At 50.6% G+C, this 57671-nt stretch carries 54 protein-coding genes, 7 tRNA genes and 2 pseudogenes (1 of these 63 running past the window's edge); 35 read left to right on the top strand and 28 right to left on the bottom strand.

The window, feature by feature from the left end; translation table 11 throughout:
• The 17 genes from clpX to I2G69_RS11940 form a co-directional block, all read left to right on the top strand.
• A protein-coding gene (gene clpX, locus I2G69_RS12020) for an ATP-dependent Clp protease ATP-binding subunit ClpX (RefSeq protein ID WP_087233414.1) crosses the window boundary here: on the top strand, positions 1-1306 show its 3' portion. 2 nt of this gene lie to the left of the window's left edge; the window shows 1306 of its 1308 coding nt (coding positions 3-1308); only part of the start codon is in view: it crosses the left edge, with 1 base visible at position 1; the stop codon is at positions 1304-1306.
• A 215-nt stretch (positions 1307-1521) separates the two neighbouring features.
• Positions 1522-3957: an endopeptidase La gene (gene lon / locus I2G69_RS12015; RefSeq protein WP_195560826.1), complete on the top strand. Its 2436-nt coding sequence runs from the start codon at positions 1522-1524 to the stop codon at positions 3955-3957.
• A 45-nt stretch (positions 3958-4002) separates the two neighbouring features.
• Positions 4003-4602 carry a ribosome biogenesis GTP-binding protein YihA/YsxC gene (gene yihA, locus I2G69_RS12010; protein WP_195560825.1) on the top strand — a complete coding sequence of 200 codons (600 nt, stop codon included), beginning with the start codon at positions 4003-4005 and terminating at the stop codon, positions 4600-4602.
• A 203-nt stretch (positions 4603-4805) separates the two neighbouring features.
• Positions 4806-5123, top strand: coding sequence for a YerC/YecD family TrpR-related protein (locus I2G69_RS12005; protein WP_087233423.1), 318 nt, complete (start codon positions 4806-4808; stop codon positions 5121-5123).
• Positions 5120-5863: a class I SAM-dependent DNA methyltransferase gene (locus I2G69_RS12000; RefSeq protein ID WP_087233426.1), complete on the top strand. Its 744-nt coding sequence runs from the start codon at positions 5120-5122 to the stop codon at positions 5861-5863. The genes I2G69_RS12005 and I2G69_RS12000 overlap by 4 nt, the downstream gene beginning before the upstream one ends.
• 15 nt (positions 5864-5878) lie before the next feature.
• Positions 5879-6766, top strand: a complete 888-nt coding sequence (gene hslO / locus I2G69_RS11995; RefSeq protein WP_087233429.1) for an Hsp33 family molecular chaperone HslO — start codon at positions 5879-5881, stop codon at positions 6764-6766.
• Positions 6767-6933: 167 nt separating this feature from the next.
• A tRNA-Val gene (locus I2G69_RS11990) sits at positions 6934-7010 on the top strand.
• Between the two features lie 6 nt (positions 7011-7016).
• Positions 7017-7093 (top strand) — tRNA-Asp (locus I2G69_RS11985).
• Positions 7094-7098: 5 nt separating this feature from the next.
• Positions 7099-7174, top strand: a tRNA-Phe gene (locus tag I2G69_RS11980).
• Between the two features lie 5 nt (positions 7175-7179).
• A tRNA-Gly gene (locus I2G69_RS11975) sits at positions 7180-7255 on the top strand.
• A gap of 7 nt (positions 7256-7262) precedes the next feature.
• A tRNA-Cys gene (locus I2G69_RS11970) sits at positions 7263-7337 on the top strand.
• 179 nt (positions 7338-7516) lie between these two features.
• A tRNA-Ser gene (locus tag I2G69_RS11965) sits at positions 7517-7605 on the top strand.
• 41 nt (positions 7606-7646) lie between these two features.
• Positions 7647-7736: transfer RNA gene (locus I2G69_RS11960), tRNA-Ser, on the top strand.
• A 1186-nt stretch (positions 7737-8922) separates the two neighbouring features.
• A complete protein-coding gene (locus I2G69_RS11955) occupies positions 8923-9153 on the top strand; it encodes a hypothetical protein (protein ID WP_087233432.1) in 231 nt (76 codons plus the stop codon).
• 30 nt (positions 9154-9183) lie between these two features.
• Positions 9184-9738, top strand: coding sequence for an RNA 2'-phosphotransferase (locus I2G69_RS11950; RefSeq protein WP_087233435.1), 555 nt, complete (start codon positions 9184-9186; stop codon positions 9736-9738).
• A 7-nt stretch (positions 9739-9745) separates the two neighbouring features.
• Positions 9746-9928, top strand: a complete 183-nt coding sequence (locus I2G69_RS14475) for a DUF4261 domain-containing protein (RefSeq protein ID WP_442858896.1) — start codon at positions 9746-9748, stop codon at positions 9926-9928.
• A 773-nt stretch (positions 9929-10701) separates the two neighbouring features.
• Positions 10702-11910 (top strand): RtcB family protein, encoded by a 1209-nt coding sequence (locus I2G69_RS11940; RefSeq protein ID WP_087233441.1) that lies wholly within the window; start codon positions 10702-10704, stop codon positions 11908-11910.
• 626 nt (positions 11911-12536) lie between these two features.
• Here I2G69_RS11940 and I2G69_RS11935 read toward each other — a convergent pair.
• The 9 genes from I2G69_RS11935 to I2G69_RS11895 form a co-directional block, all read right to left on the bottom strand.
• Positions 12537-13235 (bottom strand): GTP pyrophosphokinase, encoded by a 699-nt coding sequence (locus I2G69_RS11935; protein ID WP_237966572.1) that lies wholly within the window; start codon positions 13233-13235, stop codon positions 12537-12539.
• Positions 13236-13643: 408 nt separating this feature from the next.
• Complete coding sequence (locus I2G69_RS11930) at positions 13644-13925, bottom strand: hypothetical protein (protein WP_242969672.1); 282 nt, start codon at positions 13923-13925, stop codon at positions 13644-13646.
• 192 nt (positions 13926-14117) lie between these two features.
• Entirely contained in the window at positions 14118-15227 is a 1110-nt protein-coding gene (locus I2G69_RS11925; protein ID WP_191362821.1) for a HAMP domain-containing sensor histidine kinase, read from the bottom strand.
• On the bottom strand, positions 15224-15898 hold the full coding sequence (locus I2G69_RS11920) for a response regulator transcription factor (RefSeq protein WP_087233450.1): 675 nt from the start codon (positions 15896-15898) through the stop codon (positions 15224-15226). Before I2G69_RS11920 ends, I2G69_RS11925 begins: the two co-directional genes overlap by 4 nt.
• Positions 15899-16038: 140 nt before the next feature.
• A complete protein-coding gene (locus tag I2G69_RS14470) occupies positions 16039-16704 on the bottom strand; it encodes a hypothetical protein (protein WP_330396787.1) in 666 nt (221 codons plus the stop codon).
• A gap of 130 nt (positions 16705-16834) precedes the next feature.
• Positions 16835-17203: a hypothetical protein gene (locus tag I2G69_RS11910; protein WP_087235231.1), complete on the bottom strand. Its 369-nt coding sequence runs from the start codon at positions 17201-17203 to the stop codon at positions 16835-16837.
• A 501-nt stretch (positions 17204-17704) separates the two neighbouring features.
• Positions 17705-19636, bottom strand: coding sequence for a glycosyl hydrolase family 18 protein (locus I2G69_RS11905; RefSeq protein ID WP_087235230.1), 1932 nt, complete (start codon positions 19634-19636; stop codon positions 17705-17707).
• A 193-nt stretch (positions 19637-19829) separates the two neighbouring features.
• Complete coding sequence (locus I2G69_RS11900) at positions 19830-21227, bottom strand: MATE family efflux transporter (RefSeq protein WP_087234688.1); 1398 nt, start codon at positions 21225-21227, stop codon at positions 19830-19832.
• Positions 21224-21673 carry a MarR family winged helix-turn-helix transcriptional regulator gene (locus I2G69_RS11895; protein WP_087234689.1) on the bottom strand — a complete coding sequence of 150 codons (450 nt, stop codon included), beginning with the start codon at positions 21671-21673 and terminating at the stop codon, positions 21224-21226. Before I2G69_RS11895 ends, I2G69_RS11900 begins: the two co-directional genes overlap by 4 nt.
• Before the next feature lie 223 nt (positions 21674-21896).
• Here I2G69_RS11895 and I2G69_RS11890 point away from each other — a divergent pair, with 223 nt between their 5' ends.
• The 4 genes from I2G69_RS11890 to I2G69_RS11875 all read left to right on the top strand — a co-directional run bounded on the left by I2G69_RS11890 (position 21897) and on the right by I2G69_RS11875 (position 24840).
• Positions 21897-22655 carry a carboxymuconolactone decarboxylase family protein gene (locus I2G69_RS11890; RefSeq protein ID WP_087234690.1) on the top strand — a complete coding sequence of 253 codons (759 nt, stop codon included), beginning with the start codon at positions 21897-21899 and terminating at the stop codon, positions 22653-22655.
• Between the two features lie 166 nt (positions 22656-22821).
• A complete protein-coding gene (locus I2G69_RS11885; protein ID WP_195560824.1) occupies positions 22822-23355 on the top strand; it encodes a flavodoxin in 534 nt (177 codons plus the stop codon).
• Positions 23356-23770: 415 nt separating this feature from the next.
• Positions 23771-24172, top strand: coding sequence for a MerR family transcriptional regulator (locus I2G69_RS11880; RefSeq protein ID WP_195560823.1), 402 nt, complete (start codon positions 23771-23773; stop codon positions 24170-24172).
• A 68-nt stretch (positions 24173-24240) separates the two neighbouring features.
• Positions 24241-24840 carry a GNAT family N-acetyltransferase gene (locus I2G69_RS11875; RefSeq protein WP_087234693.1) on the top strand — a complete coding sequence of 200 codons (600 nt, stop codon included), beginning with the start codon at positions 24241-24243 and terminating at the stop codon, positions 24838-24840.
• Positions 24841-25032: 192 nt separating this feature from the next.
• On the opposite strand, the pseudogene I2G69_RS14465 reads toward I2G69_RS11875, so the two are convergent.
• The 17 genes and pseudogenes from I2G69_RS14465 to I2G69_RS11790 all read right to left on the bottom strand — a co-directional run.
• Positions 25033-25383, bottom strand: a pseudogene (locus I2G69_RS14465) (hypothetical protein); the annotation flags it as partial.
• A 9-nt stretch (positions 25384-25392) separates the two neighbouring features.
• Complete coding sequence (locus I2G69_RS11865; protein ID WP_087234694.1) at positions 25393-26271, bottom strand: DUF4261 domain-containing protein; 879 nt, start codon at positions 26269-26271, stop codon at positions 25393-25395.
• 171 nt (positions 26272-26442) lie between these two features.
• Entirely contained in the window at positions 26443-26817 is a 375-nt protein-coding gene (locus I2G69_RS14580) for a hypothetical protein (protein WP_442858895.1), read from the bottom strand.
• 343 nt (positions 26818-27160) lie between these two features.
• Complete coding sequence (locus I2G69_RS11855; RefSeq protein ID WP_195560822.1) at positions 27161-27940, bottom strand: hypothetical protein; 780 nt, start codon at positions 27938-27940, stop codon at positions 27161-27163.
• A 23-nt stretch (positions 27941-27963) separates the two neighbouring features.
• Positions 27964-28263, bottom strand: a complete 300-nt coding sequence (locus tag I2G69_RS11850; protein ID WP_191363183.1) for a barstar family protein — start codon at positions 28261-28263, stop codon at positions 27964-27966.
• A gap of 43 nt (positions 28264-28306) precedes the next feature.
• On the bottom strand, positions 28307-28480 hold the full coding sequence (locus tag I2G69_RS14575; RefSeq protein WP_242969706.1) for a hypothetical protein: 174 nt from the start codon (positions 28478-28480) through the stop codon (positions 28307-28309).
• A gap of 97 nt (positions 28481-28577) precedes the next feature.
• On the bottom strand, positions 28578-28769 hold the full coding sequence (locus I2G69_RS11840; protein ID WP_087234697.1) for a hypothetical protein: 192 nt from the start codon (positions 28767-28769) through the stop codon (positions 28578-28580).
• A gap of 16 nt (positions 28770-28785) precedes the next feature.
• Positions 28786-29649, bottom strand: coding sequence for a CbrC family protein (locus I2G69_RS11835; RefSeq protein ID WP_191395767.1), 864 nt, complete (start codon positions 29647-29649; stop codon positions 28786-28788).
• Between the two features lie 15 nt (positions 29650-29664).
• Complete coding sequence (locus tag I2G69_RS11830) at positions 29665-35007, bottom strand: suppressor of fused domain protein (RefSeq protein WP_243254962.1); 5343 nt, start codon at positions 35005-35007, stop codon at positions 29665-29667.
• 111 nt (positions 35008-35118) lie between these two features.
• Positions 35119-35280, bottom strand: coding sequence for a hypothetical protein (locus I2G69_RS14310; protein WP_207726798.1), 162 nt, complete (start codon positions 35278-35280; stop codon positions 35119-35121).
• A gap of 157 nt (positions 35281-35437) precedes the next feature.
• Entirely contained in the window at positions 35438-35644 is a 207-nt protein-coding gene (locus I2G69_RS11820) for a hypothetical protein (RefSeq protein WP_087234700.1), read from the bottom strand.
• Between the two features lie 10 nt (positions 35645-35654).
• On the bottom strand, positions 35655-36614 hold the full coding sequence (locus tag I2G69_RS11815; RefSeq protein ID WP_195560821.1) for an NTF2 fold immunity protein: 960 nt from the start codon (positions 36612-36614) through the stop codon (positions 35655-35657).
• Between the two features lie 11 nt (positions 36615-36625).
• Positions 36626-37357, bottom strand: a complete 732-nt coding sequence (locus I2G69_RS11810) for a DUF4241 domain-containing protein (protein ID WP_087234702.1) — start codon at positions 37355-37357, stop codon at positions 36626-36628.
• 12 nt (positions 37358-37369) lie between these two features.
• Positions 37370-37573: a hypothetical protein gene (locus I2G69_RS14570; RefSeq protein ID WP_087234703.1), complete on the bottom strand. Its 204-nt coding sequence runs from the start codon at positions 37571-37573 to the stop codon at positions 37370-37372.
• 5 nt (positions 37574-37578) lie between these two features.
• Positions 37579-37905, bottom strand: coding sequence for a DUF5713 family protein (locus tag I2G69_RS11800; protein ID WP_087234704.1), 327 nt, complete (start codon positions 37903-37905; stop codon positions 37579-37581).
• Positions 37892-38374, bottom strand: a complete 483-nt coding sequence (locus tag I2G69_RS14305; RefSeq protein WP_243254961.1) for a hypothetical protein — start codon at positions 38372-38374, stop codon at positions 37892-37894. Before I2G69_RS14305 ends, I2G69_RS11800 begins: the two co-directional genes overlap by 14 nt.
• A 77-nt stretch (positions 38375-38451) precedes the next feature.
• Positions 38452-38964: a hypothetical protein gene (locus I2G69_RS11790; RefSeq protein ID WP_140400385.1), complete on the bottom strand. Its 513-nt coding sequence runs from the start codon at positions 38962-38964 to the stop codon at positions 38452-38454.
• 838 nt (positions 38965-39802) lie between these two features.
• On the opposite strand from I2G69_RS11790, the gene I2G69_RS11785 reads away from it, so the two are divergent.
• From I2G69_RS11785 to I2G69_RS11745, 9 genes are all read left to right on the top strand, one after another.
• Entirely contained in the window at positions 39803-41182 is a 1380-nt protein-coding gene (locus tag I2G69_RS11785) for an MATE family efflux transporter (protein WP_191363188.1), read from the top strand.
• Between the two features lie 174 nt (positions 41183-41356).
• On the top strand, positions 41357-41980 hold the full coding sequence (locus tag I2G69_RS11780; protein WP_419761409.1) for a CatB-related O-acetyltransferase: 624 nt from the start codon (positions 41357-41359) through the stop codon (positions 41978-41980).
• Between the two features lie 340 nt (positions 41981-42320).
• Positions 42321-43331 carry an LCP family protein gene (locus I2G69_RS11775; RefSeq protein WP_172749736.1) on the top strand — a complete coding sequence of 337 codons (1011 nt, stop codon included), beginning with the start codon at positions 42321-42323 and terminating at the stop codon, positions 43329-43331.
• A 483-nt stretch (positions 43332-43814) separates the two neighbouring features.
• Positions 43815-44315, top strand: a complete 501-nt coding sequence (locus I2G69_RS11770; protein WP_172749737.1) for an HD domain-containing protein — start codon at positions 43815-43817, stop codon at positions 44313-44315.
• A 95-nt stretch (positions 44316-44410) separates the two neighbouring features.
• Complete coding sequence (locus I2G69_RS11765) at positions 44411-44830, top strand: cupin domain-containing protein (protein ID WP_087234710.1); 420 nt, start codon at positions 44411-44413, stop codon at positions 44828-44830.
• A gap of 250 nt (positions 44831-45080) precedes the next feature.
• Positions 45081-45512, top strand: a complete 432-nt coding sequence (locus I2G69_RS11760; protein ID WP_237966879.1) for a MarR family winged helix-turn-helix transcriptional regulator — start codon at positions 45081-45083, stop codon at positions 45510-45512.
• Positions 45509-46180 (top strand): YczE/YyaS/YitT family protein, encoded by a 672-nt coding sequence (locus tag I2G69_RS11755; protein WP_087234712.1) that lies wholly within the window; start codon positions 45509-45511, stop codon positions 46178-46180. The genes I2G69_RS11760 and I2G69_RS11755 overlap by 4 nt, the downstream gene beginning before the upstream one ends.
• 315 nt (positions 46181-46495) lie before the next feature.
• The gene (locus I2G69_RS11750) at positions 46496-49144 is read left to right on the top strand and encodes a translation factor GTPase family protein (RefSeq protein ID WP_195560820.1); all 2649 of its coding nucleotides are present in this window, start codon (positions 46496-46498) and stop codon (positions 49142-49144) included.
• Positions 49145-49400: 256 nt separating this feature from the next.
• Positions 49401-49631, top strand: a complete 231-nt coding sequence (locus tag I2G69_RS11745) for a helix-turn-helix domain-containing protein (RefSeq protein WP_087234714.1) — start codon at positions 49401-49403, stop codon at positions 49629-49631.
• 330 nt (positions 49632-49961) lie between these two features.
• Here I2G69_RS11745 and I2G69_RS11740 read toward each other — a convergent pair whose 3' ends face one another.
• Complete coding sequence (locus I2G69_RS11740) at positions 49962-50426, bottom strand: TspO/MBR family protein (protein ID WP_191363002.1); 465 nt, start codon at positions 50424-50426, stop codon at positions 49962-49964.
• A gap of 84 nt (positions 50427-50510) precedes the next feature.
• Between I2G69_RS11740 and I2G69_RS11735 the strand changes: the two genes are divergently transcribed.
• From I2G69_RS11735 to I2G69_RS11715, 5 genes and pseudogenes are all read left to right on the top strand, one after another.
• Positions 50511-51062 carry a hypothetical protein gene (locus tag I2G69_RS11735; protein WP_087234717.1) on the top strand — a complete coding sequence of 184 codons (552 nt, stop codon included), beginning with the start codon at positions 50511-50513 and terminating at the stop codon, positions 51060-51062.
• A gap of 67 nt (positions 51063-51129) precedes the next feature.
• Positions 51130-51927: an N-acetylmuramoyl-L-alanine amidase gene (locus tag I2G69_RS11730; RefSeq protein WP_191363001.1), complete on the top strand. Its 798-nt coding sequence runs from the start codon at positions 51130-51132 to the stop codon at positions 51925-51927.
• A 99-nt stretch (positions 51928-52026) separates the two neighbouring features.
• Complete coding sequence (locus I2G69_RS11725) at positions 52027-52314, top strand: hypothetical protein (protein WP_140400387.1); 288 nt, start codon at positions 52027-52029, stop codon at positions 52312-52314.
• Between the two features lie 25 nt (positions 52315-52339).
• A complete protein-coding gene (locus tag I2G69_RS11720) occupies positions 52340-55726 on the top strand; it encodes a glycoside hydrolase family 2 protein (protein ID WP_087234720.1) in 3387 nt (1128 codons plus the stop codon).
• Positions 55727-56021: 295 nt separating this feature from the next.
• Positions 56022-56531: pseudogene (locus tag I2G69_RS11715) on the top strand (GNAT family N-acetyltransferase).
• A 222-nt stretch (positions 56532-56753) separates the two neighbouring features.
• On the opposite strand, the gene I2G69_RS11710 reads toward I2G69_RS11715, so the two are convergent.
• A complete protein-coding gene (locus tag I2G69_RS11710) occupies positions 56754-57182 on the bottom strand; it encodes an RNHCP domain-containing protein (RefSeq protein ID WP_087234722.1) in 429 nt (142 codons plus the stop codon).
• Positions 57183-57671: the final 489 nt, after the last annotated feature.

The following is a 57671-nucleotide window of genomic DNA, read 5'->3' as shown; positions in this document are numbered from 1 at the left end:
GCCCAATAACGACGACATCAAAGAGAGAGGCATTTGCTGCTCCTTTTGTGGAAAGCCGCAGAGCGAGGCGCGCCGGCTGATCGCCGGCCCCGGCGTTTATATCTGCGACGAATGTATCGAGCTGTGTATGTCCATCTTGGAGGACGAAAACAGTCTGAACACCCGTAAGAGCAGCTACAGCGAGACCTCTGCCGTGCTGCCAAAGCCGCAGGAAGTCAAAAAACAGCTTGACGAATATGTGATTGGGCAGGACGAGGCCAAGATTGCGCTGTCCGTGGCAGTCTATAACCACTATAAGCGCATTTACTACGGAAAAGACGATGTGGAGCTCACAAAGAGCAATGTGCTTTTGCTGGGACCCACGGGCGTTGGAAAGACACTTCTTGCACAGACACTGGCCAAGATTCTGGATGTGCCGTTTGCCATCGCGGATGCCACCACACTGACAGAGGCCGGTTACGTGGGCGAGGACGTGGAAAATATTCTGCTGCGTTTAATTCAGGCGGCAGACTACGATATTGAGCGTGCCGAGCGCGGGATCATCTATATCGACGAGATCGATAAGATTGCCCGCAAGTCGGAGAACCCGTCGATCACCCGCGACGTGAGCGGCGAGGGTGTGCAGCAGGCTTTGCTGAAGATTTTGGAGGGAACGATCTCGAACGTGCCTCCGCAGGGCGGGCGCAAACATCCCCAGCAGGAGTTTTTGCAGATCGATACTTCCAACATCCTGTTTATCTGCGGCGGAGCCTTTGACGGATTGGAGAAGGTCGTGGAAAAGCGCACGGCTTCCTCTTCGATGGGATTTGGTGCGGATGTCCGCAGCAAGAAGGATTTGGATACCACAGCTTGGATGCAGGATGTCATTCCGCACGATCTGGTCAAATTTGGTTTGATCCCGGAGCTGGTGGGCCGTTTGCCGGTCATCGCCGCGCTGAATGGGCTGGATGAGGATTCGTTGGTGCGCATCCTCACAGAACCGCGGAATAGCCTGCTGAACCAGTATAAGAAGCTGTTCCAGCTCGACAAGGTGGAATTGGTATTCCAGCCGGAAGCACTGCGGGCAGTTGCACGCAAGACCATAGAGCGCAAGACCGGCGCACGCGGTCTGCGGAGCATTATGGAAGAGATCTTGACGCCGCTGATGTACGAGGTACCCACAGACTACACGGTGGAACAGGTAACCATTACGCCGGAAACGGTGGAGAAGGGCGAACCGCCTTTGCTCACCTATAATCCGGATCGCAAGCCTGTTAAGATCAAGATTACAACGTCGAGAAAACGCGGGAGAAAAGATACCGCGTGATGCGTATCCGCGAACGGCGGGGCGCAATCGATTTGAAGAACGATGGCTGTTGCAGCGGGGCGGCTGAAAAGCCCTCCGCCTTGCGGCAGCCATTTCTACTAGGAGCGTCCCCACTTGGATTTCAGGATTTTTGAAGCAAAAGGAGGGCGCCGCAGAAGAGCCAAAGGATCCCCGGATGCTTTTCCGGATGTCTTTGGGCACTTGGAGGGATTCACATGAGTACGATTGAATTGGCCAATAGGCGAGATGAGAATATGGTACTGCCCGTGTTGGCCCTGCGTGGACTGGTGGTCTTCCCAGGGATGATGCTGCAATTCGACGTAGGCAGAAAGAAGTCGATTCTGGCGCTATCCAAGGCCATGGACGAGAATCAATTGATTTTTCTCGTGGCGCAGAAGGATCTGGGCGAAAATGAGCCAAAGTTCCAGGACTTGTACCGCATCGGTGTGGTGGCGAAGATCAAACAGGTGGTGCGCCATCCGGAGGACGGCGTGCGGGTGTTTGTGGAGGGCCTATACCGGGCGGAATTGGAGAGCCTTCAGGAGAACGAGCCGTTCCTTCTGGGGGAGGTCCTGCCGGTTCGGACCCGTGCCTACCGCCGGACCCAGCGCAGCGAGGCGTTAATCCGCTTTACACAGACCCTTTTTGAGCAGTACCTGCAAAACTACAGCCGCGTCCCGCCGGATATTGTCGTCGGTGTGGTGCAAAAGAAGGATTGTGGGGAGCTTGCGGACTTTATCGCTGCCAATATCATGTTCGATTATGAACAGAAACAGCGCATTTTGGAGGAGCTCTCCCCGGTCAAACGCTTGAACAAGCTCGTGGAGATCTTGCAGCGTGAAGTGCAGGTCCTTGAGATCGAAAGCCAGATCAGCGAGAAGGCCAAGGAGCAGATCGATCAGAATCAGCGGGAATATTTCCTGCGCGAGCAGATGAAGGCGATTTCCTATGAGTTGGGAGAGGACGACAATCCGCAGGAGGAGGCTGACGAATTCCGCGACCGCATCGCAAAGCTCCAGCTTCCGGAATTGCAGGAGAAAAAGCTCCTGAAGGAGTGCGACCGCTTGGCAAAACTGCCGTATGGCTCGCATGAGGCAGGGGTGATCGTGGGCTATTTGGAGAATTGCCTGGAACTGCCTTGGAACACCACCAGCAAGGAGCACATTGACTTAGAAAAGGCGCGTAAAATTCTCGATCGCGACCATTATGGTTTGAAGAAAGTCAAGGAGCGCATCCTGGAGGTCTTAGCGGTTAAAAAGCTATCGCCGGATATCAGGGGGCAAATCATCTGCTTGGTTGGGCCTCCGGGCGTTGGCAAGACCTCCATTGCGCGTTCGATTGCAGAGGCTATTGGGCGCAAATATGTGCGCGTCTCCCTCGGCGGCGTGCGGGATGAATCCGACATCGTGGGCCACCGTAAGACGTATGTGGGCGCCATGCCGGGACGTATCATTTCGGCCATCAAGCAGGCGGGGACAAAGAACCCGCTGCTTTTGCTGGACGAGATTGACAAGCTCAGCCACGATTTCCGCGGTGACCCGGCCTCCGCGCTTTTGGAGGTTCTGGATTCCGAGCAAAACGCCACCTTTTACGATCATTATATCGATATGCCGTTTGATTTGAGCGATGTCATGTTTATCACAACGGCAAACGATTATAGCGCAATCCCAGAACCGCTGGCGGACCGTATGGACGTGATCACATTGGGAAGCTATACCCATGAGGAGAAATTCCAGATCGCGACTAAGCACTTGATTCCCAAGCAGTTTAAAAAGCACGGCATTTCCTCTAAGCAGGTTCGCATTCAGCCAGCCGCTGTACATGCGCTGATCGACGGTTATACCCGCGAAGCAGGCGTGCGCAATCTGGAAAGGCAGGTCGCCGCGCTGTGCCGCAAATGTGCGGTCAAGCTGGTGGAGGACGGCGAGGCGAAAATCACCATCGCTGCAAAGGACTTGGAGGGACTTCTGGGGCCTGCGAAGTTTAAGAACGACGATTTGCACAAGACGGATGAAGTGGGCCTTGTCAACGGATTGGCCTGGACAAGCGTTGGCGGCGAGCTTTTGCCGATCGAGGTGGCGGTGATGGAGGGCACTGGAAAGATCGAGTTGACGGGTTCCCTGGGCGATGTCATGAAAGAATCTGCGCGCACCGCTATCAGCTGCATCCGCACGCGTGCCTCCATGCTGGGAATCGACCATAATTTCCACGCAAAGTATGATATTCACATTCATGCGCCGGAGGGAGCGATCCCGAAGGATGGACCTTCCGCAGGCACCGCGATGGCGACGGCGATCACTTCGGCGCTATGCAATATTCCGATCCGCCACGATGTGGCGATGACAGGGGAGATTACCCTATTGGGCCGCGTATTGCCGATTGGAGGCCTCAAAGAGAAGACCATGGCGGCGTACCGCGCGGGTATTAAGACGGTCATCATTCCGTCGGACAACGTGCCGGACCTTGCTGAGGTGGACGACGTGGTCAAAAACAGCGTGCACTTCCTGCCGGTGCAGAAGGTGGACCAGGTTTTGGAGGCCGCGCTGGTGCGTATGCCGGAGCCGAAGCTGGAATCTGCACACACGCCCTCCGGCATCCTGCCCACTGCGGCGGGCCAAGCGGCGGCGACGGCGCCGCAGCTCCCGCAATAGGCGGGGGCACCCTGGGAAACAGACCAGTAGAAAGGGGAAATCCCAATGAATTTCCAAAATGCCGCGTTTGAGTCCGCGTCGGGCCGCGTGGAACAGCTCCCCCCCTCCAGCGTGCCGGAGATTGTGTTCTCCGGCCGCTCCAATGTGGGGAAAAGCTCGTTGATCAATAAATTGCTGAACCGCAAATCGCTGGCACGTGTCAGCGCGAAGCCGGGGAAGACAGGGACGGTCAATTTTTACCGCCTTCCAGAGTGCCGCCTGGTGGATCTGCCGGGTTACGGGTATGCGAAGGTTTCCGCCTCGGAAAAGCTGCGTTGGGCGGAGCTGGTGGAAGGATACTTAAATGCGGGCCGGAATATCCGGCTGGTGGTGCAGATCGTGGATTTTCGCCACATGCCCACCCAGGACGACCTGCATATGATCGACTTTTTGGTGCAGGCAGGCTTGCCGTTTTTGATCGCTGCAACAAAAAGTGACAAGCTCAACAAGACGCAGCGTACACAGCAGCTTGACGCCTATTGCACGTTGTTTGAAGATTTGCCGGACACGCTTCTCATTCTCTTTTCCGCGGTAAATGGGGAAGGCGTTGAGGAGATGCGCAGGCAAATCGAGTTGGCCTGCATGGATTCTGTGCAGGATTCCTAAAAAATAGATTATTTTAATTGCTTCTCTAGGAAATATGTCGTTTGCCCCTTTACTTTTTTACTTTTATGTGCTAAAATTTTATCTTACTATAGTAGTTTCATAAATCGGAATTTACATCGCTTTTGTGAAAATGGGAGCGGCTTATTTTCGATGGGGTCCCTTGTCCGTGGGATTGCTATAAATATAATAGGGAAGTGATCTTTTTGAACTCCAAGATCAAAGATGAGAGTGTTGATTTCCTGTTTCAGGCGATTCTTTCCTTGAAAACAGTGGATGAATGCTACAATTTTTTTGAGGACCTTTGCACAGTGCCGGAGATCAAGGCAATGTCCCAGCGCCTGTTGGTGGCTCATATGTTGAGCACCAAGCGCGTCTACAGCGATATAGTGGCGGAGACGGGCGCCTCGACAGCGACCATCAGCCGCGTCAACCGCTCCCTCAACTACGGTTGCGACGGCTATGCCTTAGTCTTTGGACGTTTGGACGCAAAAAATGGGGAACATAAGGAAGAGGACAAATGAGTTACGCTTCCTTTGCACAGTACTACGACAGTTTGACACATAATGTGGAGTATGCGCGGCGGGCAGATTATCTCTGCACATTGCTTGCGCATCTGGGCCATGCGCCCGGTTTAACGCTCGACCTCGCTTGCGGGACCGGCAGTCTGACGGTGGAATTGGCAAAGCGGGGGATGGACATTTATGGAATCGACGGGTCTGCGGATATGCTCTCGGTTGCACGCCAAAAGGCGGCGGAGAGCGGCCTGGACCTGTTGTTTCTATGTCAAAAAATGCAAAAGCTCGATCTTTACGGCACAGTGGATACGGTGATCTGCGCCTTGGACAGCATCAACCATTTGACGCTGGAAAAGGATGTACAGACCGCCTTTGACCGTGTGTCCCTGTTTATGAATCCCGGCGGCTGGTTTCTCTTCGACGTCAATACGGTATATAAGCACCGCCATGTATTGGCCGACAACATCTTTTTGTATGATACCGACGAGGTCTACTGTATTTGGCAGAACCATTATGAGGAGAAGAACGACCGCGTTGGCATCCAGCTGGATTTCTTCGGCCGGGAGGGGAACCTGTACCATAGAAGTGGGGAACACTTCTATGAACGCGCCTATCCGCAGGAACAGCTTCTTCACATGCTGAATCAAGCGGGGTTTGACGTGGTGTACCGCTTTGCGGATCTCAGCTTGGAAGAGCCGGGCGAACAGGAAGAGCGTGTGGTGTTTGCTGCGCGCAAAAAGAAATAGGATGGTTTCGATTGTATGGATAGACTGATCAGATGTATCACATCGAATGGGGCAATTATGGCCTCGGCGGTGGACTCCACCGTTTTAGTTGCAACGGCACAGCAGGTGCATAACACCAGCCCTGTGGCGACTGCCGCACTTGGCCGCCTGTTGACGGGCGCATCCATCATGGGGGCGATGCTCAAAAAGGAGGACGCCTCCCTAACCTTAAAGATCAATGGTGGCGGCCCGCTGGGGTCGGTTGTGGCAATTGCGGATAGCCACGGAAATTGCCGTGGATGGGTGGAGCATCCTGAGGTGGACCTTCCACTCAAGCCGAATGGAAAGCTGGATGTGGGCGCTGCTGTGGGGCAGGATGGACTGCTGGGCGTGCTGCGCGATTTTGGTTCCGGGCAGCCTTATATCGGCCAGGTGGAGATCGTCTCCGGCGAGATTGCGGAGGATATTACGAACTACTATGCGACCAGCGAACAGATCCCGACTGTGTGTGCTCTGGGGGTGCTGGTGGACAAGGCCGATCACAAGCTATTGCTGGCGGGCGGTATGCTGGTGCAGGTGCTCCCGGGTGCGACGGATGCGGATATCACCCAATTGGAGCAGAATGTGGCGGTGTTGGAACCGGTGACCACCATGCTCGCGAAGGGGATGACCATCGAAGACATGTGCAGGGCGGTCCTCCAGGGCTTTGAGATGGAGATCCTTGACGAATCTCCCGTGGCCTATGCCTGTAATTGCAGCAAGGAACGCGTGGAGAACGCGCTGGCGACGCTCCGCCCAGAGGAGATCCGCACCTTGGCCTTGGAAGACGGATTTATGGAGGCCAAGTGCCAATACTGCAACCGCGCCTATCGCTTTTCTCAAGAGGAATTGGATAAACTTGCGGACAGTGTGGCGAAGAAATAAGGGATTCTGTAATTGCGTTTTATGGGAAAATAGCCGCCTTGCGGAGGCTTATAGCGGCATGGCGGCATCCCGAAAAAAACTAGAAAAAATTTGAAAAAAGGTATTGACTTTTGCAGGCTCTTATAGTATTATATAACACGTCGCTGATGAACAGCAGCGAACGAGAAGGGGGTATAGCTCAGCTGGTTAGAGCACCTGCCTTACAAGCAGGGGGTCATAGGTTCGAGTCCTATTGTCCCCACCAATATCCGGCTCGGTAGTTCAGCTGGTTAGAACGCTAGCCTGTCACGCTAGAGGTCGACGGTTCGATCCCGTTCCGAGTCGCCATATTTGCCTCTGTAGCTCAGTTGGTAGAGCAGGGGACTGAAAATCCCCGTGTCGATGGTTCGATTCCGTCCGGAGGCACCATTTATGCGAACGTAGCTCATCTGGTAGAGCGCCACCTTGCCAAGGTGGAGGTAGCGAGTTCGAGCCTCGTCGTTCGCTCCAACTTTTTGGCGTCATAGCCAAGTGGTAAGGCATGGGTCTGCAAAACCCTGATTCCCCAGTTCAAATCTGGGTGACGCCTCCAAAAATTTTATCCCTGCACCAGATCGGTTGCAGGGATTTTTTGTTTATTTTTAATTGTTTCTATGTCATGCAATACAGAAGAACTATCGCTATTTTACAAAAAAATTAAAAATAATTGCGGAAAATGATTGACAAAGCGGTTGAAATACAGTATAATAATTTTCGTTGCAAACGAGACTCGGAGAGGTGTCCGAGTGGTTTAAGGAGCTGGTCTTGAAAACCAGTGACCTCGCAAGGGGCCAAGAGTTCGAATCTCTTCCTCTCCGCCACATTTCTCTCAAGTCACATATTTTTTGAAATTCACCAACATGGAGAAGTACCCAAGTGGTGAAGGGGCTCCCCTGCTAAGGGAGTAGGTCGGGTAACCGGCGCGAGGGTTCAAATCCCTCCTTCTCCGCCAGACTGAGTCTGGACGCAATCCGCGTTCCGGACTCAGTTTTTTTGTTAAGCTTTCTTCTCGCGCTTTGGGTGGGAATCTATTTTGTAACAGACAGCCAGACCTACGGTCAGAATTTGCGACCGCGTTTTTTTAAACTTTAAAGCTTTATGCCCGTGCTTGTAGCGGATATCTATTTCGTAATGGTCAGATAGAATCGATTACCGCATGAATGCTGAAAATCCAGTGTCCATGCAGTTTTTCTTTGTTTTGCGGTGTTGAAATTAGGCAATTAAGTTTGTTATCCATAGGTAAAAAACATGAGATTTCAAATAAAATGGAACACGGAATTTACTTTTTAAGAAGGCGATCAAAATCGTTGTTGGCCTCTTTTTTCGCTTTTGAGGATGACGGCCTTAATTTGTTGCAGTTTGCTACAGCTTCAGGATATAGATTGGGACATATGGTTCTTAGAAAATCAGAAGGGCTATTTCCCTTATCTACTCATTTATGCTATAATAAAACTCAATCCAGCCCTGTCTATTCCATACCGGCTAATAACAATGAGGTTTGTATGACCAACCTGCATAAATATGGCTCTAGCAAGTGCCTGAGCTACGATAGACAAGGACTACAGAATTGCGAGACCACAGCCGTAAGGGTGTGCTACTTTTTTGCGGCCTTTTTCTAGCCCTGCGTCTCTCCGTCATAAAGACAGACAGGCGCAGGGTGCTTTTTTGTCCGGAGGTAACGCCATGTCACAGAATGATATTTCCCTGAGCTCCGGGAGATGTTGGAGACAGGTTCGTGGAGAACCGGTTGGATACGAATGATCCAAGCGGGGCCAGTCATTGGCTATGCAGGGAGATGATAAGGTTCTGGAACCCCCTGCTGACGTTAGAGAGAAATCCCGACAGTGATGGAAAACTATATGTGAACCGGTCGGTTTATTCCCAATCGGTTGGAACGTTGATAAAGAAGGTCGCTGCATACAACATTTAGAAGGCTACAGTGATAGACGGCATGGAAGGTACCCTTATAGACGATAAGGTTCTAGGGGACGAATGCTAAACCAGACGGTGAGCCTCTTCTATGGAAAATGGATAGGACGAGAGATGGAGGCCGTAGATATTGAGAATAAGAGCACCAGGACCCGTGCCCAGAATGTGGCCAAAGAACGGTTGCCGACTGCGAGACCTAGGAAGAGATAATGCGGAAATTTGCGGCGAAGGAACTCACTGGTCAGGAAGAGGATCGCGCACAGCTGCTGGGCTGGCTGATGGTTCAGGGTAGCATGTTCGGTGAATGCGACCTGGTGACCCAGAGCTATTATTGGCGCAGCGGTTGGGCCAAGATCCGGAAAAGTCCGCCCGCGGACCAAAGTGGAACTTGTGAAGCGCAGGCGTTGAAACTGGAAGGGCTGTGCAGAAGAAGCGTGTAGGATCTCATAGATAAACTTGGAGGATTAACCATGAAAAAACCTGTATTGGATCTCACTAGGATCAGCAAATATATGAGTTTAATTTTACGGCATAAACCGGAGGCCATCGGGATTGAATTGGATGCACACGGCTGGGCAAATGTAGACGCACTTCTAGCGGGCATCGGCAGGAAGTACGCCATTGACCGGGGCGTTCTAGAGGAAATCGTGAGGACGGATGGAAAGCAGCGGTATTCCTTTAATGCAGACAGGACAATGATCCGTGCGAATCAGGGCCATTCTATCCCGGTGGATGTGGAGCTTCCCACAGCCGAACCGCCGGAAACACTGTTCCACGGGACTGCTGAACGGTTTGCTGCTTCCATCGAGGCACAGGGGCTGCGCCCAAAGAGCCGCTTGTATGTGCATCTCTCCAGCAATGCGGAAACAGCGGAAGCGGTGGGCCGCCGGCATGGGGAGCCGGTCATCTACCAGGTGGAGGCCGGAAAAATGCACCGGGATGGGTATATCTTTTACTTGTCTGCCAATGGCGTGTGGATGACGAAAACGGTTCCAGTTCCATATCTGAGAAGATTAGAGAGGTGAACACCCTATGCATAGCTTATGGCAATGGGATGCAACCGTTGGAATGCACGCCCTTTTTTCGCCAGATTTTCCGCATCGCTATGATGATATGGCTCGCAACAGGGTGATAAATCACGCCTACAATTTGGCCTCCTATATTCTGGAGAATAACAACCCCATCCAGGACAGGGCAAAACGGGAGATGGTGTAATAAACGGACGGATGGGCCGAGACATTCAATGGAAATGCCCGTACGAAAACGCCTTGGTCTAGTTGCCCCGTGAGGTGCTGGATGTTTGCATGGGCGAATATGCGTCCGGGGAAAGATCTTAAAATCATGTTAAGGATGTAGATATCGCGAAAGACGGGGATAGTCCAGTATCCCAGTAGGCGGATCATTCCATTGTACAATAACCGGCGCCACGGTTTCCTGGTGGAGGCAGGTGCCCACCTTTCTTTTATTGTTCAAAAAAGGCTGCAAGGGACGGAACCTGGTGAACAAGGCGTAATGGAAAAGAGGCGAGAGTTTGGATTTCCTATCCATCTATCTGGACATATGAGGATCAGCGTAGAGGAGAAAATGGCCATCGTCCGGTGGCAGCGATTACTGTGCCACAAAGGCGCTGGTTTATTTGATGGATTCCCTAGGCAAAAAGTTGCTGGATGGCGTTCCGGCGAAGTCTAGACGATCGCGTACGATTGTGAGGAAGAATGGAGCGCTAGACGCGCGCCTTGACATGCCCCGGAGAAGGAATGCTTTTGGCCATATCCTGTTGGGCGGGAAGATAGCGGCAGAACTGTGGACAGCTTTTCAGGAAAAGGCCCTTTCGCCCCTGGATCTAGGCAGGGGAGCGGCCCACGAAGATGGTAGGGAGAAGTTTGGCGGCTGTTCTCTTCCATTTGAAATAAATGCAGAGTGATATAAATTGCTGTATGAGAATATGATGAGTTATTGACCCAGAGGAAAACAATAGAGAGGAAATTATGATTCAAATTAAAGGGAAATACAACGAGGCAAAAATTTTTACAGATATAGTGGACAGCACATCTATCGCTCAAGTGCAAGAGTTGTGCAACCAGGAATTCACAGCGGGCAGCCGTATCCGTCTGATGCCAGATATTCACGCAGGGGCAGGCTGTACGATTGGCACCACGATGACTATTGCCGACAAGGTCGTTCCAAATCTGGTGGGAGTGGACATCGGATGCGGTATGGAGACCACCCGGATTCGGGAGGATCACATCGAGCTACAAAAGCTGGACAAGTTGATCTATGAGAAAATCCCCTCCGGCTTCTCCATCCGAGACAAGGCGCACCGCTACCTTAGCCAGATCGATTTGGGTGAGTTATACTGTATCCAGCATGTGGACCGCCTTCGGGCAGAAAAAAGCATCGGTACTTTAGGGGGCGGCAACCATTTTATTGAGGTGGATAAGGATGATGCAGGGAACCTCTATCTGGTGGTTCATTCTGGTAGCCGCCACTTGGGGGTGGAGGTGGCTAGTTACTATCAGGAAGCGGGCTACAAGATCCTCAACCGCACCGACGACGCCTCCATCGAGGCTCTCATCGCGCAGATGAAGGCGGAAGGCCGGGGAAAAGAGATCCAAAAAGAGCTGAAGAAGCGAAAAAATCTTAAACAGACCAATATCCCCAAAGCACTGGCGTATGTATCGGGAGAACTCTTTGACCAGTATATCCATGACATGAAGATCGTCCAACAGTTCGCCATGCTCAACCGACAGGCTATGGTGGACGAGATTGTAAAAGGCATGAAGCTCCATGTGGAGGAACAATTCACCACCATCCACAATTACATCGACACCGAGAACATGATTCTGCGGAAAGGGGCTGTTTCCGCCAAAGCGGGCGAACAGCTGCTAATCCCTATCAACATGCGGGACGGGAGCCTCCTTTGCGTGGGAAAGGGGAACGAGGACTGGAACTGCTCGGCCCCCCACGGTGCAGGACGGCTCATGAGCCGGGCGATGGCCAAGCAGTCTTTTACCGTGTCTGCATTCAAAAAACAGATGGCAGAGATCTATACCACCTCGGTGAGTAAAGCCACTTTAGATGAATGCCCTATGGCCTATAAGGGAATGGAGGATATTTTGGGAAACATCGGCCCCACAGCGGAGGTGACGAAAATCATCCGGCCTATTTATAACTTTAAGGCCGGGGATGAGGATTAATGGATAAAGAAGACGGAAGGGAAGATATCATAGGACTTGACATCTGTGCGGGTACCCTAACTCGGTGTTACGCACACAACTGGAAAACCGTTACTAAGCAGTGGCAGAGGAAAATGGATATACCTTTCACAAGATCACACCAAATGGGGAATAGATTGACAATAAAGAAAAGGCGTCTCTGGCAGAGATTCAGAAAGGAGTGACGGACTGGAGCAAACAGCTCCTGGTTGCCCTTGCGCAACCGGTGCAAGCGCCCTACGTCCACTGGAAAGAGAGGCAATCAACCACCCGACTATACCGACAAACCGGGCTGGACGCCTCTGGCGCTATGTTAGAAGAGCACAAGTCCCATCCTGTTGAACGATTCGTTGTTTCCCTGTGTTTTAAGCAGACCGCTATTTTGTGTGATAGCCTGGGGGAAATGCTGTTTTTTGCCTAACAAAAAGGAACAGGCGCCCCAGCCTTCTAACTGGGGTGCCTGTTTTGTCAGTTGTGAATAAATTTTATGAAGTTAGGGATTCCACCCACGCTTTGCCGTTCTCTGTGCCTATTTTGCCTTGTTCCAAAAACAGCATATCGCAAAGAAAGATGTTCATTGACCACTTTGCCCGCTATAGAGTGACAGCTTATACATCAACAGCTAAGTCGAGCTTGCTGAGTTTTTCCAATAGGATATCTTCTTCGGTCGGTGCGTCTGCTATCTCTTCAATCTGATGCCGGATATCCAACATTTTTTCATCTGTAGCATTGATTATTTCAGCGCACTCCTTGAGCTGAGATATGATTTCTGGTTGGTTCGGGATTTCTTGTTTGTATTTCAGCTGATGTTCTAGGCTGGCCCAAAAATCCATAGCAATGGTCCGGATCTGGACCTCTACTTTCATGTCTTTCTTTCGATCTGCAAAAAAGACGGGGATGCTAATAATAAGATGTAAGCTGCGGTAACCGTTGGGTTTTGGATGGGCAATATAATCCTTTTGGGCAATGAGCGTTACATCATCCTGGCGTAAAAATGCCTCTGCAATGGTATAAATATCATCGATATACGAACAGATCACCCGAATACCAGCGACATCGTTTACATTCTTTTCGATGCTCTCTAAAGAAAACGGGAAATTTTGCCGCTCCAACTTGTCCGTAATACTGGCGGTCCTCTTCAAGCGGGTGCTGATGGAGCTGATGGGGTTGCGTTGGTAACGGATTTTAAATTCTGTGTTTAGAACATCGAATTTTGTCCGTACCTCCTTGATGGCACAGGCATACATCATCATCAACTCTTTGTATTCCACAACGGTACCCATAAGCATTTTGGTTTGGGCCATCATTTGGCTGACGGTTGCATCCGCCCATGGTACCAAATCGGTGGATAGTACACCGCCCATTGCATCCTGTAGCAGGTGGTCCAAATCCTCGGGATGAAAAGTGGATACATCCTTCTTTTCCATGGATTTCACTCCTCACGTGCGAATTTCATGTATATAAAGATTATAATACAATTCCCCGCTGTATTTATAAATTCTTTGTGAAATATGGGACGCTTTTTAGAAAGGCATGTCGGGGAACAACTTATAACGGTCTATTTCCTGTATGTGTTGTCTGGCCACTGAGTCTCCAGAGAGTGGTTCAAAAGCGATTGTCCGTATCCTTTTGAGGATGGAAGCGGTGCTGGGGCCGGGAAAGTGCCCATATGAAAAGAGGCTGGACGGAGGGAACATCTCTCATCCAGCCTGTTTTTAGGATTCCAGAGTTGAAAGCTCTTCTACCAGCTTAAGAACCTGCGGGGCAAGCTTTTCCCGCTCTTTTTTGGTAACATGGATATACAGCGGATAGGCAAACGCAATAGCCGCAATTCCTAGAATTCCGATCAGGATGCCTGGGAAAAATAAGATATCCATCCAGACCATGCTACAACACATCCCTAATCCCAGAAACAGGCAACCTACGATACCAAGGATGATGGAGAGCACTGTGCCTTTTTTTGTGGCACTTTGGTCTAGCCGGCGAAGCTGTGCCATTTTGTCCTCCCCTTGTTCCGGAGGAAGATATTTTTTTCGGATATTCTGGATTTCCTCCTGTTGTTTTGCCGAGTAGGTATAGTGAAAAGTATCTCTTTGATTTTCCATGTCAAACCGTCCTTTCAATTTGCAGAATGATACGCTCCTATCCGTTAAAAAGGAGCGGTAATGTATTTTTATTATGGGAGGAACCTATGAAAGGACCCGATTAGAAGGTTCCTGTTTCTTTTTCAGCTTCACTGTGAATATACTGCCTTTTCCTACCTCGCTGCTGACGGAAATATCCCCGCCGATGATCTCTATGACGCGCTTTACCAATGCAAGCCCCAAGCCGTTTCCTTGGGTTGCATGGGAAGTGTCCCCCTGATAGAATTTCTCGAAGATATGTTTTCCAATTTCCGGGGGAATACCACAGCCGGTGTCTGATACCTGGACAACCGCATAGCCATCTTCGGCTTTCAAAGAAAGGGATACCTTGCCATGAGGTTCTGTAAATTTAATCGCATTGGAAAATAGGTTATTCCAAACCAGGGCAAGCAACTCAGCGTCATTGTCCACCAGAATGTCTTCTTCTACATCCGCATGGATTTCTAAATCCTTTGCTTCCCACGCGCCCTCAAAAGAAAGCAGGCATTCACAAAGTTGTTCCCCTAGATCATACGTCTTTACGGATGGATAAATCTGTTGGTTTTCTAACTTGTTCAGTTTCAGAATATTCGTAATCAGGTTGGCAAGGCGGCGGGATGCATCGGTGATGGCCCTGGCGTATTCCATCCGCTTTTCTTCCGTCAGATTTGGCTGTTGGAGCATAGTACCATAGTTCTGTATGACAGCTAAGGGGGTCTTCAGCTCATGGGATACGTTGGCGATAAAATCGGTTCGCAAGGTTTCTGTTCCAGACAATTCCTTTGCCATTTGATTTAAGTAATCTGCAACAACGTCAAAACCATTTGTATAGCCAAACGTGTGAAAGGGTGGAATTCGTACAGAAAAGTCCCCTTTCATAATCTGTTCAGCTGCTTTCACAATTTTCTGTACCGGTTGGTCTACCATGAATTTTCGCCGGATGCCGTCGATCACCGTGCAGAGCAGGCTCAATCCAATCACATTTAGAAATGTTACTTTGGCAGCCTGTTCAATATGTTCCTTTGTAAAGGATAGACCAGTTGATCTTGTCATCATATTCAGGAACAGGGTCATGCAGCAGCTGATGACAAAAGCCATCAAGAGGAAGAACGTGATATAACGCCGGATAGCAAATAGCCAGCGGACGTTCCTGTTTTGCTTTCCTTTTTCGTTCATTTTAATACCGCCTTATATCCCAGCCCGTGGACTGTCACAATCTCAAAGTCGTTGCAGGCAGAAAATTTATCCCGCAGCTTAGTCATATACACATCCACTGTACGGGGACCGGAGGAAGAAGAACGATCCCAAAATTCGTCCATAAGCTGGGAGCGCGTAAAAGTCTTTTTGGGGTAGGATAACAGCTTATAAATAAGGTTGAATTCCCGGACTGTCAATGGAACCTCTTCGTCGTTCAGATAGGCGGTATGCTCCTCCGCATCTAAGGTAAGGTTGCCCACAATTAACTTTTTGCTGGTAGCGATTTTAGCCCGGCGTAAAAGGGCTTCTATCCGTAGGAGCAGCTCGTCTAGATCGATGGGTTTGACCATATAGTCGTCGATCCCCGCCTTGAAGCCCCGCTGCTTGGATGCAAAGTCATCCCTTGCTGTCATAAATAAGATCGGGATTTCCTGGTCAATCTCCCGTACGGTTTTGGCAAATTCAAACCCGTCTACTTCCGGCATCATGATGTCCGAGATAATCAGATCAAATAAAGTACCTCCATACATGGCGTCATAAGCTTCGTTGGCGCTCAAGCAACCCTCCGCTTTATAGCCATTTTGATTCAAATAAGAACAGACAGCCTTATTCAATTCCCGGTCGTCTTCCACAACCAATAGTTTAAACATCCATCAGACCTCCCCCATGTTTTTTATGATAACATAGAGATGTTAAAGTTTTGTTTGCGTTTTGGGCTTTTTATAAAAATACAAAAAATTAAGGCCTGAACGCAGGGTGCGCTCAGGCCCGGAGTTTGGGGCGTCCTGTTTTAATGATGGGCAGACAGGGGGCTGTCAGAGAGCGCCCATCCTTCTACCACGCGGACGCCGATGGGGTCTGGATTGTCTTTAAAATGGACAAACTCCATGGTGTTCTGTAGGATTTCTTCTCCGGAGTCCAAATTCTTGACTTTGACCGTATAGCGGATAGCCGCCCAGTCATCGCGGATAATCATATTATCGAAGGCCCCAAGCTCCATGGTGTAGTGCTGGAAAAGTTGCCCCATCATGTCCTTGTATTGCTGCAGGGGCATGCGGTGGCCATATACATTGTAATGGGCGTCCGGCTCGTACAGGGTGTCGCACCATTGCAGCCACCCGCCATAGCCGCCATTCCAGGTTTTAAAGCCGTTTTCAAGACGGTCACGGATTGCATCTTCCATATTTCTGGATGGAGTGGATTGCTTCTTCACTTTTGGAGAGTGTTCCCTGGCTTCCTGTTCCTGGGCAAGGCGCTTTTTGGCATCTTCCACGGACTCTCCGTCTTTCGTAAGGAACTCATCGACAAATTTGTCCGTGATCTTATTGAATCCGTTTACGACTCCCTCTTCCATCTTCATAAAACCGCCCACAACGCCGTTTTCAATTTTTTTGTATCCGCCGACTACGCCTTCGGCAATTTTTTCGTTAGCCTGAACCAGCTTGGATTTTGCCATAATGAATGCCTCCTTAATAGAATTATTTGTTATGTTTGCGAACAAAATACTTCCCTGCGATTGCTAGTCCTGCCAATGCTGTGACGCCAGCTGTGATCGAAAAAATCCATCTTGTCATAAGACTTCCTCCTTATTTCAAGCCCTTGACCACGGGAATGAGGCAGAGCAGTGCTACGATGCCGATTATACCAACGATGATACCGGGAATCATCATGCTCCAAACCATGGTCATGCACATGCCCACGCCAAGGACAATGGCCCCGAACACACCCAACAGGGTGGTGCCAATAGCCTTCCCATTGAAAACAATGGCGGGTTTGCCATCCATCTTCCGACGGACAAGAATCATGACCAGCAGGATTACAGCGCCGATGATGCCGATGACAACGCCCGGTACCATTGCGCCCCATTCGGGTAATAGCGCCATACACATTCCCAGAGCAAATAGGATACCGCCTACCGTACTCATGATCAGGGTAATAAAATCTTTTTTCTTCATTTCAAACAGCCTCCACGAATCTTTATTTTGTGCTCCCGCACTTGATGTCTTTATAATAAAAGCACTATGTTTGGGAATTGATTACGAATTGTTTTTGAGTTATTAAAAACTTTTTCTTCTAAAAGAAAAGGAGGCTTTTTCATAAAAAATGCGCCATATGATGGGCCGCGGGACCGAACTAAAGTAGCGATTGGTTTGCCCTCAGGGTAACTGTGGCCCAGCACGGCAAGCGGAAGCAGCTGGCGCCGTAAGAATTAAAGAAAGCGGTGGAGGTCTACAGAAACGGCACGGTCCCAAAAAGAGATGGCTGGATCAACGGCCTCTGCCATTTTCCACCTGTTTACACGGGATTGGGTTCATATAAACAACGGGGCTTCAAACTGAAGCCCCGTTGTTCGTTCGGTGCACGCCCGAAGGTTATATGCAGTTCTCATAAATCTTTGATTGCCTCTTAAAGGATAAGATATTTTTCGACTGGTCAAACGCCACGAATGCCGGGGACTATTTCGGCAATTTTAGGATCTGCCCCGGATAGATCGTGGCGCTTGTCAGACCGTTCAGTTCCATAATTTCGGGATACCGGCTTCCAGAACCGAGCTGTGCCCGTGCGATCTTCCACAATGAGTCCCCTCGCTTTACCGTATAATTTACATAGGAGTCCCCTGGTTGGCTTCCTTCGGAACTTCCTGGGATTTGCAATTGCATCCCTTGAAAGATGGTGGTAGAGGTCAGACCGTTCAGTTCCATGATTTCCGGATACCGGCTCCCGTCCCCCAGATACCGTTCCGCAAGTTTCCAGAGCGAATCGCCAGCTTTTACTTCATAGAGAAACGTTTCCGAGGAGGGAACGGATGGGGTGGAAGAATCTGGAATTTGTTCTGGTGTAGGTTCTTGTTTTTCAAATGTGACATAGGACGAAGAGATATAACCAACTTGATCGTCAGAAAGCTGCACTTGATAAGCCCCATTGCCGGCCTCTTTCAGAACGGTAACCGCAGTACCACCGGAGAGCGTTGCGACGATTTTTCCCTTCAAGTTTTCATTTTTATAAATTGGCACGTTGATTTGATCTGCTTTGATCCAAGCATTTGAGTACGTCTCTTCCGAAGGAGAATCTGTAGAATCGCCAGTTGGCGGCGCAGGTAGCTCCACTATTGGAGGATCGGCCCCCAGCTCTTCGTCTGCCACATCTCCGTTTACCCAGTCTTCATAATGATCCCAAATGGAGATGTCTTCCTGTCCCAACGACCAAGCCCCGGCGCCCTTGAGGTTATATTTTTCAATCAGGTTTAACTTTTCCTGATAGGATTGGTCGGTTTCAAACCAAGCGACGTACCGGCCGGGCTGTAGCACAAAATCCCCGCCAACGGTATATTGGCCGCTGGATTCCGTAATGGTGAATTCTACTTTAGCTGATTGGCTGGCCTCATCGTAGGTTACGGTTGCATCGCAATTTTGAATGATCTCCTGGATGGTTTTTGTGCTGGCTCCTTTGCCGACAATCCGGTTGTCATCCAAACTCCAAACGCGGCCATAAAAGGGGACGCCCACAACAATTTTGTCTGGGGCCGTTTTACTGAGCGCATATTTGATAGAATTTTCCACAAAGTTAATGCTTGCAACGGGTCCTGCCTCACTGCCTTCATAGTGTTCGTCATAAGCCATAATCAAAAGATGGTCAGCATATTCAGCAAGTGCAGAATAATCGTAGGACCCATGCCAACCAACCTGCCAGTTGTTAGGATTGGCTGCAACTGCGACGGAAATCTCCTTATGGGCAGGGACTTTTTCCCGCAAAAGCCGGACAAATTCCGTGTATTGATCCCGTTGTTCGTGGGTGACATTTTCAATATCCACATTTACGCCATCTAGATTGTACTCTTCGATGTAATCCGCGATTTGCGTGGAAAGCGATTCTACGTTCTGTAGGGCGTTGATTCCTGCGGTACGGTTCCAGTGGTTGCTCAGAAATGGCACTACCTTGATCCCGCGATCGTGCATACTTTTAATGAAATAGGAACTCAAATAATTTAACTTTAAGCTTCCGTCCTCACGAATATTGAAGTAACTTGGAGAAACCGTGTCCAGTGCATTGTTAGTTTGATTAACATATTCAATCTGCTGGATGTCATTTCCTCGGTATAGATACCCCATGATATACCGGTCCGTTGTTGCAAGGGCCGATAAAAAAGAGGAAAAAGCTACTGTAGCTACCAGTACGCCGGAAACCAACACCTTTACACTTTTGATTTTTACCTTTTTGGCCTGTGATAAGATGGATTTTGTAATGGTTTTGGAATGGGATTTAATGCTCTTCTGTACATCCAATTCTTCTGCGAATTCGACATCGATTCCATTGTATTCAAGAATCAGGTCGTATGTCTCATCACTATTGGGTACGAGCTTGATACTTGGTGTCAACACAGCATTCACCTTGCCTTCCTGCTGGAAAATCGTTTCTACTAGTATGGATACATTCCTCAGAAATATCCAGGAAGCGCCACAGCATCGGCTGGAATTTTAGAGTTTTTACGTGGATCGGAGGCGGGCGTTGTTCCTATTTGAAGTACCTAAGAAAAAACCGGGGGCTTCCAATTTTTTCGGAAGCCCCGGTTTCCCATTTCTTTTATATTGTAACATGTTCTTTTTTGGATGAAGAAGAGGTGGTCATTTGCGCGATCACTTTTTTGAATTGGAATGTAAAAAGGATGGCCGTAAAGCTGACCGCAAGAAAATCTGCAACGGGTTCGGCCATATACACCGCCATAGTTTGGTTGGAAGTGAAGAGCGTTGGCATGATATAGATGAGCGGGATCAACAGAATAAACTTACGCATCACCGCCACAAGGATGGAAGCCTTTGCCTTTCCCAAAGAGGTGAATGTCATCTGGCAGGCCATCTGAATACCGAACAGAAGCAAGCAAGCCATATAGATGCGCAGCGCAGTTTTTGTATACTCCATCAGGGATGCGTCCGAAGTAAACATGGCGGCAAACGCCTGTGGGAAGAACATTACAAAGAGCCAGAGCAATATAGAATAGCAGAGGCTGGCTTTCAATAGAAGTTTAAAAGCTGCTTTTACCCGTTCCACATTACCAGCGCCATAATTGTAACTGATAATGGGCTGTGCGCCCTGTCCAAGCCCCTGTAGAGGGAGCATAGCGAACTGCATGACGCTGGTTAGAATGGTCATCGCGCCTACAGCGATATCACCGCCGTATTGCAGCAGCGATGAATTAAAGCAGACAGAGATAACGCTTTCACTTGCTTGCATAACGAAAGTAGAACATCCAAGTGCAAGGCTAGGCAAAACAATCTTTGCCTGCAACCCCAAATTTTCTTTTTTAATCTTTAGATGTGTCCTCTTGCCAAACAGGAAGGCTAAAACCCATATGCACGACATAGCCTGCGAGAGGATAGTTGCTAGGGCAGCGCCCTTGACGCCCATCCCGAATCCGAAAATGAAAATGGGATCAAGGATGATATTGGCGACAGCACCGATCAAGACAGAGAGCATCCCTGTTTTGGCAAATCCTTGCGCGGTGATGAATGCGTTCATCCCAAGGGTAAGCTGGACAAAAATAGTGCCAATCGCATAGATGTTCATGTAGTCGACACCATATTGGATGGTATTTTCACTGGCACCAAACGCCATGAGGAAATCACGGTTCCAAAGCAAGAGGGCCGCTGTTAGTAAGATGGAAATCAAGATCTGAATGACAAAACAGTTTCCTAGCGTCTTTTCCGCAGAGGTATGGTCGCCTTTTCCCATAAAGATAGAAGCCCTTGGCGCGCCGCCATATCCCACAAATGCTGCAAACGCCGTCACAATCATAATCAATGGCATACAGACTCCTACTCCTGTAAGAGCCATGGCCCCTGTTTCAGGAATATGGCCGATGTACATACGGTCGACAATGTTGTAAAGCATATTGATGATCTGTGCGGTAACCGTAGGAAGGGCTAAGCGCAACAAAAGCTTTCCAACCGGTTCTTTTTCCAAAAAATCTTTTTCCTCATTCATAGCTTTTCTCTCCTTGCTATGGCGTTTTTTGTGTTTTCTATAATCCGATCATTCATCCGTTCCAGCAGCTCCAACTCCTCCTGAGATAGGCCGGAAAAGACCTCTTCGAGGAACTCTTTGCTGATGATTTCCAATTCTTGTGTAATAGGATGGGCGGCTGGCGTTAAAGAGAGATGAATTTTTCTTCGGTCTTCCGTGTCCTGTTTCCGCTGAAGAATCGATTTCTGAATCAGACTCTCCACCGCTTGGGATACATTCCCTTTGGATAACATACGTAGTTCTACAATATCTGCGGCTGTGTCCTTTCCAGGATTGTTGTACAAGAAACTGATGATTGTTGCCTCAATTAAAGAAAGGTGATAATCCTGGCAGATTTGCTTTAGCATAGTCTCATGCAGCTTGATAATCCGCCGGATATTTACCAGGAAATTGCTCTTTTGGCTCACATAGGAATCCCCCTTGGTGTCATACGTTAAATAGTTTCTATAAAAACTGTTCTATTTAAAACTAATTATAGTTCCAAATTTTTTTTTGTCAAGTGGAAGCATAATTTTTGCATTCTCCTCTTGACATGGAGTACACTCGAAATGCTAAAGTCTTATTAAAAGAGATTTATGCAAGGGAGTATGTTGCCAACGCCCCGGCTATGTGTGAAAGGAGATCCGGAATATGGCAATTACAGAATTTTCAAAACGGTACCTGGAAAAAATGATTCCTGGGTATTCATCAAAGCTCTCGGAAACAGATCCAGAATTCATAGAGAGGTTTACCAACTTCGCTTTTGATGAGGTTGTGAACCAGGACGCCTTGGATGGACGCACCCGTTTCATGGCAATTTTAGCAGCGCTTTTGGGTTGCCAAGGGCTGGATATGTTCAAAGTTATGGTGCCGGCGGCACTCCGTTTTGGTGTTACACCGGTCGAGATCAAGGAAATTGTTTATCAGTCTGTTGCCTACTTGGGGATTGGGCGGGTGTATCCCTTCCTAGACGCAGTAAATGCATGCCTAATATCCGAGGGTGTTCTGCTTCCGTTGGAGGGGCAGGCGGAAACCACTATGGAGAACCGGTTAGAGGCAGGGGCCCAGGTACAGGTGGACATTTTTGGTGAGGGAATGCGTGGCTTCTATCGGTCTGGCCCGGAGGAGAGCCGCCATATCAATCGTTGGCTGGCAGACAACTGTTTTGGGGACTATTACACCCGAAAAGGGCTCGACTATCAGCAGCGCGAGATGATTACCTTCTGCTTTTTAGCCGCACAGGGGGGCTGTGAGCCGCAGCTCACCAGCCATGCAGCCGCCAATATGCGTATTGGAAATGATAAAGCCTTCCTGATAAGCATTATTTCCCAATGCTTGCCCTATATCGGCTATCCACGCAGCCTCAATGCCTTGCGTTGTGTCAACGATGCAGCAGAAAAGGAAGCTTGACGGAGTACCATATGGTAGGCAGTGCCTGTTTAAAAATGAAATATTTTTAAGATTACTTGACATGGAGTGCGCTGCATGTGTTAGTCTTAATAGGAAAAGAACGGGAGGCAGCCATTTGAGGCGGACTTGTCCCCGATGGTTTATCCGAAAAGAAGGAGCGATCGCTATGAATAAATATTTGATTGCGTATTTTTCCCGCAAAGGCGAAAACTATGTCAATGGCCAGATCCTGGATCTTCCTGTAGGAAATACGGAAGTTGCAGCAAAAGAGATCCAAAATCTGACCGGAGGGGATCTCTTTTGCATTCAACCCGCAAGGGAATATGCGGAAAATTATCGCAAATGTGTAGCCGAGGCCAGGGAAGAGCTGCAAAGCGGGGCCCGTCCGGAGATATTGGATTGTGTTCGAAATTGGGACGCCTATGATACCATTTTTTTGGGGTATCCAAATTGGTGCGGAACCATGCCCATGCCAGTGTGGACTTTTTTAGAGTCGTACGATTTTGCTGGAAAAACCATCCTGCCATTTTGTACGAACGAAGGTAGTGGCATGGGCCATAGTGAAGCGGATATCCGAGGGTTGTGCCCAACAGCGGCTCTGAAAAAGGGGCTGCCGGTCCGTGGAAGTTCCGTTGGTACAGCGCGTGCAGAAATTGCCGCTTGGCTAAAATCCGAGGGAATCCCTGTAGCAGGAGATTAAATGGAGTTCCTAAAAGGGCGTAGAAGTGAACGCACGGATCCTACACAGGGCACACTAAGCAGGCGGCAGAGATGTTGCGTCGGCAGCTATATGGATATGGTGGAGATCTAGACCGTTACTTTCTATGAGAAAAGCCATACTGTTGTGGTGGAGCAGGGGAAGAAGTAGAGCATGGGTATATGCCGGCGTTGAAACCGTGGATACCGACTTAACGGGCGATTCGCCTATGACCAATAGCGGATGGCTAGGCCATGCGGAAGAGGATGTCGAGGCCGCTTGCTCCACAGGGCGAAGGTAGAAAAAGGGATTGGCATCCAATTCCAGGGGAACAGATTTTTGGCCTCTGTGGAGGCAATCCGAAAATGGGCAGGCCCTTAGAATAGCATAAAATCAGAACGAACCAGGAGAAATTTATATGACGATTGCAGAAGTGAGCAGAAAATATGAAATATCCGCTGATACCCTACGTTACTATGAACGTATTGGGTTGATCCCACCCGTGCCCCGCACAAAGAGCGGCCTTCGGGATTATGATGAGGAATCCTGCGGCTGGGTGGAATTGATGAAATGTATGCGGGCGGCCGGCGTACAGATTGAAGCTTTGATCGAGTATGTGGCTTTATTCCAACAAGGCGACGATACGATCGATACCCGCAAGGCGTTATTGATCGAACAGAGGGAGCAGCTGCTTGCCCGTATGGAAGATATGCAAAAGTCCCTGGACCGGCTGAATATGAAAATTGAGCGGTATGAGCAGGGATTAATGACAAAGGAACGGCAGCTTAGACGTTTCCATGAGGAGAAACAGACCGGTTGATGGTCCTTTGAAGGAACAAAAGATGCTGTAAGATAATAATATCTTAAGAGGATCTAGGAGGTTCTTCTATGTTGCAGTTCCGTGCTATGCAAGACGGGGATCTGGATGCTTTGACACGGATTGTGGAGAGAGTATGGAAGATGGATTCCATGTGTGGAGGCCATACAATTGGGTGGCACATGGCGCGGGAATACCTGCTGAATACTTTAAGCCATTCAACATCCGTGCAGGTGGCCCTTTGGATGCAAAAGATCGCCGGCTTTTTGGCCATAGACGACAAATTCTGTTTGAACCCCATTCGGTTGGGTAAAGTGGAATTTCCGCAGAAGTTACATACAAAGGCCGTTGAGGTTATGCGGACACGAATGGCGGAATACGACCAACTGTGCGCCAAACTGTTAAAAGAGAGTGGGCGCCAATTTGATGGGGAGGTCACACTTTTTGCAGTGGAACCAAGTTTGCAGGGGAAGGGGATTGGAACAGCACTCTTTGAAAAGGCACAGGCATATTTTGCACATAAAAACTTCTTTCTATATACCGATACAGGATGCAATTATTCATTTTATGATACCCACGGAATGCACTGCGTGGCAAAACAGAAAAATCAGAATCCATATCAAAAAAACAAACCATTTTATATCTTCCTATATGCGGCAACCGTCTCCTAAAAATCGAATGATTCGGATCCTGCCAGGGACGATGCCGGATTAAAAGCCGAGGGCCTTGATTTATTTAGGGCTTTCGGCTTTTCTTATGTCGGTTACAGCATGACAAAACCCCCGGTTCTACCGGGGGCGCTAAAAACCTCAGCAAATAAATTAGTGGAAGTTAGGAATGAGGCAAAGGAAATGTATTCATAAGTATGGAAATTCCATTTGCTGGTGATCCAAAATAGCAGATTGAATACTGTCAATTATGTAGGAGACTTTTTCATTGCCTGGCTTCATACAGCTGGATAAGCTGACAAACCCCTTGAGCCATTCTGCCTGATGGATACTCGTCAAGCATCCCAGCTTTTGTGCCAGAGCTTCCGACTTTTTTGCAGAAATAATTTTGGAAGATGCAACTGCATCCGCCAGCATTTTCAATTCGGCATATTCGAAAAGCCTATTCCCAATGAAATACTGATTTTGTGTGCGATTGACCGCTACAATGTCAACCCCAGCAAAGATTAAAGCGTTCGAATTATCATAGACAGTTTGGCGTACTGCATAAAAAAATCAGCGGCCTCCCGAGGCGTATTTCCCCATGTTGATATCCAGCACCTCTCTGGGCGGCTGGATTAGCGCGTCCTCATATTGGCACTTCCACTGAACCCTCCAGCTTATCTGACCATCCATGATACCGTCCATGGTTTCCCCGTCCTCAACAGGGTTGTCATTTGCCAGGATATATGACGCCACATTGTAGGCATGGTTCACCACCCAGTTGGGGTTCATACCATGGAAGTGGTACTGAAGATCCGGCAAGAACAGGGTGCTCATGCCCACAGTGTCGATGAGCATATCCTCGGTGCCCTGAATGTTGAAGAAACGGACATTGACCCCGAAGCGAATGAAGCGATCCGGTCCCTCAATCTGGTGGGAACGCACATCCTCAGCCAGAAAGAGCTTGCCGCAATTTTGGAAGTAGAATGCCTCACAGGTGGGATACAGTTCTGCAAGAGCGTCTAAAAAGTCAGCATCCAGATTTGCCCGTTCCAAGGCCGGAAGCGCCGCCGCCAGCATATCAATGGCTACGACCTGATACTGGCACTCTTGGAAAATCCGTTCCCGATCCTCCTGGCAGTCCCACATCTGGCTCATCAGGAAAGCGTCGAATCCATCGCCCTTAAAACTGGTACAACCCATCACCATGAGCTGTGCAGGGCCTTTGCCATCCTTGAACTCCGCAATATGCTCCAAGGTTGCAAAGCCCGCAGTCTTATCATTGTGGCAGAAACACTCTACCGCCCCGATATGCTTTTCGATCACAGCGGTCATTTCATCCTTGCCGGGCATTGCCACCGGCTCTTTGAACAGCATCTGGATGAGAAAGGGGCCGCCGGGCCGAAGGCCTCTTTCATTGTCCAGATTTTGCTGGAATACTTCATCGCTCATTTCTTTTCCTCCTTTTTGTCTGGGATAACTTGAATCTAAACTGCAACGCTTGATGGACAATCTCCTTAGGCAGATTACGGGAGTGGCCGATCAGGCACCAGACCCGGTAGTCCGCTTTTCCGTATCCGTTTCCTGACGGTAGAGTTGATAGTCCGCCTCGTTCTCCGCGCTTCATGTGTCATACTGCTTTTTCGCCCGGACAAAGTCCTCTATAAAGGCATCCAATTCCTCGACAGTGCGGCTCGCAGCCCAGTCATGATCCACATAGTGGGCATGGGAGAAATGGAAGATTTGTGCCCCCATCCACTGGCGCACTTTGTTTTCCGGCATCTTGCGCAATTCCTCCTGCCGCCGGTATTCCGCCAGCTGCTCCGGCGTTCCATAGCTCTCGATCATCCGCTCTTTCACTTGAATGGTCCAGCTGTAGTCCTCCGGCTGAGTAAAGGGAGCGCAGACCGGTTGGAGCGCCTTCGCCCGGCCAGCCTCAAAGAGGTCGATATAATCCAGGTAGTTGGCCTGGACCAGCAGGATGAAGGTATCCAGCATCTATGTGTCCAGCTGTAGGTCCTCTGTCAGCAGCTGGAAGAGGGTGCCACCCGTGGGCACTTCCATGGCGAAAGAATAAGGGAGGTCATCCCCTTGATAAATTGTATAGTGGAAGCCTACCTCGATATTTCCATGGCTGTTCTCATAGTCCAGATAGTTGTGGCGGATTCGCTCAAACCAAACCAGGTAAGTTAGGCCATTTTTCCCTTCCTTTGGAAGTCGCCCTTCTTCGGCCGCTTCCCCTCTTTTTCACCCAGGCCCAGCCCACAGGTAGGCCAGGGCATTCGCAAATTATCGGATGGGTGGTTTTGCTCCATGGAATCGGCCTCCGCTCAAAACTTCATCAATAATTCAGCAGGATGGGCACCTGCTGCTCCTCTGCAAACCGCATAGCCTGCCAAAACATGGAGAAGGAGAACTTGGCCAGGGACTGGGTATCGTACTGGGTATGTTCAGGAATGTCCGCTTTGCTGTACTGCCCGTCCGGGCCTATGGTGCCATCCACTGGGTAGCCTTCGGTTTCGGTCCAGCGGAGGATGGTGACCTCATCGGCCCGCCACGCCAGCTGGTTCAGTTTCTCCAGTTCCTTCCGCAACCCACCCAAGGTACCAATTATGGTTTGGGCGTCAGTGGGCAAGGGCGCCTGGAACATAAAGCTGTCTGACAGGGGAATCCACCAGGTGGCCCCACGAAACAGGGACCACACCCGCTCCGGATCTTCCGCAAGGCGGGCGATCAGGGGATGTTCCCCAAAATCCCAGTCCTTTTCTACAGTGGGCGGCACCGGCTGCCCATAGGTATGACAGGCGGCTACAAGCAGCATAGCGCCCAAGGCATCCCAATCGGGCTTGTCTGTGTAATAGGGTTTCTCATTGTCCTCCGGCCAAGGGGCATAGGGCGGCTGGTCCGGCTGAGAAATGGCGTCCAAGATTTGATCTCGCCAGTTCTCCACTGTTGCCTGGACCTCCGCTGGGGAAAGCTCCTCCTCGTTGCCGGCGGGCTCCCCATCCGGGGAGATCCTGCTGAAGGAATATCCGTTTTTCTCCGCCCACTGCTGAACAACGGTTTTCCAGTTGTGGGAATAGTACCGGGTCAGTGTCCCGGCATAGATGTCAAGTCCCATGGTGTGCCTCCTTTTCTGTTCGGTCAAAGATGTTCCAGGGTACAGTCGTGCCCGGAATTGTCCGTATCCAAAATGATTTCCGCAATGGTGTCCATGGTCTCTTTGCCGAGATCACGGACGCTTTTTTCATAGGCCAGCCACTTGATATGGATGGGCTGGCCATACCCATGACGCCCAAGACCGCCCCGGAGAATATCATTGAATGCGTTCAGGTTCCGGCCAATCTTCCAGTCTAAACCGCAGGTGAACACCCACTCCGCCTCTCGGTAGAAGCCAGCCATATTGGAAAAGCGGCGGCCATCGATAGTAAACACCTCTCTCATCTTCCAAACACCTTCTTTTCACATTCTATGGGGCCTCGCCCTGTCAAGTCATCTCATACAGCAGAACGGTATCACCTTGCACCTGTTCCAAATGGGAGCGCAGCGTTTCCAACCCACTCTGCACCACCTCGGCGGGCAAATCCCAGTCCGGGGCGATCTCGGCGGCCAGCTCCGGTAGACCCTGCTCCTCCAGCGCCGCCAGCAGTACCTTTGCCAACTCCCCTCAAGCAGGACGCAGTCCAGGGTGTTATCTGTCTGGGGTGCAGGAAAGCGGACGTCCATGTCCAGCTCACTTTCGCACCAGTCCCAGATGGCTATGTAAATCTCACCGGAACAGTTGCCATTGGACAGTTCCTGCCGCTGGCGGCCCTGCTTTTGACCTGGAAGGCAGAGTCACAGACCAGCTCTTTGACCTTCCCGCCGTTCAGGCAGGTTCGGATGGTTTGGCCATCTATTTCGATTCGCCATTGCTTGTTCGTGGCAGGAATGAGAAAGATTTTTTCCATGGGTGCGGAAACCTCCTCAATCGAAATCCATCCAGACCAGGTGCTTTCCGCAGTGGAGGCACTGGAACAGATAGCATTGCAGATGCCCACCATTGACGGATTCCTGGATCATATCCTTCTGCTCCTCGTCCCACATAGGGTCGTCCAGCACTTCCTCCAACACGCCCATTGCCCGCAGTTCTCTGGCGCCTACATAGCCCAGAAAGGCGCAGTAGTCGTTGCAGTGGGCCCGCCAGTATTCCTGCTGCCAGCCGGAGTAGCCGGGGGTACGGTGGATGAGCTCATCCAGTTTCTCTGGATTGTCTACGCCATCGTCCAAAGAGTAGTTGTCCTGAAAACTGCCATGATATTTCCGGGCGGCCTCGCCACTGGCGATGCACGCAGGGCACAAATACGCAATATTCTCCACGGAGAAAAAGGGCGCTGTATAGAAGATATGTGTAGTCTTGCCGCAGCAGTCGCAGACAACGCCCTCCTGGGATTCCTCAAAGGCCCCGGTATCCAGAGGGTCAGGATGATATTGGAAAGCGGGCAGGCCCAGCTGGGCCCACCGCTCTTTCTCTTTCCTTTTTTCCTCCGGCGTTTTTGGCTTGGGGAGGGCGTAGTGATTTCCCCATTTCTCCGAATAGTCCTTCAGTGTGCCCAGCCGCTTGAGGATCTTTTTATCGGAGCGGTCTCCGATCTGGCAGAGCAGGTCGTAGGCGCTTTTTTTGAAACCCAGCAGGTCGTACACATCCACCAGTATTTCCTTAGCCTGTTTGTCTTCGGACTGTTCCAACTCGTCTTTGAAAGCGTAGAGGGCGCAGACACTGTCCGGGTTTCCCTGGGTGACACGAAATGGCTTTTGGAGTTTGATGTATTGTTTCAGGTGTTCGTTCATAGAAACACCATCCGATCAATCCCACCAGAAGTACCAGACGGTGGACTGCTGCAACACATCTGCTAAAGTGCCCACGGTGGCGTCCTCCGGCCCCTGGTCGATCACATCGGGGCAGAAGCCGTATTGCTCCACGGCCACATCCATGGCCCTGTCCTCAGCAACCGGAGCCGGGAGGTTAAATTCCAGCTCGTCGTGGGACATCGCGCCAGGTACAGCGCTGTACTGCTCGAACCAGTATTTGGCGACGGCCATGAGATCCTCTGTGCCGGGGCACTCATTCCAGTTGCCGAAGGGTAGGTAGGCAAAAATCTCCCAGGGGTTCTTCACCGGGATCTTGGCTAGAATGAGGGGATAGGTCATCTCGGTATCATCGTCCCAGTAGCTGGAGAAGCGGCAGTTGACATAGCCACCCTCCATCTCGCCCAGGCGCTCCTCCTTCCAATCCATATCGTCATCCTCGGCTTCTGCCTTGCGCTGATCCGTCAGGGCATCAAGGACTGCCTTTCCGTCCTTGATGGGGGCAGAGAGCATCTTCTTACGGTACTCCACTACGGTTTTGGGGTCAAATTCATAATAGTCTGCATCATTTTTCGGGTCGGCGTTCATCACTAGGCACTCCAGCAGAGACTCCTCCGGCTTGATCAGCACTGGTATAAAGCCCTCATGGGAGCTGTCCCGCTTGGCATAACTGTACGCCGCCATGATGGGGTCGTCGTCCTTCATAGAGGGAAAATAGGTGCACTCGCAATCCAGATACTCCATGATGGCCTGGGCCACATCGGAGGGCTCCAGGGTGTCCTCGTCATAGTCCTGCCCCTGCCAGTTGACGAATCGTTCTTCGATCACCGTTGCCATGGCCCGGTAATATTCCTCGTCAAAGGGAAGAAACAGGTATGCCTCGTCCTGGATCTCGTCGGAGTAATTGCGCTCCTGCCCAATGATACCGATGGCGTAATTGTCGATGTCGCTGGGATAATAGGGGCTGTCTAGCTCCCCATAGTAGTAGGAGGCAAATGCTCGGCCCATCTTGTTGAACAGGGGACCGACGAGCTGGCTGTCCAACTTATCCCGGATAAACTCCCGCAGATCCACACTGTCAGGATCGGCCTTGACCTGTTTGACCACTGCGCCATATTCTGCGAGGAATTCTTCGCCCATCAGGTCACGCTCTATGCACCAACGCAGGTAGATCGCCATGTGGTTGTAGGCGTTGATCTCGTCCATAGGCAGATTTTTCTCCTGGATGGTCTCCAGGTGATAGGCCCCGTCGTCCATTTCCACGACATAGTCGTCCTCGTCATCCCCGCTGCAAAGGGTGCCTCTGGTGATGGCATCCTGGCGGTCGGGCTCCACAACAAAGCAGATGCCTGACATTTTGTCCAGCAGGGTATCTGCATCATGGGCCAGTTTATACTCTAATTCGTCCCGGTAAAGGGGGATCACCTGATAGAAGTTGACCTCCTCGCCGCCCGGCAGGGCGCAGACCTCGCTGCCATCCTCCGTGCCCTGAGGGCCGGTCAAGATGGCAGCACAGAGCTTCGTGTTTTCCGCAAATGGCTGTTCATTGTCCATGGTGTGTCCAAAGCCCAGCCAGGTGTCGCTGGCAATGGGGAGACGGGCCAGGACTTTCAGCAGGCGGATTGGCCAGTACCACCGCTCGTCCTTGAGATCTTCATGCTTCATCTTCCAATTCTTCGGCAGGGCGATGGCGAGTTCTGCCCGCTCCAAATTGTATTCCGCCAGTTCCTCCGGTACATTCATTCGGTGGGCGCCCATGCCCATGGTGACCAGGGTGTAGTAGTCCCGCCCCGCAGAGGGAGGTACCATGCAGATGTCCACATGGATGTCGGGGGAAGCCAGCTCATGAAACACATTCTCGAACTTGCCAAAATACTGCTGGATATGCTCTTCGATGGCCTCCATCTCCTCTTCGGTGTAGACCTCGGGTTCACCAGGCTCATCCGCATCCTGGGACTTTTCGCCGTCCGGGCCTTCCTTTCCATCGTCATCCGGGCCGCCGTCCGACGATTCCCAGGAAATTTTCAGGGTCATCTGTTCCTCCGGCAGGCTTACACCAGGGCTACGGGTAATGGTGTGCTTGTCGTCCGCCGAGAAACCGATGGTTTCCCCGGTGTGGAGTTCCACATCGTTTTCCAGCACATAAGAAACCAGGCTGGCCAGGAAGTCCCGCAGATCACCCGGCTCGGCATCGGTGCCCAGCACCTCCATCTCGTCCTTACCGAATACATCCAAGCCATAGGTGTAGGCGTTCATCCCGCTTTTATCCCGGTACAGGCCGAACCAGATCCAGTTGAAAATGGGCAGTTCACCCTCCTTCATCATATCAGCAAAGCCCTCATAGAACCGGGGCTCGAACACCACACCGCTGGTGTAGACGCCAGTGGCGTATTTCTGACGGCAGCAGGCAGCCACGAGTTTGGTGTAGAGTTTACCCTTCTCCAGGACATCTTCTTCCTTGCCCAGCACTGCCACCATGATGTGGGCGCTGTGCTCTTTGGCTGCCTTGACCGCATCCGGCCACATATAGTTGTTCTCGGCATTCGTCTCTGCCTCGCTGCCCGGAATGGGATAGGGCATCAGACTGACAGCGGCGATCATATCTCCTACATCGAATACCACCGCATGGTCGCTCTTATTCTCATCTTCCTCCACAGTGATGTCCCACTTTTCCTTCATATCCCGGATAAACTGCTGCTTGTCCCATTTCCCTTTGGAGAGAAGGACAAAGCCGCTAAAGACGCCCTTGTGGTCGGACTCGGCTTCTTCATCCGTTGCATCCTCATTGTCGTCGGGATCATCGTCCGCATCCAGATCATAGGCGGACTCGTTTACCAGGCCACAGATGAACTCCTCAAAGCTGTCCGCCAGAGGGGTGATCTTGTAGTCCTGTTCTTGATCCACATGAACAACGGCGGGCTCCCCCTGGGGGCCGCAGGCCCGGTAGTCCAGGAAGATCATGTCATGTCCGGCGCTGGGACAGTCGCAGACGGCCACGCCGATGGCCGGATACCCCCACTCGTCGATCATGAATTGGCTGCCCAGGCCGCCGCACAGAGAGCAGGCTTTCTCCCGCCCGATGCCGAAGATGCCGGTGATGGCCACATGGTCCTCCGCCCAGCTGGTGGGTTCGTCCGTGGGATAACAGGTGTTCACCGGCATTCCGCCGTTGTGCTGCTTCATCAGCCAGATGTAGGAGGCGGGCAGCTTATAGCCCAATTCTTCCTCCACACTGGCAATCAACTCGTCTGAAGGCGGATCGCTGACATATTCCTTCAAGGCGTATTCGTCATCGTCCCAGAAATTTGTAAAATCGAAGCCTTCAAAGGGAATATCGCCGCATACAAATTTGGCTTCCTTTTGGCGCTTGGCCCTGTGCTGCCGTTTTTGGATCTCTTCCAGACATTCTCGGATTACCGCCTGGGCATCCTCATCCTCTGGGTCCAGTTCCGCCCACCGTTGAGCGTAGGGGATGGCCTTTTCTTCCTGTGCATAGAGATATTGATAGCCATAGGCCATCCGCATGTTCCACTCCGCCTTGTTTTGACCCTCCTCCTGGACGGATTCCAGCACCGTAATGGCCCGAAGGAGGGCCTTGTCCCCCTTGTAGTGGGGAGTGCCCTCCTGATGGTCACCCAGGATGGCGTAGTTTTCCAGCGCCCGCGCTAGGGCGTAGGCGGTTCGGTAGTTCTGCCAATCTTCCGGAATGGCGTTTAATGCCTGAATACAGCGAGTGTACTCGTCCTCATTGTTCCACTGCTCCAGCTGCTGGAAGAATGCCTCCGCGTTCTGAGAAGTATAGGGAATGTAGTCCATCCCCGTCAGCGTTTCCTCCTGCTCTTCGCAATCTGGCTCGTCCTCGGAAGGGCTTTTTAGGCCCACCGTGCCAGCCTCCCGGCGGAAGGTGTGGAAGCTGGCCCAGGGGATATCGCTGCCCTCAAAGAATTCCTTCGCGGCCTTCAAAGCGGTGCGCAGATCCCAGGCGATGAAGTCCACATAGCCGCAGTAGAGGCCAGTGGCCCCGCCGGTGAGGGTCAGCACTTCCGGACCATCCCCGGCAGTGAGTGCTTCCTCTAGCTTCTCCCGGAAGTCGAAGATCTTTTGGCTGCCTTCCTCCTCCCGTAGGGTGTCCAGCGGGTAGCAGAAGAAGCCCGCCACCGCGCCGTCCGCGTGGAGGTTGTCCATAAAGTCGTCGTCTGCGCCCAGATAGCCGTTGATCAGAGGGACACAGCAGGTGGAACCCACTATCACATCCAGCCGCCAGTCAGCATCTGGGTCTTCATTGGGATTCATTTGATAGCCCAGGTAACTCTCCAGATAGCCCTCCGGGTCGGCGGAGAGATCCAAGCCCTTTTCCTTCAGCTTGGCGGGCAGCTGGAACATGGGGATGGGCGGCTCCTCTTTGGGCGCCTCCAGCACATCAAAGCTGTCTATATATCTCATGTGGGGGATCTCGCCCAGCACCTGATCGGTGAGGGTGGTGAGCATCCACCAGACCCTGCCTTCCTCCTCCTGGAGCATGGGCAGCAGCTTTTCGCAGTAGGCAGAGAGGGCAAAATTGTTTTCCCCCTGATTCTCCAGCCAGACCTGTACATCCGCCCCGGAGATGTCCCAGCCGTCGTCAGTGCGTAGGCCGATGCTCCCCAGGCGCTGGCGGCCCACCAAGATGTTCCAGTGCTCCAGCGCCTCCTTTGGGGCGTGCTTCTGGAAATAGACCAGCTCAAACAGCTTGACCTTGTCCCCCTCCGGGGTGAGGATCAACTCATACTTCTCACCGTTAAAACCCATCTCGAAGCAGATCTCGTCAAAGACCAGGTTAAGGGATTTCTTCATCTGGTCCACCAGCCCCTGGCCCCGCGTGTGGTCCTTGTCCTCGTCCATCATTTGGCGGAACTCCGCCTCCTGCTCGGCAAAGGTCTCCCACCACAGTTCTGTCCGCTCCCGGAAGCATTCACTAAACTGAGGAAGAGAAATGCGGTTTTTGCACCATTCGATGAACTCCTTGGTGTCTTCATCGCCAGGACGGGCTTCCAGGGCCTTTTCAAAGTATCGCAGGGCCCGGCCCTCCTGATCCAAATAGAAGTACGAATAACCCATGCGGAAGTTCCAGAGATGGTCGCCTTCAAAATATTCCCCGTGGGGTTTCAGCAGGGCAATGGCTTTTTTGAGCAGTTCCCGGCCCCCCGGCTCATAAGGGTTCGCCAGATTGTTGTAGGCTCGGGCCAGCTCGCTGTCCATTTCCGGGGTGCGTTCCTGGGCGGGAACGGCCTCCAATGCGTCGATAATCTTCTGAAATTCGTCGTTTTCATGCCATTTCTGGCACTGCTGCAAAATGTCCATATCAGGTTCCTCCTCATCCTGTTGTGGTTTCCAGTCTTTGATCTGCTGGAATACGCCATTCTCATCCCGCGCAAAGCCGCAGGGGGCGGGGATAGGGTTCGTCCTTTCCCGTCAGTGTTGTTTCTGGTTCCATTCTTCTTCCGTCACCTGTTTATTCTGGATATAGAAGTGCTTGGCATCCCATCCGAAATAGCCGTCATCGTTGGAAACAAAGGTAACAGGGTCAGCCTTTTTCAAGACTTTGATCTTGCCGACAAAGTTCTCATAGTACACGGCTTTGCTGTCCTTGGCATATCCGTAAGGAACACCCACCCGGACGGAGCGCCGTGTACCATCAAATCCACCGTGGACTCAAAAGGATATTTCGCGGGAAAGCGGAACACCGTGCCGCTCCAAAGTGCTGCTTCCTGATATTCCGTCAAGTGCATTTTTACCCCTCGATCACGAGATTTGGGACAGCATTTTCTTCATGTCCGCCAATCTCCACCTCATAGACATGAAACACTTTTTCCGTGCCATAATGGGGATCGATTACCGTTGCTGTTCCCCGACAGTCGAACCAGCGGTACTTGAAAATGTTCACGCCAAACAACTCACACTGCCCATCTAAACCGGATGCTTCAAATTTCGATGTCATTTTGTATCCCTCACAATTCCACACGCTGCCAGCCGTCCAGCCGCTCCTGCACCGCGTCGATTTTCCAGCCCTCGCCCACCCGTTTCATGAGGAAGCGGCGGTCAAAGCCAGTGTATTTCTCTCTGGTGTAGATGTAGAGCTTGTTCCGGGTGAGCTGCTCCGCGTCCAGAAACTGCTCGTCCTTGTAGGTGCCTTGGACGCTGTACGATAGGCCCAGGGGCCGGTAGCCCGGGCGGGGCTTTTCGCTCACATACTTCTCCCAGATCGCCAGTAAGCGGGACACAGCCTCGGCATCCCCAAACTCGGCCTGCTCCATATACCGCTCCCACGCAGTCATTTCTGCAAAGAAAGCGGACAGCACCCTGCGGCATTCCTCCGCCGCCTGCTCATCCAGTTGGACGGGCTTTTTGGCCTTCTCCCGCTGGAGCTGGGAGAAGTATTCCATCTGCTCCTTGGTGAACTGCACATGGGCCACCGGCTCGATCCGGCTGTTGCCGGCGATGGCCAGCAGGCCCTCGTATGTAACGGCGGTATGGTCGATTTGGATGTGGGAGAGCTTGGGGATAGAGGCTGCCTGGAGCAGTCCGGCATCGTCCAGCCCGGTGCGGTTGAGGGTCAGAAGGTCCAGCTTGCAGTTTTGGAGCGCGGCCAGGCCGTCACCGTGGATGGCGGCATTGCCGTCCAACAGCAGATAGCGCAGCTTAGGCATGGCGGAAAAGGCGGGGAAGCAGGCGTCGGTGAGCGCCCCGTCCTCCACGCCGAAGTTGACCATGCTTTTATGTCTGGCAAAGGGAGCGAGCAGAGTATCCGTTACCGGGCAACCCTTCACATGGAAACCCACCAGGACGTAGCTGGCTAGCCGCTCCATAAGGTCCATAGTCAGCTCCGGGATCTCAAACCGTTTCTCTCCATCCAGTGTCAGGACACCGTTTTTCCAGTCCGCTGTCCGCGCTCGTTTCGGCCATTCCATCGCTTACCTCCTTACGCCTGCTCCTTGTAGCTGGCCTCAATGTCGATGAAGCGCACATACACGGCGCAGACTTCGCCCCTTGCGTCATAGCCGAAGTAGACGGGATAGTATCCGTCCCCCCAGCCGGAGGCAAAGATAGGCAGATCGCAGTCCGTGTCCGGCACCGTCCAGTTGAGCCAGTCGCCGTAACTCCCCTGATACTTGGGGTGGGCTTTCGCGTTTTCCTCCAGCAGGTCACAGAACAGGTCATTATAGGGGTCGATGTCCGGGTCCTCCTCCAGCCGCTTGGCCCAGTATGTCTTGAAGGCCGCCTGGGTCTGGATGTCTGCGACACACCCCATCCCGGCATCCACACCGAAGCCAAAGTAGTCGTCCTCGCCCAGTTCCTCGTCCAGATCCTCTTTGCCCATCATGCCCAGCTCATAGCGGACGGGCTTCTCCTGACTGACCTCCACCTTGACGCAGGCGTAGCGGTCGCCGTATTTCTTGCTGGGTACTACGCAGATCTTCACGGGATAAGTTCCAGCGGGGATCGTCTGCATAAACGGCGGCGTGTCCTCCAGCTCCACCAGCGGATCGCAGGCGAAGATGGTTCCGGTGGGGAAATGGACGGTACCGATGTTCAGCACATCCACTCCCATATTTCCGATTACCTTTTCTGTAAAATACGCGTTCAAATCGGTTTTGCAGGCCAGCTTGTCTTTAACCGATTCATATTTGTTCATCCATTCTGTTGTAGGCATGATGGCTTCCTCCTATTGAATCTGTTTCTTGATGTACTCGCTCTTTGAGCCGTCCCAGTAGCAGTTCACACACCGGCCATTCTGGAAATGATGGGGACAATTCGGATAGTCATAGAGAATATGGGCACATTCCGGGCATAGCCCCATTATCTGTGAGGAGTCCTTGAAAAACAGGCTGCCGCACTCATCGCAAACGACCAGTTCTTTTTCTGCCATGGGTCTCACCAGTCCCGTTCCCGGATGGCCTCTTCGGTATCAATGGGGATATCGAACCACTCCAGAATGTAGGCCACATCTGCCGCAATACACTCCCGCGCCACCGTTTCAATCTCGCTGTCGTTCTCGTCAAACTCCTCCTGGAGGTCATTGATGCCGCAGACCGCCTCATCCAGCGTTTCCTGCACCACTTCGGTGCCAGCCGCGCCGCGCTCCAGAAGGTCGATGACCTTCTGGAGCGTATCCTTTACCTTGTCCACCAGGAAATCGGGATAGTATTCGTCCTGGTACATCTCATCCAACAGTTTATAATTCGGGTCAAATGTTTTCATTTTGATTGTTCCTTTCTTCGTGATCGGCTGTGATGCTCAATTCGACTGCATCATCGCTGTAAATCAAATTAAGTCCATGAGGGACTTTTCTATCGAAATGCAACTCAATGTCATGGTATTTGAGGAGCAAAGGTTTTCCACCGCTTTTCATCGTTGAAACAGCATCGGGCTTGCCAAAGTTTTCCACGACCTCGTCCTGTGCCATTCCAAATTTCAGCGGGGAAATATCCTGGGAATTTTGCAATATTTGATTGCGCCAATTATAAAAGTCCGCTTTCATGTCTTTGTTTTTGCTGAGCCTGGACTTGGACACCCAACCGGAATCCCGGTTCAGGCACCGAAAGCAAAAGCGGAAATCAAAATCCATGCGCGGAAACCGCGCCAGCAGGATCGGCTCCAGCGCCGCTTTCGTTTTCTCTGCCGACAATTCTGGATGGAGGGCAGCCTCATGAATGCTGGCAGGGAGCATTTTGTGATAAATCTCGCTGATAAGTCCAGGCCGGCGTATCGCCTACCACGCGCAGTACCTTCATGCCGCGTTCTTCCTCATGCCAGCTCCGCATCTAAAATCTGGACTTGTTTCCCTTTCTCATCCACATAGAAAAGGGCAATGTAGTCGATGCCGTCCCGCTTGATCTGCTCCCAGGGCATCCGCCCACCGCGAATCAGCTCTACAGTATCGTTCTCGTCTACCTCAAAGTCCTCTTTCTCGTCGTCATAGTCGATGCTGTAGCCCAGCTCCAGAACCAGCTTGGAGGCGGGGATCTCATACCGCTGGAGAGGGCGGTGTTCCAGCTCGGCCGGATCATGTTCATCACAGAACAGATTGTTATAGCCGTGCCGCCCAGCGTCGAAGATGACGAATTCCTCGCCGTTCTCCGGGTCAAGGGCTGCCACCAATCCAGGCGCTCCATCCCCATCCACAATATAGGGATTTGGCTCACCTTTTACCGTGAGCAAATTTCCGTAGTAACAAACCTCCAGCACTTCAGGGGCAACCTCTGGCTTATGGATCAGGTAATATCGGCCGTTTACGCCGTCACGCTTTGGTAGACCCATACCAAATCACCTCTTTCAGGACAATAAAAAATACCCTGCTTCGCACTGTTACAAGGGCAGACGAATGTAGGGCATGAAAAGGCCACAAGGGAGGGGCCACATTTACCGGCGGATGTGGTTTCTCTGGCAGACAAAATAGCTTTTTCATTTCTAGGGGCAGTCGGGGGCTGTCCAATAACTCTGCCCATGGTGGCACCTCCTTCACAGAAATAATTATGTTCTATTATATCATAAGGCGTTTGATATTGGAAATATTTTATTAATTCTGCTGGTTAACTTTTTTGAATTCGTTAATTTAACTGAGATATGTAACATCTGCAGTACCGGGTGGATCAATTTGAATGTCTTCCTATCTAACTCGTTGCTTTGAAGCCAGGGACTGCTTCCTAGCTCATATGTTTCCTTCAAGGCCATCACCCACAAAATATGTGTAGATATGTTTTCCATCATGGAGCATATGGGCTGTTCTAAAGTACGTACTGGGATCCTTTTATGTTGACAACAAAGGGCAAACTGGTTACAATAAATTTTAATAGAACTATGTAAGAGATGAGTGCGATGTTGTTCGGAAAATTTTGTATTGATTTCGGCTCCACACAAGTTTATACTACGAAACATTGTGCGGAGCCTTTTCGGAAAGTTGATTTATAAAGCGGAAAGGCCAAGGCAGAGAGACTGCCTTTGGTTTTATACCCTTTTATTAGATTAACGCTAAGTAATTGACTGTTTAGGCCACAGACAATGTTTTGTTTGTGGCCTTTTGTATGCTCATTTCTAAATGACTATGCAAAGGGCGCACGATGTAGTGTGCCTTTTTTTCTTTTGGAGGGAAATAGATATGACTAAAGAACACAATCTGTTAACCGGGAGTGTGTCGGAAAAACTGGCTGTTTTCGCCTTCCCATTATTTTTAGCAAATATACTGCAATCTTTTTACAATGTAGTAGATATGCTTGTAGTCGGCCAGATTGTAGGAGATACGGGCCTTGCGGCCATTGGCAACGCTTCTAAATTGTGTTATATCATCAACTCAATTTGTATTGGTATGACAATGGGCGGGGCTGTATTGATTGCTCAATATAAAGGGGCAAGCGATAAAAAGAGGCAAGCGGAGTCCTTTCAAATGTTGGCCTTGCTCTCGCTGGTATCTTCTTTGCTTGTAACGATTGTGAGTTTGGCAATCTACCAACCGTTATTCAAGATGTTAAATGTCCCAGCAGACGCATATCAAGATGCCTGCGACTATATGCAAATCATTTGCTGTGGGACGGTGTTCGTCTTTGGATATAATGCTGTCTGCTCTGTGCTCAAAGGGCTTGGAAATTCGAAATCTCCCCTCTATTTTGTGGGAATTGCTACCATTATCAATATCGTTTTAGACATTATTTTGGTGGGACCTTTCGGAATGGGAACGGCAGGAGCAGCTTACGCAACGATTGCTGCGCAAGGAATTTCCTTTGTGATTTCTTTATTCTATTTGAAGCGGCACAAGATATTTTCCTCTATGAGAAATCATAGGGGGTTTACGCTCCAATGGGATAAACTGGCCGCCATTGTGAAAGTCGGCCTGCCCACAGCAATTCAGATGGTCGTGGTCAACACCGCTTATCTGCTTGTGGCGGGTATGCTCAATCGGTTTGGTATGGCTGTATCTGCTGCCTCTAATGTGGGGTTGCAAATCAACACCTTTGCTGGTATGCCCTGCTGGGCTATTGGACAGGCGGTAACAGCGATGATAGGCCAGTGTATGGGGGCTGGGCAAATGGAGCGCGCCCGAAAGGTAGTAAAAATCAGTTTAGTGATGAATGTTTCTGTAACATTCGTTGCCGTAATTGGCATACAGCTTTTTGCTGAACCCTTAATCTTGCTTTTTGGCAGCACTAGCCCGGAAGTAATAAGTGATGGCATTTACTATTTGCGTATCTGTTGCGGTATCAATAGCTTGATTTATGCCGCCATGTATACCTTAGATTCCTTTGCTATTGGTGTTGGCGCGGCAAATGTCGCCATGATTAACGCTTTACTGGACGCAGTGATTGTGCGTTTGCCTGTGAGCTGGATTTTGGCTTTTACACTTCACATGGGATTTTCTGGCATTTATTATGGCCAGGCACTTTCGCCAATCTTGCCTGCTATTGTGGGCGTACTCTATTTTATAAGTAAAAAGTGGGAACGAAAAACGCTCATCCAACCAAGCAACAAGGGAGAAAGGTTTTGATGGTTGGGATGGCTTTTATGCCTAGACCAGACTTAAAATGCGTCATGATACAAAATGTATCAATTCCCATTGTATTGCCCGAAATGCAAATAGGAGACTTTAGTGAATGCCAAAAGTCAATCGATCTGTTATTCATATGAGTAACTTAATTTTTAAGGAGGATAGAAAATTATGATGGACAAGCAAAAAATTTATCCTCGGTCACAAGATCGAGAAACCGTATATTTAAAAAATGTTATTACTGATCCCAGCATTATCGTAGGTGACTATACCATGTATAACGATTTTGTAAAGGATCCTGTTGATTTCCAAAAGAATAATGTTCTTTACCATTATCCTATTAACCATGATCGGCTGATTATCGGCAAATTTTGCTCCATCGCCTGCGGTGCCCGTTTCTTATTCAATAGCGCCAACCATAGCATGGCTTCGCTCGCAACTTATCCTTTTCCCATTTTCTTTGAGGAATGGGGACTTGATGTCAGCCGTATAACCAGGGCATGGGATAACAAAGGGGACATTGTTATTGGCAATGATGTATGGATTGGATATGAAGCCGTAGTTTTCGCTGGAGTTACCATAGGGGATGGTGCCATTATTGGGACCAGGGCGGTTGTAACAAAAGATGTCCCGCCTTATACCATTGTGGGCGGTGTGCCAGCTAAACCTATCCGAAAGCGCTTTTCTAACGAAATAATCACAGCGCTGTTGGCAACTCGATGGTGGGACTGGCCAGAAGAAAAAATTGCTGGTCATCTTGCGGCAATCCAGTCGGGCCGTATCGATCAAATTAAGTAACTGTTGAAAAGAGCCAGACGCATAGCAATCCCAACAAACCCATATGCGAGAGATTACCGCCTTTATATGGCGATGATCAATTGATCTGCCTGAAAGTATGGACTGGAGGAAAACAGATGCAAGGAAGACTTGGAAAAAAGCACCAGAGGAATTCCGGCTTTAAACCGGGGAGAATAAGGATAACCGAAAAATGCCAAAAGGGTATAGGGAAATCGATGGTAACCTATTTCTTTAGTTGGATAACACGCAGGAGCAGATCGGTACTCCCCTGCATGGGATGAACGCGATGCGTAGCAGAAAACATGCTGTTCTGCGGAGCTTAAGAGAAAAGGAGGAGCATATGGCCGCCTGGAAGAAAGCCGCTGTGACCGTCGGAGGGATACTCCTAGTTTTGCTAATCGTATTTGGTGCAGGGATACTGGTTGCCAAGCACTATCTCAATAAGATCAACCGGGTGGACGAATCCACTGTTTCCACGATCTCTCCAGAGGATGAGGACTTCGAAGTGGATGAATTGCCGCCGGAAACAACCAACTCAGGAGTAGAACGCCCGATGGATTCTAATGAGATTCTATGGGCCCCTGTAGAACCATTAAAGGATGAACAACTCATCAATCTCATGCTTGTTGGACAGGATCGCAGGAAGGGCGAGGGCCGCCAGCGGTCGGACACAATGATCTTGTGCAGCATTAACCCAAAGACGAACCAAGTTTCTTTGATTTCCTTCATGCGCGATTTGTATGTCCAGATACCGGGCGGGTACTCCGACAACCGCTTGAATGCGGCCTATTATTTTGGGGGGTTCCCACTCCTAGATGATGCGATGTTCAAGAATTTCGGCATTACCATTGATGGGAATATCGAAGTAGATTTTGAGCGGTTTGTAAAGGTGATCGATGTTTTAGGAGGTGTGGACATTGTTTTGACTGCGGAAGAGGCAAACTATCTTGGAAAGGGAACCTTTGCCGGGAAAAATCATTTGGATGGGGAAATGGCTTTGGAATATGCCCGCATCCGGGCCATAGACAATGATTTTTACCGGACGGCGCGGCAGCGGGCCATTTTGGAAGCGGCCTTTAAGAAAATGAAAGACTTAGGTTTATCCGAGATCACAGCTCTTCTGAATGCGATGCTGCCGTCTTTAACCACGGATCTATCAGATGGGCAAATTCTCGCCTTGATGGGCACGCTTTTCCCAGGCTTGCGTTCCATGGAGATCCAATCATACCGGGTCCCTGCCGATCAAACCTATTACGATGCGATGATCCGTGGGATGGCCGTCCTGGTGCCGGATCTGGAGCGTATCCAGGAACTGCTGCGGACAGAATACCTTCCATTGCGCACCTATTAAAGGGATATCCCTACAATAAAAGGCAGAAATGCCCCAAGCGGCTCTCTTTTGCGAGGCGCGTTGGGGATTTTGCGTATGGAATTCGAATATGCATGTCTCCCATGCGTTCCGTTGGGATACTTTTGGCCTGTGAGGACGGCTGAATGGGAACTTGATCCGCATGCTGGCCAGTGGTACGATAAAATAGATAGAAGAAAACATTTCAACCGGCATGCGACTGGTTTTAGAAGAAACGCCCATGAAGTCTCTGAGAGTAGGGGGCAACAAGGCCGGTCGCAACATGTGGACACCACTATGGGTACAAAATAGGAGGTACATCTGCTTCTGGGTATAGGATATGCAGCCCCACCTACTGCTGCTTTTTTCATATGAAGATCTTTTTCTGTAAAGGGATTGCGGCGGAAAACCGTTCTGGGGATGTGCGGTTCCTCTCTCCCCAAATAGATGAAATCCATGTGCTTGGGTTGGAGGAGGTGGAGAAAGATGAAAAAACCTGAAACAAAACTTCTGCTGGATGCTTTGCTCTATGAGGAGGGCCATCCGCGGAGGACCCAACATATCTTAAAAGTTTACGCTTTAGCCAAGCTCTTGGGAGAGTGTTCTGGGTTAGGGGAAGAAGAACGGCAGATCTTACAGGCTGCGGCGATTCTTCATGATATCCCGATTAAGTATTGCAAAGAGCGGTATAAAGGAGATGCTTGCCAAGCAAACCAGCAAAAAGAAGCGCCAGGTCTGGTTCGGGATTTCTTGCAACAAGCTGGTTATCCGCCCGATTATCTGCCGCGCGTCCTGGAGTTGGTTGTCAACCACCACTGTTATACAGGGCCACATTCCCAGTTGCTCCAACTTTTGATCGAAGCGGATCTCATTGTCAATGCTTACGAGGAACCTCTTTCCGAGGAGGAACGTGTATATGTCCGAAGCCTCTTTCATAGCGATGCCGGGAAAGAGCTGTTCCTTTTACAGGATCAAAGGAAAACGTGAAGAAAAGGAAGGTTGAAGGGCGGTATGGAAAAGCCTTGACTTTGAGTTTACTCTAAGTTGTATACTAGGGTTAAGAATTTCGATTGGAGGTATGGATGTTGAACAAAGAAGAGATGAAAAGAGCATTAGGGCCGGCTTCCGTATTTGAGATTGGAGGGATCAACTCGTTTGGTCAGTATTTTGATGGAACCAGCTATTTGCAGATGTTGACTACAACGGGCGTGAGTGTGGGAAATGTGGTCTTTGAACCGGGCTGCCGGAATCACTGGCACCGGCATGTCCATGGGGGCCAGATCCTTTTGTGCACGGGAGGCCGGGGCTATTATCAGGAATGGGGAAAACCTGCACGGGAATTGTTACCGGGAGATGTCGTCCAAATCGGGGAAGAAAAACACTGGCACGGGGCAGCTCCAAACAGCTGGTTTTCCCATTTGGCAATCGATGTGCCGGGAGAAGGTTCCAAAACGGAGTGGCTAGAGCCAGTTGATCCGGAAGAATATAACAAACTTCCGTAAATCCATACATATATAATCTCCAATAAGAGGAATGGCTTCGTTTTTCGCTGCATATTTTTGTGAGTAAAGCACATTGAAAGGCTGGGAGAATTCGCCAGCCTTCCAATGTGTTTTTGTTTAATGGAAACAAAACAATAGGCAACGTATGTTTTATATGGCCCCTAACCTAAAATTCCAAAAGGATCTTGCAATATCGATTGCATGAATTTATACTGTTATATAGTTTGAATTAAAACTATATGGAGATGAAATGATGCTAGATAGAGAATTGCATGTTTTGCTGCGGAAGGGATTCTACTATAGTAACCGGGCTATTTTACAACAGATTTTGGCTTTGGGCCTTTTCCCTGGGCAGCCAAAGATTTTGGAGTTTTTGCTGGAAAAGGACGGGGCGATGGCGAAGGAGATCGGGGAAGGATGTGTCATCGACAAATCCACTATCGCTAATTTGCTCGTCCGTATGGAACGGCAAAATTTGGTTTATCGGAAGGGACATCCATCCGATAAGCGTGCATCCCATATCTATTTGACAGAGCAGGGAAGGGCACTGGCCAAGCAGGTGAAAGCCATTTGTATAGATGTTGATACGAAGGCATTTCGAGGAATTCCACCGGACGAGCAACAGCAGTTTTTACATACCTTACGCTTATTGATTACAAATTTAGAGGAGGAGTCTGAATGAAAAAGTGGATTTATCGTTATGTGTTTTTTATTTTAGGTGTTGCGATCAATTCGTTTGGCATTGCATTTGTCACAAAAAGCGCTATGGGGACCTCCCAGATTTCCAGCATCCCTTATGTCTTTAGCTTAGAGTTCCCATCCATCAGTTTTGGAATGTGGACTTTCTTATTTAATATCCTTTTTATTTTGTTGCAGGTTGTCCTCTTGAAGAAGGATTTCCATCCAATCCAGTTCTTTCAGATCTTAGTGAATGTGCTGTTCAGTGGGTTGATCGATTTAAGCATGAGCGCACTTTCCTTTTTCCAGCCAGAGGCATTGTGGCTCCGTATCCTGAGCCTGTTGTTTGGATGTTTGATTTTGGCACTGGGGATCTGTATCGAAGTGGCGCCAGACGTACTTGTAGTCCCTGGGGAAGGAATCGTTCGCGCGCTTGCCCAAACAACAAAAATTAAATTTGGGACAGTTAAGGTTTATTTTGATGTTACATTGATTGTGATTGCTGGAATCCTCTCTTTGCTGTTTTTCCAAAAATTCAATGGAGTCGGAATTGGAACGGTGGTGTCCGCAATCGTGGTTGGACGGTTTGTCAATTGGATCAACCTTCATTTTAAGTCCATCCAAAAGATCCATGCACTCGCAGAATCGGATAGTATGCTTGGAGAAATGTAGTAGAGGGATTCCAGCTGGTTTAGAGCCATAAGGAATCTCCTCGTAGCCTTTGTCTTTCACAGGGGCTGCGCATTCCATCGGGGAGAAAAATGTGTTATAATTACTGCACTGACCTCACATTGCGGGCAAAGTTCGGTTTTGCGAAACGTCTCACCGGTTCCTGCGGTTGGAGGAGTATGTTGCAGAGTCCGCCAGGCGGTTTTGTCCAGGAATCCGATCAAAAGTGCATTCGCATGAATGCGGAGATATCGGCAAAATCTTTGGACGGCTTGCACGGGGAATATCCAAAGAAAATGATATTGGAGAAAGCAATCTATGAAAAAATTGGCCGTTGGGATCCTGGCACACGTAGACGCGGGGAAGACCACCCTTTCAGAGGGAATGCTTTACCGCTGCGGATGCCTCAAAAAACTTGGACGGGTGGATCATCAGGATGCCTTCCTGGACACCGATACCTTAGAACGTGAGCGCGGCATCACTATTTTTTCCAAGCAGGCGATCTTGCCCTTGGGCAAATGGGAGATTACACTGTTGGACACGCCCGGACACGTGGACTTTTCCAGCGAGATGGAGCGGACGTTGCAGGTGTTGGACTATGCGATTCTAGTCATCAGCGGGACGGATGGCGTCCAAGGCCATACGTTGACGCTCTGGCATCTGCTCAAGCGGTATCGGATTCCAACGTTCCTGTTTGTCAATAAAATGGATCTTCCTGGCGCAGATCGTGCTACTCTGTTGGGCGAGCTTCAGGCACGTCTTGACGGCGGTTGCGTGGATTTCAGCGCGGAGAGCGGGGCGGATTTTTTGGAAAGCGTTGCTATGTGCGATGAGGATACGCTCAACCGTTACTTAGAGCGCGGGGAAGTGACAGAGAGTGAAATTGCCGGGTTAATCTTAAAGCGTAAGCTGTTCCCGTGCTTTTTCGGTTCTGCACTGAAGTTGGATGGTGTGGACGCCTTCTTACATGGGTTGGAGCAATATGCGCGCTGCCCAACCTACCCGGAGGCGTTTGGCGCAAAAATCTACAAAATCGCTTGGGATCCACAGGGGAATCGCCTCACCTATTTAAAGGTGACAGGTGGAAGCCTCAAGGTCCGTGCGTTGTTGAGCAACCGCAGGGCCGACCTGCCGGAGGAAAAGGTCTGGGAGGAGAAGGTCAACCAGATTCGCATCTATTCGGGCGCAAAATATCAGGCGGTGGATGAAGCGCTCGCTGGGGCCGTCTGTGCGGTGACAGGCTTAAGCAAGACCTATCCCGGTGAAGGGTTGGGCATGGAAGCGTCCTCGGAGCCGCCCGTCCTTGAGCCGGTGTTAACGTATCAAGTGCTATTGCCTTATGGGTATGACCCCCACACCGCTATGCAGAAATTGAGCCAGTTAGAGGAGGAAGATCCACAGCTTCATATTGTTTGGAACGGGCAGCTTCGGGAGATTCATATCCAGCTTATGGGCGCAGTACAGATGGAGGTTTTGCAGCGGATTATCCGGGAACGCTTTGGCTTGGATGTGGCCTTTGGCGCGGGAAATATTGTTTACCGGGAAACCATAACTGCTCCGGTAGAGGGTGTGGGCCATTACGAACCGCTGCGCCATTATGCGGAGGTCCATTTATTATTGGAGCCAGGAGCGCGGGGGAGCGGTTTGCAATTTGGCACAGCGTGTAGCGAGGATGTTCTGGATCGCAACTGGCAGCGCTTAATTCTCACGCATCTGGAGGAACGGGTCCACAGGGGCGTGCTCACCGGTTCCCCCATCACGGATATGAAGATCACATTGGTGGCTGGACGCGCGCATGAGAAGCACACGGAGGGAGGCGATTTCCGGCAGGCAACATATCGTGCGGTGCGGCAGGGCTTGATGTGTGCAGAGAGTGTCCTTTTAGAACCGTGGTACAATTTCCGCTTGGAACTGCCCGCCGAATATGTGGGGCGTGCGATGTCGGATGTACAACGCATGGCCGGGACGATCTCTCCTCCGGAAACGCTGGGAAATGATGCAGTGCTGACTGGCTCTGCGCCGGTAGCGAATATGCGGGATTATGCAGCGGAGGTTGCCGCATATACCCGCGGGCAGGGACGTCTGTTTTGCACGCTGAAAGGGTATGAGGTATGCCACAATCAGGAAGAGGTTGTGGAGGCGGTCGGCTACAACAGCGAACAGGATCTAGATAACCCTGCCGATTCGGTATTTTGCAGCCATGGGGCAGGATTTGTGGTGAAGTGGGATCAGGTGCGGGCTCACATGCATCTGGAGGGCCTTGATCTGGAAGCGCCCGGGCAAGCTGTAGAAGAAGGCGCGGCCGCTTCCCCGCGGGCGGTGGTGTATTCCGGCGGCTTGGAACAGGACAAAGAACTGCAAGCGATCTTTGAGCGCACATATGGGGAGATTAAGCCCAAGGCGATCCGGCCACGTTCAGAGCGCGAAGCGGCGGGCGCCGGCGAGCTTTGGCCGGTGCCACCGCGGGACAACCGGCCGGAATTTTTGCTGGTGGACGGATATAATATCATTTTTGCTTGGGAGGAACTCAAAGAGCTTGCCAAGGACAATATCGACGCAGCCCGTCAGGTGTTGATGGATCTGCTCAGCAATTACCAAGGCTTTCATAAATGCGAGGTAATTTTGGTCTTCGATGCCTACAAGGTGCCGGGCGGGGTGGGCGAGGTGAGCCGTTATCACAATATCTATGTGGTATACACCAAGGAGGCCGAAACCGCGGATGCTTACATCGAAAAGACCACTTATGAGATTGCGAAGAAGTACCGTGTCCGGGTGGCCACCTCCGATGCAGCCGAACAGCTCATTATTCTGGGGCACGGTGCATTGCGTGTTTCAGCACGGGCCTTCCAAGAGGAAATCGGTTTTACGAACCGGCAGATTCAGGAAATATTGGCGGAGAATAACCGCCATCGCCGCACGTTGACGGTTAAGGCAGCCATGGATAAAGCAATGGAAAAGAAGGAATAATTAAAATTGGGAATTGGGTCCTGTAAAAACGGGGCCTAATTTTTTTACATGAAACAGAACAAATTTTCGATATAGGCTTGCAAATAGCGAACAAATGTACTATACTATAGATATATTAAAAAGATGTTTTTGCAAAATCGTAACAGAACAAACGCTTCAACTGAATAGAGCAAGTGGTAGACAAACGGCAAACAAAAGCATGTAACTCGATTTTTTTAGCACAAGCAATTCGATCAATATCTTGGAGGGATGTAAAATGGTTCAGAAGAACAATCTGATTGGCAAACGAATGAAATTGGCGCGAATCGCGCAAAGAATGAAACGGCAAGATGTCTTGGAAAAGATACGGGAAAATGGCATAGAGCTCTACCCGACAGGATTTTCCAATATGGAGCGGCAGACGCGGCATGTGCTCGATTTTGAGCTGGGGCCGCTGGCGGATGCGCTCCATGTGTCCGTGGATTGGCTATTGGGAAGGAAACCGTGATTTGGGGACTGGCAATCATTCCACTAACCGGGGGATGGCTTTATTTGCTCACGGGGCCTGCCTGAAATACGGGTTGGAAGGGGTGCCCTTCGGGGAGACGGCATCTGGATCGAAATACGGCATAAGCTCTGTTTTTAGCCGGAAGGACGGAAGCGCCGCCTACTGCCCAGAGGGTTATCGGTTGACAGCAAGGGCAAATATCCATGATCAATCCCTTTTAGGAAAGAGGAGCGGGGGAATGATGGAACAAAAGATGTGGGATCGTCCGCCATAGAAATCCTAAGACGCATTTGTACCAGGATGCTTTTGGGGCTGTACAAACGAAACGGTTTAGTTGAGCAGGGCGACAAATAGGCTGAGATACCCCGCAAAGGTCACCCAGAGGAGATAGGGGATTTGGAGCATTGCCGCTGGGAATGAGACCTTCATGAACGCGATGATCATGGCGATAATCAGCACCCACAACAAAAGTAGCCATAGAAAAGCAAACCAATAGGCTTGCAGGCAGAAAAATAGAATTGACCAGACAAAATTCACAGCCAGTTGGATGCCATAGAGCCGCAGGGCAGGCTTTTTGTCCTCGGAATCAGTGATCCAAACCAGGTATGCAGAAAGACCCATTAGGACAAAAAGGATCGTCCAAACAACGCCGAACAGCCAGCCGGGAGGGGAGAGCGGCGGCCGGTTGAGCGATTGGTAGAGTCCCATGGAATTCATCGTAGAAAGCGCAGACAGCCCAGCCACACCCAAGCTGATAGCGAACTGAATGAGAAGCGGTTTCCACCGGATTTTCATAATATCAACTCCTTTAACGGTATTGTATGAAAAAAGCGGTGAAATCATGTGCCTCATAAAAGAATGAAAGGGGAGGATTGATCATTGAAAACAGATGAGAAACAAGCTTTTTTGGAGCGTTACCTCTATCTGGACCAAAAGATTGACCGCTTGTGTGACATACAAACCACCTGGCGGGCCTGCGCCGTGCGGATTCCAGGGATGGCAGTCCAAGCATTGCGCCATTATCGCGCCACGGAGATGGAAATCAACCGGAAAATTGACGAGCTTCTCACCATCAAGCAGGAGCTATTGGATGTGATCCGGACAACACCGGGCCAGCAGTCCCAGGAACTCCTGAAACGGCGCTATCTGTGCAGAGAGACCTGGGAGGAAATTGCAGAGCATTTGCATCTTTCTTTACAGGAAACGGTTCGCCTGCACAAGAAGGTCCTTGACGGAATCCGTGTGCCGGAGAAACAAGAGCAAGCGCGAATGCGTCAAATCAAAGAACAAAAGTTTGCCTCAGGGGGTGAGGAAGATATTCGAAGAGAGCATCGCACAGTATCAAGCGGAGATTGCCGCAGTGAATGCCCGTCTCGCGGTGTGCAGAGAGGAAGACGGATACACTATGCAGCTGCGCCAAATACGCAGTGATTTATATATGCAGCTGATTGCTGCGTTACATGCGGCGAAACGCTATCAAGTACAGGGAGGAACATGCATGACGATTCAACAACATCCAAGCCCGAACTACGGGAGCCGGTACGGTTGGAAGCCGGACCGGATTGTCAACCACATCACCGCGGGGAGCACAGCGGCGGGAGCACTCGCCACGCTGTGCGACCCTAAAAGAGAAGCTTCGGCCCATTTCGTCATCGACAAAGATGGCGCGATTTACCAATTGGTGGCACTCGACCGTGCGGCATGGGCCAACGGTACCAGCATAAGCCCGTCGGATAGCCGATACTACGGCCATTCCACCCTTGCGGTGGTGCGAAACCGGTGTACCAATGCCAATTATTATACCATTAGCATCGAACATGTCTGCGTAAGCGGAGGAGCCTTGACTCCGGAACAGCTTACAGCAAGTATCGAACTGCACCGGTACATCATTACGGAGGTCAAACGCCTTTATGGAGTCACCATCCCAGCGACGCGGGAATATATTGTAGGGCATAGCGAAATCAATCCGAAAACAAAACCGGACTGTCCTGGTGAGCGGTTCCCGTTCGATGCCATCTTAGAAGGGCTTCAGCAAAAGGAGGTGCAAAGCGATACCAGTGGAACCATACAGATCAAACGCGGCGGTTACTATACGGCAAAATTTTCTGGAACCAATGCAACAAAACTCCAGGTGACCGCAGGGACGGGAGATGTGGTGACCATCGTACCGATCAACCGCGGGGAGGACAAGCTGGCAGCAATTGTACCGATTGGCAAACCAGGGGATATGGCGGGCATCTACACCACCTCGCCTGGAGGACGTCCGGTCAAACGGTTTGTCGCCCAGATTGTCTAAATAAAAAGGAAACACGAGGAGGATGAGGGCCACAATATTCAGTAGAGGTTCGCGTAATATTTATTGGAATGTTTTGGGGAGGAGAGGTATTTCGTGGATATGAACAGCTTTTTAAGTTGGGGGACATTGGGAACCTTTGCGGGCGCAACCGCATGTACAGGCCTATTTACCCAATTGCTAAAGAGCATTATTAAAAAGGTGCCGACGCAATGGCTTAGTTTCCTGATCGCGTTGGTGCTGCTGGCGGTTACAACCGCGGCCACAGGGGGGTGGATGCAGCCTTGGACCGTCTGGGCGTTGGTGCCGCTCAATGCGCTCCTGGTGAGCTTAGCAAGCAATGGAGCGGTGGACGCCATGCGTGCGATGAAGGGGAATAAGACATCCTGAAGTAGGAAAATAAGGGAGGAGTAACATGATTCTTTTAAATGAGGATTGGACGTTTACCGCTGCGGATGAGGAATGTGACATCGGTTACGCGGGGGAGAACGGTGTTCGTACGTTGGATATCCAGATGTCTGGGCTGGAATATGCCGGTTGGGATTTTTTTCTGGATGTCCAGCGAAAAGGACAAAAAGATATTTGGGCGGTAGAGCCGGAAGCGTTGGATGGGGACTTGTTACTGCGGATTCCTATCCGGCGGGCCTATCTGATAGAAGACGGGCCGGTCTATGCGCAGTTGCGTGCATCGGCTCCGGATGGACGGATCAAAAAATCCGCCCAATTGATGCTCCATGTCAAATGTAGCATTAATTCTGTGGAGTCGGCGCCTTCGCCGCTCCCATCGGAATTTGCGGCGTATGAAGCGCGGATGGTGGCGATCCGGGACGCGGTGGAGGAACTGTTTGGGCGCAGCGCTGTGCCGTACGAAATCGTGGATTTCTGCGAAGGCTGGGCTTTTTCCAAAGACCAGTCCTCTTGGGAAACAGTTAATATCCCGCACACCTGTAATGTTTCCGATGGAATGAGCGGTTCGATGTACCGCGGGAAGGCGTACTATCGGAAAGATCTTTTTGTCAGCCGGGAGGATGCGGCAATCGACTTTGTGCTGGTGTTCTGTGCGGCGGGGCAATCCAGCGAGATTTATGTCAATGGCCGTTTTTGTGACGCCTATCCAGGCGGCTACACGCCGAACATCGTGGACATAAGCCCTTATCTGTCGCAGGGGAGCAATGAGATTTTGATCGTCTGCGACAATTCCCCGTCCGAGGACGTGATCCCAGTGTCCGGGGATTTTAACCTCAACAACGGGCTTCATGAAAAGGTCTATCTGTGCCGGGTTGGGCGCGTTTCCTTTGATCCGCAGGCATATGGTATGGACCGGATGCACGTGACGCAGAACAATATTTCCGAGCAAGCCGCTGCTTTTACAGTAGAAACAGCGGTAAACAACCGGTCGGGATGTAGCGTACAAGCGGCGGTGACTTTCACCGTATGCGATACGGAGGGTGCAACCGTAGCGGAGGAGACGGTGCTAGCGGAGATCCCTGCGCATACCCTGCAAGTTGTATCCTATGACGGGCAGATTGCGAACCCACACCTCTGGGACGGCATAGAAGATCCATACAGGTATGTGGTCAAGGCGGAGCTTGCAGCCCCTGACAAGGTGGACGAGCAGAGCGTGCGCATTGGCTTCCGTTATTTTTCTATAAATGCGCAGCAGGGGTTCCTACTCAACGGCCGTCCCTACCCGCTGCGTGGCGTAGCGCTGCACCAAGACTATCCCGGCGCGATGTCCGCGATGACGCAAGAACAATTTCATGCCGATTACGCGGACATTGCAGAGCTGGGCTGCAACTTTGTGCGCCTTGCCCATTATCCACACGATGCCTATGCGTTTGAACAGTGCGATGCATTGGGCTTGGTTGTACAGACAGAGATTCCATGGGTTAATCACCTTGGTCCAGATGCCTCCGAAGCGTACCACAACAGCATTGAACAAAACCTGCGGAGCATGATTCGGAATTACTACAACCACCCGTCCATCGTGTTCTGGGGCCTCTCCAATGAGCTCAATTGCACGCATTGGAACTCCGGTGGGACCCCACAGGGCGGGTTTTCTTCTGAGATGGCGGTGGCCTGGAATAACGAATTCTACGCGCTAGCCAAGATGCTGGACCCTACGCGCTATGTGGGCTTCACCGCCTATGGGCCTACCTTCGACGGTTCTGATCCAGATGATTGGCAAGCGGATTTTATCGCTTCAAATGAATATAAAGGATGGTATGGCGGTACCTTTAATCAGTTTGGTACCCAGATGGATGCCTATCGCACTGGAACACAGAAATTCTGGGCAGTTGGAGAGTATGGTGCGGGCAACAATCCCAATACACACTCGGACAATCCGATGGAGACCACCGAGACCGGATCTGGCGGCGCGCGGCACGATGAAGAATATGCTAACCTGTTCCACGAGGCATACCTCGCGCAGATCCAAGAGCGCCCTTGGCTGGTCTATACCGCGGCTTGGCTCCTCTACGACTTTGCTGTGTCCAACCGCAACGAGGGCGGTACACCTTTCCTCAATGACAAGGGCCTGATCACCCGCGACCGTCAAACAAAAAAAGATATATACTACCTCTATCAGGCGGCGTGGTCGGATCAACCTGTCTGTTACATCACTAGCCGCCGGTTCCGCCTGCGGGAGACGGCTACTATAAAAATAAAAGTGTACTCGAACTGTGAACAGCTCACGCTCTCTCGGGACGGGGAACCGGTTCAGACGCTGTATGCGCCGGTGAAATGTGGCTGCGTCTGGGAGTTCGATCCGGTGGCATTTGTGAACGCCTCCGAAGTGTACACCGTAACCGGTATACGCGGGGAAGAAGTGCTGTCCGATACGGTGACCTTTTTGACTAGCGCGATCTCCGGACAAATACTCCCGGAATCCATCGCGGCGGATGTTTCTAAGCTGGATTTGCAGGTGGGACAGGCGAAGGAGGTCCACGTCTCCTATGTCCCCAACACAGCGAATGTGGAGCTGGACTATACAGCAGCGCTCACTGGGCTGGCGGGAAGCGCTGTCCCGTCCGGCGCGACCGTCACGGTGACGGCTTCCGAGGCGGGTTCCGGCACATTGAACCTTGCGCTTGACTGGAACGGTGCTTCGGTGAGTATTCCTGTAACAGCGGAAGAGACGCCGGAGTATCTCTGTTATTTCGACTTTACCACGGGTTCCAATGACGACCCGTCGGTGGAGGATTCCACGGGAAATGCGACCTGTACCATGGAGGGGTTCGCCTGGGATGAGACGTCTGGATTTACCGAAAACGGACTCAAAACGACGGCTTCGGGTTCCTCCACGGAGATGGTGACGATCAGCGGATTCGATTTGAGTGAATGCACAAACGGATTCCGGATGCACATGGAGTATGCCGGCTTTGCAAGCACCTGGGACCGATCGAGGTTTTTCCAATTGGTAGACAACGAGGGCACGGTCATTCTGGACTGTTACTATAACAGCCCAACCGCAGCACAGCTGCGCATCGAGAGGGACAGCAACAATGGCGGCTTGTACAACGACTATGAATATATGCTGAACATGACCCATATGACTATGGACATCACTTGTAACAATGTAGCCACCGCCGCGTTTGACGGCGCTGTATCAAACGACAATGGAAACATCGTGCTGAGTGACGTTTTGGTGGCAAAGCAGGGCGGCTCTGCGACGGATACGCCGTTTGACATGCTGGCACTCAAGCCGTTCCAAGACGTTTCAAAAATTTATCTGATGAACCGGCTGGACAAGACGCGGCTGTTGCATGCAACGCTCTCCAAATTCTGGATTGAAAAGCTGTAAATGGTTGTTAAGTACTTAAAATGCAGTTCCAATAAAGGCAACGGCGAAGAATCGGATACGGCTTTAGGGGGGAATTAAGCCCGAAAGAGCGTAACAGCCCATGGACTCCTGAGTCATACTTCCTGGTTGTTCCTCTGCTCCTTGTCAAAGGCCAGCGGCTGTGGTAGGATAAAGATCATTCATAAAGGCCAGAAGCTTTCCCAGCAAGCATGGAGGGCAAAAAGCTTGAAACATGATGGAAACGCCGGAAAGAGCGGGGCCATGGGCAATACGACACGCGATTGGAGGAACAAACATGAACATCCGAACAGAACGGCCGGACGATTATGAGGCCGTATATTCCCTTGTGGAGCAGGCATTTGCCTCCGCAGAGCATAGCGATGGAACCGAACAGGATCTAGTCGCCGCTCTGCGGAAGGGAGAGGCGTTTGTGCCAGAACTTTCGTTGGTTGCATAAATAGATGGCAAAATTGTCGGCCATATCCTGTTTACAGAGGCAAAAGTCGGAGGCGATACCGTTCTTGTTCTGGCACCGCTCTCTGTGCTTCCGGCGTATCAAAGGCGGGGCGTTGGAACCGCTTTGATTCAGGAGGGCCACCAGATTGCCAGAAGACTGGGATATGCTTACTCATTGGTCTTGGGGAGCGAAACCTACTATCCGCGCTGTGGGTATCTGCCTGCGGAATCGTTCGGCATAGAGATCCCGGAAGGGATGCCACCCGCAAACTTTTTGGCGATCCGCCTGCGGGAGGATGCAAAGCCAGTCCATGGAGCGGTGATTTATGCAAAGGAATTTGGCATTTGAGAAACGTTCCCAAAGCAGGAACCTTTTTCAGGAGAACTTAAAGATTCTATCCGGCGTTCACCGGGCTATTGCCTCATTGCCTTTTCTGTAAGTGCAAAAATAGAGCGGCTCCCCAGGCTGGGGGCCGCTTATTTTGTGAATATGTGGTTCGAGAAGCAAAAATAGGCCTTTTCAATCGTTAGAAGGATGGCCGGCGATGAACTTTCATCCGGAACGCCCTAATCAAAATTTGATAGTACCGTCCCCGGCCATCAGTTCGGTCATTTCCTCGATACGTTCTAGTGGAAACGGAGGTTCACACAAGGGTTTCATAGCGATGGACATCAGCTTCATCGGGTTGTCGTCTGCGGCTACCCGATTGGAACTAAGCTTTCCACAGCGGCGGCAGCGATGAATGATCGCCCACTCTCCGTTTTTTCGGACCCATACCGCGACAGGTTCCATGAGACTGCCGCAATCGGATGCGCGGTCTCCTGGCTCTATGTCCACATGGAGGCTCGAAAGGCAGTTCGGGCAGTGGTTGCGGTGGTCGCTTCCGGCTCCTGCAGAGACCACCAGGCGTCCGCACTGCTTACAGGTAAAGCTATCCGTACACGCATGTGTTTTATAATACCCTTTTTTAAAGTGTTTCTTTTTGTTTTCACGGTTCATTGATTTTATTCTCCTTAACACAATAGAATGCAGTTGTATGATACCAGTGTCAGGACAATAAAAAAGGATAACCCTCGATACGATGGGTTATCCGGTACGCTTTTCTAGACGAATTTGTTGGGCATAAAAGCGCATTGTACAATTTTTGTACAATGCCATTGAAAAAGGATTCAACAAAAAAATTCAGCCAAAAATAGATTTGGAAAGAGACCAGCCTGCACAACAATCCGCAAAAAACGCACAACAAAAAACCCATCCTATTTAGATGGATAACATTTTTATTGCCCGATCATTTGCAGATAGCCGACATCAAGCCACTCCCCTTCGTCTTGTTTCCTATATTATAGCATAGGATTGGAAAAAAGTAAATCCCTTGTATCTTCCTTGCGCTATAAAGTGGTGCAGTGCGCTGTGTAGAGCTACAATACATGTTGGACAGAAGAGCAAGTAAAAGCAAATAAAAAAGTAGAAGGACAGAGCCTTCATAGG

Origin of the sequence: Anaeromassilibacillus sp. D41t1_190614_C2 (genome assembly GCF_015558525.1) — a bacterium.
GTDB lineage: Bacteria > Bacillota > Clostridia > Oscillospirales > Acutalibacteraceae > Anaeromassilibacillus > Anaeromassilibacillus stercoravium.
The sequence above is the reverse complement of the archived record's forward strand: the minus strand, read 5'-3'. Positions and strand labels throughout refer to the sequence as shown.

Excerpts from the sequence above, each read along its gene's own strand:
- lon (WP_195560826.1), top strand. The coding sequence starts at position 1,522 with ATGAGTACGATTGAATTGGCCAATAGGCGAGATGAGAATATGGTACTG.
- yihA (WP_195560825.1), top strand. The coding sequence starts at position 4,003 with ATGAATTTCCAAAATGCCGCGTTTGAGTCCGCGTCGGGCCGCGTGGAA.
- I2G69_RS12000 (WP_087233426.1), top strand. The coding sequence starts at position 5,120 with ATGAGTTACGCTTCCTTTGCACAGTACTACGACAGTTTGACACATAAT.
- hslO (WP_087233429.1), top strand. The coding sequence starts at position 5,879 with ATGGATAGACTGATCAGATGTATCACATCGAATGGGGCAATTATGGCC.
- I2G69_RS11955 (WP_087233432.1), top strand. The coding sequence starts at position 8,923 with ATGCGGAAATTTGCGGCGAAGGAACTCACTGGTCAGGAAGAGGATCGC.
- I2G69_RS11950 (WP_087233435.1), top strand. The coding sequence starts at position 9,184 with ATGAAAAAACCTGTATTGGATCTCACTAGGATCAGCAAATATATGAGT.
- I2G69_RS14475 (WP_442858896.1), top strand. The coding sequence starts at position 9,746 with ATGCATAGCTTATGGCAATGGGATGCAACCGTTGGAATGCACGCCCTT.
- I2G69_RS11940 (WP_087233441.1), top strand. The coding sequence starts at position 10,702 with ATGATTCAAATTAAAGGGAAATACAACGAGGCAAAAATTTTTACAGAT.
- I2G69_RS11935 (WP_237966572.1), bottom strand. The coding sequence starts at position 13,235 with ATGATGGCCCAAACCAAAATGCTTATGGGTACCGTTGTGGAATACAAA.
- I2G69_RS11930 (WP_242969672.1), bottom strand. The coding sequence starts at position 13,925 with ATGGCACAGCTTCGCCGGCTAGACCAAAGTGCCACAAAAAAAGGCACA.
- I2G69_RS11925 (WP_191362821.1), bottom strand. The coding sequence starts at position 15,227 with ATGAACGAAAAAGGAAAGCAAAACAGGAACGTCCGCTGGCTATTTGCT.
- I2G69_RS11920 (WP_087233450.1), bottom strand. The coding sequence starts at position 15,898 with ATGTTTAAACTATTGGTTGTGGAAGACGACCGGGAATTGAATAAGGCT.
- I2G69_RS14470 (WP_330396787.1), bottom strand. The coding sequence starts at position 16,704 with ATGGCAAAATCCAAGCTGGTTCAGGCTAACGAAAAAATTGCCGAAGGC.
- I2G69_RS11910 (WP_087235231.1), bottom strand. The coding sequence starts at position 17,203 with ATGAAGAAAAAAGATTTTATTACCCTGATCATGAGTACGGTAGGCGGT.
- I2G69_RS11900 (WP_087234688.1), bottom strand. The coding sequence starts at position 21,227 with ATGAATGAGGAAAAAGATTTTTTGGAAAAAGAACCGGTTGGAAAGCTT.
- I2G69_RS11890 (WP_087234690.1), top strand. The coding sequence starts at position 21,897 with ATGGCAATTACAGAATTTTCAAAACGGTACCTGGAAAAAATGATTCCT.
- I2G69_RS11885 (WP_195560824.1), top strand. The coding sequence starts at position 22,822 with ATGAATAAATATTTGATTGCGTATTTTTCCCGCAAAGGCGAAAACTAT.
- I2G69_RS11880 (WP_195560823.1), top strand. The coding sequence starts at position 23,771 with ATGACGATTGCAGAAGTGAGCAGAAAATATGAAATATCCGCTGATACC.
- I2G69_RS11875 (WP_087234693.1), top strand. The coding sequence starts at position 24,241 with ATGTTGCAGTTCCGTGCTATGCAAGACGGGGATCTGGATGCTTTGACA.
- I2G69_RS11865 (WP_087234694.1), bottom strand. The coding sequence starts at position 26,271 with ATGAGCGATGAAGTATTCCAGCAAAATCTGGACAATGAAAGAGGCCTT.
- I2G69_RS14580 (WP_442858895.1), bottom strand. The coding sequence starts at position 26,817 with ATGCTGGATACCTTCATCCTGCTGGTCCAGGCCAACTACCTGGATTAT.
- I2G69_RS11855 (WP_195560822.1), bottom strand. The coding sequence starts at position 27,940 with ATGGGACTTGACATCTATGCCGGGACACTGACCCGGTACTATTCCCAC.
- I2G69_RS11850 (WP_191363183.1), bottom strand. The coding sequence starts at position 28,263 with ATGAGAGAGGTGTTTACTATCGATGGCCGCCGCTTTTCCAATATGGCT.
- I2G69_RS11840 (WP_087234697.1), bottom strand. The coding sequence starts at position 28,769 with ATGGAAAAAATCTTTCTCATTCCTGCCACGAACAAGCAATGGCGAATC.
- I2G69_RS11835 (WP_191395767.1), bottom strand. The coding sequence starts at position 29,649 with ATGAACGAACACCTGAAACAATACATCAAACTCCAAAAGCCATTTCGT.
- I2G69_RS11830 (WP_243254962.1), bottom strand. The coding sequence starts at position 35,007 with ATGGACATTTTGCAGCAGTGCCAGAAATGGCATGAAAACGACGAATTT.
- I2G69_RS11820 (WP_087234700.1), bottom strand. The coding sequence starts at position 35,644 with ATGACATCGAAATTTGAAGCATCCGGTTTAGATGGGCAGTGTGAGTTG.
- I2G69_RS11815 (WP_195560821.1), bottom strand. The coding sequence starts at position 36,614 with ATGGAATGGCCGAAACGAGCGCGGACAGCGGACTGGAAAAACGGTGTC.
- I2G69_RS11810 (WP_087234702.1), bottom strand. The coding sequence starts at position 37,357 with ATGCCTACAACAGAATGGATGAACAAATATGAATCGGTTAAAGACAAG.
- I2G69_RS14570 (WP_087234703.1), bottom strand. The coding sequence starts at position 37,573 with ATGGCAGAAAAAGAACTGGTCGTTTGCGATGAGTGCGGCAGCCTGTTT.
- I2G69_RS11800 (WP_087234704.1), bottom strand. The coding sequence starts at position 37,905 with ATGAAAACATTTGACCCGAATTATAAACTGTTGGATGAGATGTACCAG.
- I2G69_RS14305 (WP_243254961.1), bottom strand. The coding sequence starts at position 38,374 with ATGCTCCCTGCCAGCATTCATGAGGCTGCCCTCCATCCAGAATTGTCG.
- I2G69_RS11790 (WP_140400385.1), bottom strand. The coding sequence starts at position 38,964 with ATGGGTCTACCAAAGCGTGACGGCGTAAACGGCCGATATTACCTGATC.
- I2G69_RS11785 (WP_191363188.1), top strand. The coding sequence starts at position 39,803 with ATGACTAAAGAACACAATCTGTTAACCGGGAGTGTGTCGGAAAAACTG.
- I2G69_RS11780 (WP_419761409.1), top strand. The coding sequence starts at position 41,357 with ATGGACAAGCAAAAAATTTATCCTCGGTCACAAGATCGAGAAACCGTA.
- I2G69_RS11775 (WP_172749736.1), top strand. The coding sequence starts at position 42,321 with ATGGCCGCCTGGAAGAAAGCCGCTGTGACCGTCGGAGGGATACTCCTA.
- I2G69_RS11770 (WP_172749737.1), top strand. The coding sequence starts at position 43,815 with ATGAAAAAACCTGAAACAAAACTTCTGCTGGATGCTTTGCTCTATGAG.
- I2G69_RS11765 (WP_087234710.1), top strand. The coding sequence starts at position 44,411 with ATGTTGAACAAAGAAGAGATGAAAAGAGCATTAGGGCCGGCTTCCGTA.
- I2G69_RS11760 (WP_237966879.1), top strand. The coding sequence starts at position 45,081 with ATGATGCTAGATAGAGAATTGCATGTTTTGCTGCGGAAGGGATTCTAC.
- I2G69_RS11755 (WP_087234712.1), top strand. The coding sequence starts at position 45,509 with ATGAAAAAGTGGATTTATCGTTATGTGTTTTTTATTTTAGGTGTTGCG.
- I2G69_RS11750 (WP_195560820.1), top strand. The coding sequence starts at position 46,496 with ATGAAAAAATTGGCCGTTGGGATCCTGGCACACGTAGACGCGGGGAAG.
- I2G69_RS11745 (WP_087234714.1), top strand. The coding sequence starts at position 49,401 with ATGGTTCAGAAGAACAATCTGATTGGCAAACGAATGAAATTGGCGCGA.
- I2G69_RS11740 (WP_191363002.1), bottom strand. The coding sequence starts at position 50,426 with ATGAAAATCCGGTGGAAACCGCTTCTCATTCAGTTCGCTATCAGCTTG.
- I2G69_RS11730 (WP_191363001.1), top strand. The coding sequence starts at position 51,130 with ATGACGATTCAACAACATCCAAGCCCGAACTACGGGAGCCGGTACGGT.
- I2G69_RS11725 (WP_140400387.1), top strand. The coding sequence starts at position 52,027 with ATGAACAGCTTTTTAAGTTGGGGGACATTGGGAACCTTTGCGGGCGCA.
- I2G69_RS11720 (WP_087234720.1), top strand. The coding sequence starts at position 52,340 with ATGATTCTTTTAAATGAGGATTGGACGTTTACCGCTGCGGATGAGGAA.
- I2G69_RS11710 (WP_087234722.1), bottom strand. The coding sequence starts at position 57,182 with ATGAACCGTGAAAACAAAAAGAAACACTTTAAAAAAGGGTATTATAAA.